This window comes from Pseudomonas sp. ES1 (assembly GCF_050586605.1).
Classification (GTDB): Bacteria; Pseudomonadota; Gammaproteobacteria; order Pseudomonadales; family Pseudomonadaceae; genus Aquipseudomonas; species Aquipseudomonas sichuanensis.
The window spans coordinates 56318-112100 of the sequence record NZ_JBOBDM010000004.1; the positions used below are offsets into that span (position 1 = coordinate 56318).

At 63.7% G+C, this 55783-nt stretch carries 56 protein-coding genes and 1 pseudogene (1 of these 57 only partly in view); 38 read left to right on the forward strand and 19 right to left on the reverse strand.

All coding sequences use genetic code 11. The features are described 5' to 3' along the window. The 5 genes and pseudogenes from ACQ4N9_RS02960 to ACQ4N9_RS02980 all read left to right on the forward strand — a co-directional run. Nucleotides 1-625: the 3' portion of an ABC transporter permease gene (locus ACQ4N9_RS02960; protein ID WP_390969512.1), read on the forward strand. Its footprint begins 287 nt before the window's first position; 625 of the gene's 912 nt are visible here — the last part of the coding sequence; its start codon lies beyond the left edge, outside the window; its stop codon occupies nt 623-625. After that, the gene (locus ACQ4N9_RS02965) at nt 615-1421 is read left to right on the forward strand and encodes an ABC transporter permease (RefSeq protein ID WP_110995518.1); all 807 of its coding nucleotides are present in this window, start codon (nt 615-617) and stop codon (nt 1419-1421) included. Before ACQ4N9_RS02960 ends, ACQ4N9_RS02965 begins: the two co-directional genes overlap by 11 nt. Nucleotides 1422-1438: 17 nt before the next feature. Next, the gene (locus ACQ4N9_RS02970; protein WP_390969429.1) at nt 1439-2863 is read left to right on the forward strand and encodes a gamma-aminobutyraldehyde dehydrogenase; all 1425 of its coding nucleotides are present in this window, start codon (nt 1439-1441) and stop codon (nt 2861-2863) included. A 143-nt stretch (nt 2864-3006) separates the two neighbouring features. Next, nucleotides 3007-3260 (forward strand): annotated as a pseudogene (locus ACQ4N9_RS02975) (type II toxin-antitoxin system HicA family toxin). Next, entirely contained in the window at nt 3257-3589 is a 333-nt protein-coding gene (locus tag ACQ4N9_RS02980; protein ID WP_125462875.1) for a type II toxin-antitoxin system HicB family antitoxin, read from the forward strand. Before ACQ4N9_RS02975 ends, ACQ4N9_RS02980 begins: the two are co-directional and overlap by 4 nt. 1 nt (nt 3590) lies before the next feature. On the opposite strand, the gene ACQ4N9_RS02985 is transcribed toward ACQ4N9_RS02980, so the two are convergent. The 5 genes from ACQ4N9_RS02985 to ACQ4N9_RS03005 all read right to left on the reverse strand — a co-directional run bounded on the left by ACQ4N9_RS02985 (nt 3591) and on the right by ACQ4N9_RS03005 (nt 7495). Next, complete coding sequence (locus tag ACQ4N9_RS02985) at nt 3591-4697, reverse strand: NADH:flavin oxidoreductase/NADH oxidase (RefSeq protein ID WP_347149828.1); 1107 nt, start codon at nt 4695-4697, stop codon at nt 3591-3593. Between the two features lie 176 nt (nt 4698-4873). Then, nucleotides 4874-5632 (reverse strand): collagen-like protein, encoded by a 759-nt coding sequence (locus ACQ4N9_RS02990; protein ID WP_390969432.1) that lies wholly within the window; start codon nt 5630-5632, stop codon nt 4874-4876. 4 nt (nt 5633-5636) lie between these two features. Then, complete coding sequence (locus ACQ4N9_RS02995) at nt 5637-5900, reverse strand: DUF1145 domain-containing protein (RefSeq protein ID WP_390969434.1); 264 nt, start codon at nt 5898-5900, stop codon at nt 5637-5639. A 96-nt stretch (nt 5901-5996) separates the two neighbouring features. Beyond that, nucleotides 5997-6716: an OmpA family protein gene (locus ACQ4N9_RS03000; RefSeq protein WP_390969435.1), complete on the reverse strand. Its 720-nt coding sequence runs from the start codon at nt 6714-6716 to the stop codon at nt 5997-5999. Nucleotides 6717-6805: 89 nt separating this feature from the next. Continuing rightward, complete coding sequence (locus ACQ4N9_RS03005) at nt 6806-7495, reverse strand: OmpA family protein (protein WP_390969437.1); 690 nt, start codon at nt 7493-7495, stop codon at nt 6806-6808. A 159-nt stretch (nt 7496-7654) separates the two neighbouring features. Here ACQ4N9_RS03005 and ACQ4N9_RS03010 point away from each other — a divergent pair, with 159 nt between their 5' ends. The 6 genes from ACQ4N9_RS03010 to ACQ4N9_RS03035 all read left to right on the forward strand — a co-directional run bounded on the left by ACQ4N9_RS03010 (nt 7655) and on the right by ACQ4N9_RS03035 (nt 13280). Next, a complete protein-coding gene (locus ACQ4N9_RS03010; protein WP_390969439.1) occupies nt 7655-8149 on the forward strand; it encodes a DUF6231 family protein in 495 nt (164 codons plus the stop codon). A 4-nt stretch (nt 8150-8153) separates the two neighbouring features. Beyond that, nucleotides 8154-8630: a YchJ family protein gene (locus ACQ4N9_RS03015; protein ID WP_390969441.1), complete on the forward strand. Its 477-nt coding sequence runs from the start codon at nt 8154-8156 to the stop codon at nt 8628-8630. Nucleotides 8631-8632: 2 nt separating this feature from the next. Continuing rightward, on the forward strand, nt 8633-9109 hold the full coding sequence (locus ACQ4N9_RS03020) for an LEA type 2 family protein (protein ID WP_390969443.1): 477 nt from the start codon (nt 8633-8635) through the stop codon (nt 9107-9109). 7 nt (nt 9110-9116) lie between these two features. Continuing rightward, nucleotides 9117-9320 (forward strand): SEC-C metal-binding domain-containing protein, encoded by a 204-nt coding sequence (locus ACQ4N9_RS03025; RefSeq protein ID WP_012313055.1) that lies wholly within the window; start codon nt 9117-9119, stop codon nt 9318-9320. Between the two features lie 188 nt (nt 9321-9508). Further along, a complete protein-coding gene (locus ACQ4N9_RS03030) occupies nt 9509-11944 on the forward strand; it encodes a penicillin acylase family protein (protein WP_390969445.1) in 2436 nt (811 codons plus the stop codon). Between the two features lie 220 nt (nt 11945-12164). Next, complete coding sequence (locus tag ACQ4N9_RS03035) at nt 12165-13280, forward strand: succinylglutamate desuccinylase/aspartoacylase family protein (RefSeq protein WP_390969447.1); 1116 nt, start codon at nt 12165-12167, stop codon at nt 13278-13280. A gap of 31 nt (nt 13281-13311) precedes the next feature. On the opposite strand, the gene ACQ4N9_RS03040 is transcribed toward ACQ4N9_RS03035, so the two are convergent. Together ACQ4N9_RS03040 and dcd are read right to left on the reverse strand one after the other, a co-directional pair. After that, nucleotides 13312-13542, reverse strand: coding sequence for a hypothetical protein (locus ACQ4N9_RS03040; RefSeq protein WP_110995504.1), 231 nt, complete (start codon nt 13540-13542; stop codon nt 13312-13314). A gap of 98 nt (nt 13543-13640) precedes the next feature. Then, nucleotides 13641-14207: a dCTP deaminase gene (gene dcd, locus ACQ4N9_RS03045; RefSeq protein WP_003258001.1), complete on the reverse strand. Its 567-nt coding sequence runs from the start codon at nt 14205-14207 to the stop codon at nt 13641-13643. A 339-nt stretch (nt 14208-14546) separates the two neighbouring features. Between dcd and ACQ4N9_RS03050 the strand changes: the two genes are divergently transcribed. After that, nucleotides 14547-14756, forward strand: a complete 210-nt coding sequence (locus ACQ4N9_RS03050) for a cold-shock protein (protein WP_016488765.1) — start codon at nt 14547-14549, stop codon at nt 14754-14756. A 228-nt stretch (nt 14757-14984) separates the two neighbouring features. Here the strand turns inward: ACQ4N9_RS03050 and apbC are convergent, their stop codons facing one another. Next, entirely contained in the window at nt 14985-16079 is a 1095-nt protein-coding gene (gene apbC / locus ACQ4N9_RS03055; protein WP_125462864.1) for an iron-sulfur cluster carrier protein ApbC, read from the reverse strand. 158 nt (nt 16080-16237) lie between these two features. Here apbC and metG point away from each other — a divergent pair, with 158 nt between their 5' ends. The 7 genes from metG (at nt 16238) to ACQ4N9_RS03090 (ending at nt 21952) form a co-directional block, all read left to right on the forward strand. Continuing rightward, nucleotides 16238-18277, forward strand: a complete 2040-nt coding sequence (metG, locus tag ACQ4N9_RS03060; protein ID WP_390969451.1) for a methionine--tRNA ligase — start codon at nt 16238-16240, stop codon at nt 18275-18277. 87 nt (nt 18278-18364) lie between these two features. After that, nucleotides 18365-18913 (forward strand): Rnf-Nqr domain containing protein, encoded by a 549-nt coding sequence (locus ACQ4N9_RS03065; RefSeq protein ID WP_390969453.1) that lies wholly within the window; start codon nt 18365-18367, stop codon nt 18911-18913. Nucleotides 18914-18925: 12 nt separating this feature from the next. After that, the gene (locus tag ACQ4N9_RS03070; RefSeq protein ID WP_390969455.1) at nt 18926-19900 is read left to right on the forward strand and encodes an RnfABCDGE type electron transport complex subunit D; all 975 of its coding nucleotides are present in this window, start codon (nt 18926-18928) and stop codon (nt 19898-19900) included. Continuing rightward, a complete protein-coding gene (locus ACQ4N9_RS03075) occupies nt 19897-20511 on the forward strand; it encodes an RnfABCDGE type electron transport complex subunit G (protein ID WP_390969457.1) in 615 nt (204 codons plus the stop codon). Before ACQ4N9_RS03070 ends, ACQ4N9_RS03075 begins: the two co-directional genes overlap by 4 nt. After that, complete coding sequence (locus ACQ4N9_RS03080) at nt 20504-21028, forward strand: Rnf-Nqr domain containing protein (protein ID WP_390969459.1); 525 nt, start codon at nt 20504-20506, stop codon at nt 21026-21028. Before ACQ4N9_RS03075 ends, ACQ4N9_RS03080 begins: the two co-directional genes overlap by 8 nt. A 4-nt stretch (nt 21029-21032) precedes the next feature. Further along, nucleotides 21033-21671: an endonuclease III gene (gene nth, locus ACQ4N9_RS03085; RefSeq protein ID WP_125857630.1), complete on the forward strand. Its 639-nt coding sequence runs from the start codon at nt 21033-21035 to the stop codon at nt 21669-21671. 104 nt (nt 21672-21775) lie between these two features. Next, on the forward strand, nt 21776-21952 hold the full coding sequence (locus ACQ4N9_RS03090; RefSeq protein ID WP_167409855.1) for a PA3496 family putative envelope integrity protein: 177 nt from the start codon (nt 21776-21778) through the stop codon (nt 21950-21952). Nucleotides 21953-21993: 41 nt separating this feature from the next. Here ACQ4N9_RS03090 and ACQ4N9_RS03095 read toward each other — a convergent pair whose 3' ends face one another. After that, on the reverse strand, nt 21994-22620 hold the full coding sequence (locus ACQ4N9_RS03095; protein WP_110995496.1) for a response regulator transcription factor: 627 nt from the start codon (nt 22618-22620) through the stop codon (nt 21994-21996). Nucleotides 22621-22995: 375 nt separating this feature from the next. On the opposite strand from ACQ4N9_RS03095, the gene ACQ4N9_RS03100 reads away from it, so the two are divergent. Continuing rightward, on the forward strand, nt 22996-23535 hold the full coding sequence (locus tag ACQ4N9_RS03100; protein ID WP_390969462.1) for a hypothetical protein: 540 nt from the start codon (nt 22996-22998) through the stop codon (nt 23533-23535). Between the two features lie 47 nt (nt 23536-23582). Here the strand turns inward: ACQ4N9_RS03100 and ACQ4N9_RS03105 are convergent, their stop codons facing one another. Both ACQ4N9_RS03105 and ACQ4N9_RS03110 read right to left on the reverse strand, forming a co-directional pair. Next, nucleotides 23583-24800 (reverse strand): argininosuccinate synthase, encoded by a 1218-nt coding sequence (locus tag ACQ4N9_RS03105; protein ID WP_110995148.1) that lies wholly within the window; start codon nt 24798-24800, stop codon nt 23583-23585. A 128-nt stretch (nt 24801-24928) separates the two neighbouring features. Further along, complete coding sequence (locus ACQ4N9_RS03110) at nt 24929-25900, reverse strand: flagellar protein MotY (protein WP_430932166.1); 972 nt, start codon at nt 25898-25900, stop codon at nt 24929-24931. A gap of 130 nt (nt 25901-26030) precedes the next feature. Here ACQ4N9_RS03110 and pyrC point away from each other — a divergent pair, with 130 nt between their 5' ends. Both pyrC and rnt read left to right on the forward strand, forming a co-directional pair. After that, on the forward strand, nt 26031-27077 hold the full coding sequence (gene pyrC / locus ACQ4N9_RS03115) for a dihydroorotase (RefSeq protein ID WP_125462854.1): 1047 nt from the start codon (nt 26031-26033) through the stop codon (nt 27075-27077). Next, nucleotides 27074-27748 (forward strand): ribonuclease T, encoded by a 675-nt coding sequence (gene rnt / locus ACQ4N9_RS03120; protein WP_110995145.1) that lies wholly within the window; start codon nt 27074-27076, stop codon nt 27746-27748. Before pyrC ends, rnt begins: the two co-directional genes overlap by 4 nt. Nucleotides 27749-27883: 135 nt before the next feature. On the opposite strand, the gene ACQ4N9_RS03125 is transcribed toward rnt, so the two are convergent. Further along, nucleotides 27884-28486 (reverse strand): peroxiredoxin, encoded by a 603-nt coding sequence (locus ACQ4N9_RS03125; RefSeq protein WP_023629028.1) that lies wholly within the window; start codon nt 28484-28486, stop codon nt 27884-27886. 214 nt (nt 28487-28700) lie between these two features. On the opposite strand from ACQ4N9_RS03125, the gene ACQ4N9_RS03130 reads away from it, so the two are divergent. After that, nucleotides 28701-28922: a bacterioferritin-associated ferredoxin gene (locus tag ACQ4N9_RS03130; protein WP_390969467.1), complete on the forward strand. Its 222-nt coding sequence runs from the start codon at nt 28701-28703 to the stop codon at nt 28920-28922. Nucleotides 28923-29123: 201 nt separating this feature from the next. Next, nucleotides 29124-29597, forward strand: a complete 474-nt coding sequence (gene bfr / locus ACQ4N9_RS03135) for a bacterioferritin (RefSeq protein ID WP_390969469.1) — start codon at nt 29124-29126, stop codon at nt 29595-29597. A gap of 162 nt (nt 29598-29759) precedes the next feature. On the opposite strand, the gene grxD is transcribed toward bfr, so the two are convergent. Continuing rightward, nucleotides 29760-30095 carry a Grx4 family monothiol glutaredoxin gene (grxD, locus tag ACQ4N9_RS03140; protein WP_110995142.1) on the reverse strand — a complete coding sequence of 112 codons (336 nt, stop codon included), beginning with the start codon at nt 30093-30095 and terminating at the stop codon, nt 29760-29762. Nucleotides 30096-30186: 91 nt separating this feature from the next. Then, nucleotides 30187-32295 (reverse strand): molybdopterin oxidoreductase family protein, encoded by a 2109-nt coding sequence (locus ACQ4N9_RS03145; protein ID WP_390969471.1) that lies wholly within the window; start codon nt 32293-32295, stop codon nt 30187-30189. 364 nt (nt 32296-32659) lie between these two features. Between ACQ4N9_RS03145 and argF the strand changes: the two genes are divergently transcribed. Continuing rightward, nucleotides 32660-33580: an ornithine carbamoyltransferase gene (gene argF, locus ACQ4N9_RS03150; protein WP_232883364.1), complete on the forward strand. Its 921-nt coding sequence runs from the start codon at nt 32660-32662 to the stop codon at nt 33578-33580. Further along, nucleotides 33577-34686 carry an ABC transporter ATP-binding protein gene (locus tag ACQ4N9_RS03155; protein ID WP_347149811.1) on the forward strand — a complete coding sequence of 370 codons (1110 nt, stop codon included), beginning with the start codon at nt 33577-33579 and terminating at the stop codon, nt 34684-34686. The genes argF and ACQ4N9_RS03155 overlap by 4 nt, the downstream gene beginning before the upstream one ends. A gap of 262 nt (nt 34687-34948) precedes the next feature. On the opposite strand, the gene ACQ4N9_RS03160 is transcribed toward ACQ4N9_RS03155, so the two are convergent. Beyond that, nucleotides 34949-35728, reverse strand: a complete 780-nt coding sequence (locus tag ACQ4N9_RS03160) for a PhzF family phenazine biosynthesis protein (protein ID WP_390969474.1) — start codon at nt 35726-35728, stop codon at nt 34949-34951. A gap of 99 nt (nt 35729-35827) precedes the next feature. Continuing rightward, nucleotides 35828-36298, reverse strand: coding sequence for a Cys-tRNA(Pro) deacylase (gene ybaK, locus ACQ4N9_RS03165; RefSeq protein ID WP_390969476.1), 471 nt, complete (start codon nt 36296-36298; stop codon nt 35828-35830). A 305-nt stretch (nt 36299-36603) separates the two neighbouring features. Between ybaK and ACQ4N9_RS03170 the strand changes: the two genes are divergently transcribed. The 4 genes from ACQ4N9_RS03170 to glpD all read left to right on the forward strand — a co-directional run bounded on the left by ACQ4N9_RS03170 (nt 36604) and on the right by glpD (nt 41618). After that, nucleotides 36604-37455, forward strand: a complete 852-nt coding sequence (locus tag ACQ4N9_RS03170) for an MIP/aquaporin family protein (RefSeq protein WP_125462848.1) — start codon at nt 36604-36606, stop codon at nt 37453-37455. Nucleotides 37456-37521: 66 nt separating this feature from the next. Further along, a complete protein-coding gene (gene glpK / locus ACQ4N9_RS03175; RefSeq protein WP_390969478.1) occupies nt 37522-39021 on the forward strand; it encodes a glycerol kinase GlpK in 1500 nt (499 codons plus the stop codon). Between the two features lie 125 nt (nt 39022-39146). Then, nucleotides 39147-39902: a DNA-binding transcriptional repressor GlpR gene (gene glpR / locus ACQ4N9_RS03180; RefSeq protein WP_110995134.1), complete on the forward strand. Its 756-nt coding sequence runs from the start codon at nt 39147-39149 to the stop codon at nt 39900-39902. Between the two features lie 183 nt (nt 39903-40085). After that, nucleotides 40086-41618 carry a glycerol-3-phosphate dehydrogenase gene (gene glpD / locus ACQ4N9_RS03185; protein ID WP_390969481.1) on the forward strand — a complete coding sequence of 511 codons (1533 nt, stop codon included), beginning with the start codon at nt 40086-40088 and terminating at the stop codon, nt 41616-41618. Between the two features lie 16 nt (nt 41619-41634). Here the strand turns inward: glpD and ACQ4N9_RS03190 are convergent, their stop codons facing one another. Then, on the reverse strand, nt 41635-45933 hold the full coding sequence (locus ACQ4N9_RS03190; protein WP_390969483.1) for an NEL-type E3 ubiquitin ligase domain-containing protein: 4299 nt from the start codon (nt 45931-45933) through the stop codon (nt 41635-41637). A gap of 320 nt (nt 45934-46253) precedes the next feature. Here ACQ4N9_RS03190 and ACQ4N9_RS03195 point away from each other — a divergent pair, with 320 nt between their 5' ends. The 7 genes from ACQ4N9_RS03195 to ACQ4N9_RS03225 all read left to right on the forward strand — a co-directional run bounded on the left by ACQ4N9_RS03195 (nt 46254) and on the right by ACQ4N9_RS03225 (nt 53136). After that, nucleotides 46254-47171: a glutamate/aspartate ABC transporter substrate-binding protein gene (locus tag ACQ4N9_RS03195; RefSeq protein ID WP_390969485.1), complete on the forward strand. Its 918-nt coding sequence runs from the start codon at nt 46254-46256 to the stop codon at nt 47169-47171. Between the two features lie 147 nt (nt 47172-47318). Continuing rightward, complete coding sequence (locus ACQ4N9_RS03200; RefSeq protein ID WP_125462844.1) at nt 47319-48065, forward strand: amino acid ABC transporter permease; 747 nt, start codon at nt 47319-47321, stop codon at nt 48063-48065. Further along, the gene (locus tag ACQ4N9_RS03205; protein ID WP_110995130.1) at nt 48066-48737 is read left to right on the forward strand and encodes an amino acid ABC transporter permease; all 672 of its coding nucleotides are present in this window, start codon (nt 48066-48068) and stop codon (nt 48735-48737) included. Further along, on the forward strand, nt 48734-49468 hold the full coding sequence (locus ACQ4N9_RS03210) for an amino acid ABC transporter ATP-binding protein (protein ID WP_110995129.1): 735 nt from the start codon (nt 48734-48736) through the stop codon (nt 49466-49468). The genes ACQ4N9_RS03205 and ACQ4N9_RS03210 overlap by 4 nt, the downstream gene beginning before the upstream one ends. A 58-nt stretch (nt 49469-49526) precedes the next feature. Then, nucleotides 49527-51431 carry a sensor histidine kinase gene (locus tag ACQ4N9_RS03215; protein ID WP_390969488.1) on the forward strand — a complete coding sequence of 635 codons (1905 nt, stop codon included), beginning with the start codon at nt 49527-49529 and terminating at the stop codon, nt 51429-51431. Between the two features lie 13 nt (nt 51432-51444). Then, nucleotides 51445-52773: a sigma-54-dependent transcriptional regulator gene (locus ACQ4N9_RS03220; protein ID WP_390969490.1), complete on the forward strand. Its 1329-nt coding sequence runs from the start codon at nt 51445-51447 to the stop codon at nt 52771-52773. A 27-nt stretch (nt 52774-52800) separates the two neighbouring features. Continuing rightward, nucleotides 52801-53136, forward strand: coding sequence for a GlpM family protein (locus ACQ4N9_RS03225; protein ID WP_125462840.1), 336 nt, complete (start codon nt 52801-52803; stop codon nt 53134-53136). A gap of 94 nt (nt 53137-53230) precedes the next feature. Here the strand turns inward: ACQ4N9_RS03225 and ACQ4N9_RS03230 are convergent, their stop codons facing one another. After that, nucleotides 53231-54226 carry an alpha/beta fold hydrolase gene (locus ACQ4N9_RS03230; protein ID WP_390969492.1) on the reverse strand — a complete coding sequence of 332 codons (996 nt, stop codon included), beginning with the start codon at nt 54224-54226 and terminating at the stop codon, nt 53231-53233. A gap of 196 nt (nt 54227-54422) precedes the next feature. Here ACQ4N9_RS03230 and metR point away from each other — a divergent pair, with 196 nt between their 5' ends. After that, a complete protein-coding gene (metR, locus tag ACQ4N9_RS03235; RefSeq protein ID WP_125857620.1) occupies nt 54423-55340 on the forward strand; it encodes a transcriptional regulator MetR in 918 nt (305 codons plus the stop codon). Here metR and ACQ4N9_RS03240 read toward each other — a convergent pair. After that, nucleotides 55324-55737, reverse strand: a complete 414-nt coding sequence (locus tag ACQ4N9_RS03240; protein ID WP_347149803.1) for an NUDIX hydrolase — start codon at nt 55735-55737, stop codon at nt 55324-55326. The genes metR and ACQ4N9_RS03240 overlap by 17 nt on opposite strands. Nucleotides 55738-55783 lie beyond the last annotated feature (46 nt).

Genomic DNA, 55783 nt, shown 5'->3' on the forward strand with positions numbered 1-55783 from the left:
CCCCATCGCCTACTACATGGCGCGCTACACCAGCGGCCGCACCAAGGCGTTCTTCTACATCGCGGTGATGATGCCGATGTGGGCCAGCTACATCGTCAAGACCTACGCCTGGACCCTGCTGCTGGCCAAGGGCGGCGTGGCCCAGTGGTTCATCCAGCAACTGCACCTGCAGCCGCTGTTGCAGCTGGTGCTGGACATCCCCGGCGTGGGCGGCAGCACCCTGTCGACCTCGCACCTGGGGCGCTTTCTGGTGTTCGTCTACATCTGGCTGCCGTTCATGATCCTGCCGATCCAGGCCGCACTGGAGCGCCTGCCGCCTTCGCTGCTGCAAGCCTCGGCCGACCTCGGCGCCAAACCCCGGCAGACCTTCTTGCAAGTGATCCTGCCGCTGTCGGTGCCGGGCATCGCCGCCGGTTCGATTTTCACGTTCTCGCTGACCCTGGGCGACTTCATCGTGCCGCAACTGGTCGGCCCGCCCGGCTATTTCATCGGCAGCATGGTGTATGCCCAGCAAGGGGCGATCGGCAACATGCCCATGGCGGCGGCCTTTACCCTGGTGCCGATCGTGCTGATCGCGGTGTACCTGTCCATCGTCAAACGCCTGGGGGCCTTCGATGCACTCTGAAAAAGCCTCGATGGGCCTGCGCCTGGCGGCCTGGGGCGGGCTGGTGTTCCTGCACTTCCCGATCCTGATCATCCTGCTCTATGCCTTCAATACCGAAGACGCGGCGTTCAGTTTCCCGCCCAAGGGCTTCACGCTGAAGTGGTTCGCCGTGGCCCTAGCCCGCCCCGACGTGCTCGAAGCGATCAAGCTGTCATTGCAGGTGGCCTGCCTGGCCACGCTGATCGCCCTGGTGCTTGGCACCCTGGCGTCGGCGGCGCTGTACCGACGCAGCTTTTTCGGCAAGGAAAGCATCTCGCTGATGCTGATCCTGCCGATCGCCCTGCCCGGCATCATCACCGGTATCGCCCTGCTCTCGGCGTTCAAGCGCCTAGGGATTGAACCTGGGCTGTTCACCATCGTCGTCGGCCACGCCACGTTCTGCGTGGTGATCGTCTACAACAACGTCATCGCCCGCCTGCGCCGTACCTCGCAGAGCCTGATCGAAGCCTCGATGGACCTGGGCGCCGATGGCTGGCAGACCTTCCGCTACATCATCCTGCCCAACCTGGGCTCGGCGTTGCTGGCCGGCGGCATGCTGGCCTTTGCCCTGTCGTTCGACGAAATCATCGTCACCACCTTCACCGCCGGCAACGAGCGCACCTTGCCAATCTGGCTGCTCAACCAGCTCAGCCGCCCGCGCGATGTGCCGGTGACCAACGTGGTCGCCATGCTGGTGATGCTGGTGACCATGCTGCCGATCCTCGGCGCCTATTACCTGACCCGTGGCGGTGAAAGCGTCGCGGGCAGCGGCAAATGACCCTGGAGGAGTCCCCGATGCAAACCCGAATGCTGATCAACGGCCAGCTTGTCGCTGGCGAAGGCCCGGCCTGGACCGTGCTCGACCCGGCCAAAGGCACTGCCCTGGCACAGATCAACGAAGCCACCGAGGCCCAGGTCGACAGCGCTGTGCGCGCGGCCGACAAGGCGTTCGACGGCTGGTCGCAGACCACGCCGAAAGAGCGCTCGACCGCGCTGCTGGCCATCGCCGACGTCATCGAGCAACACGGCGAGGCGCTGGCCAGGCTGGAATCGAACAACTGCGGCAAGCCTTACGCTGCCGCCCTCAACGACGAGATCCCGGCCATCGCCGACGTGTTCCGCTACTTCGCCGGCGCGGCGCGCTGCCTGGGCGGCTCGGCGGCGGGTGAGTACCTGCCCGGGCACACCTCGATGATCCGCCGTGACCCGCTGGGTGTGGTGGCCTCCATCGCGCCGTGGAACTACCCGCTGATGATGCTGGCGTGGAAGATCGCCCCGGCGTTGGCCGCCGGCAACACCGTGGTGATCAAACCTTCGGAGCTGACCCCGCTGACCGCCCTGCACCTGGGTGAGCTGATTCACGGCCTGCTGCCGCCTGGCGTACTCAACATCCTGTTCGGCCGCGGCCAGACCGTGGGCAACCCGCTGGTCACCCACCCCAAGGTGCGCATGGTGTCGCTGACCGGCTCCATCCCCACCGGCGCGCACATCATCGGCGCCACCGCCGACAGCGTGAAGCGCATGCACATGGAGCTGGGCGGCAAGGCCCCGGTGATTGTGTTCGACGATGCCGACATCGATGCTGCTATCGAAGGCATCCGCACCTTCGGCTTCTACAACGCCGGGCAGGACTGCACCGCGGCCTGCCGCCTGTACGTGCAGGACGGCATCTACGAGCGCTTCGTCGAACGCCTGGGCGAGGCGGTGGCCAGCCTCAAGCACGGCCTGCAGAGCGATCCGGCCACCGAGCTCGGCCCGCTGATCAGCGCCCAGCACCGCGACAAGGTCGCCGGGCTGGTACAGCGTGCGATTGCCCAGCCGCATATCCGCCTGGTCACCGGCGGCAAGGCCGTGCCTGGAGACGGGTTCTTCTTCGAACCCACCGTGCTGGCCGACACCTTGCAGGATGACGAGATCGTCCGCCACGAAGTGTTCGGGCCGGTGGTGTCGGTGACCCGCTTCAGCGACGAGGCCCAGGCGCTGGAATGGGCCAACGACTCCGAGTACGGCCTGGCTTCATCGGTATGGACCCGCGACAGCGGCCGCGCCCACCGCCTGGCGGCACGGCTGCATTACGGCTGCACCTGGGTGAACACCCACTTCATGCTGGTCAGCGAAATGCCCCATGGCGGGCAGAAGCATTCGGGGTACGGGAAGGATATGTCGATGTACGGGCTGGAGGACTACACCTGTGTGCGGCATGTGATGTTCAAACATTGATGCAGGGATGACAGAAGCCGACTGGCATTCACGGCCAGTCGGCTTTTTGCTGCCTGCCATACCGACATTTCCCGCAACCTGCCGCTGCCACGCCCTACCGCGAGACCGTTGAGCAAAATAAACTGGTATCACAGAATGATACCATGAATAATCACCAACGCGCTTTACTCGAACTTGTCTTCAAGAAACCTGTGCCCAAAACCCTGGACTGGATACGCCTGGAATCATTGCTGGTATCGCTTGGCGCCAGGACGGTCGAAGGTAGGGGTCACGCGTACGGTTCGAACTCCACGGGGCGGTCGCAACCTTCCACCGCCCACACCCGGACCGCCACGCCAAAGCCTATCAAGTGAAGGATGCCCGCCAGTTCCTGGAGCAGGCAGGAGTGACACCATGAATGTGATGAATTACCGCGGCTATGCCGCCCGCATCGAATACAGCGACGAAGACCAGCTGCTGGTCGGCCACGTCGCCGGCATCCACGACGTGATCGGTTTCCATGGCGAATCGATCAGCGAACTGCGCCAGGCCTTCGAGGAGGCCGTCGACGACTACCTCGAAACCTGCCAGCGCCTGGGGCGTGAACCGCAAAAAACCTACTCCGGCAAGCTCAGCCTACGCCTGGAGCCCACGCTTCACGCCAGCGTGGCGGCCCAGGCGGAGCTTGCGCAGAAAAGCATCAACCAATGGGTGAGCGACATCCTCAGCAAGGCCGCCTACCGCTGAGTCAATCGCGCAGGTCCGACTCGTGGATCGGGTTGGCCCGGCTGGTCGCCCGCTGGTACTGCGCCGGCCACGTGGCCTTGTTGCCGCCCAGGTCATCGTCGGCGTGCAGTGGCCAGTACGGGTCGCGCAGCAGTTCACGGGCCAGGAAAATCACATCGGCCTGGCCGGTGCGCAGGATGTGTTCGGCCTGGGCGGGCTCGGTGATCATGCCAACGGTCCCGGTGGCGATTTCCGACTCTTTGCGCACCCGCTCGGCGAAGCGGGTCTGGTACCCCGGGCCGGTGGGGATCTCGGCGTTGACCGAGGTGCCGCCAGACGAAACGTCGATCAGGTCGACACCCAGCACGCGCAGGCGGCGCGCCAGTTCGACGGTTTCATCCGGGTTCCAGCCATCCTCCACCCAGTCGGTGGCCGATACGCGGACGAACAGCGGCAGCTCCTGCGGCCACACCTTGCGCACGGCTTCGGTGACCTGCAAGGTCAGGCGAATGCGGTTTTCGAAGCAACTGCCATAGTCGTCGCGACGCTGGTTGCTCAGCGGCGACAGGAACTGGTGCAACAGGTAGCCATGGGCGGCGTGGATTTCCACGACCTTGAAACCGGCCTTCAAGGCGCGCTCGGTCGCGGCCACAAACGCGGCCACAACGTCCTGGATCTCGTCCTTGCTCAACTCGCGCGGCGCGGTGTGCTGCGGGTCGAAGGCGATTTTCGATGGGCCGACCGGCTGCCAGCCACCCTCTTCGAGCTTGACGCTGCCTTGCTTGCCCAACCAGGGGCGATACGTGCTGGCCTTGCGTCCGGCGTGGGCCAGCTGGATGCCAGGCACGGCGCCCTGAGCGGTGATGAAGCGGGTGATGCGCTGCAGCGGGGCGATCTGTTCGTCGTTCCACAGGCCAAGGTCTTCGGCAGTAATGCGGCCATCGGCGGTGACCGCGACGGCCTCGCTGATCACCAGGCCCGCGCCACCGACAGCACGGCTGCCCAGGTGCACCAGGTGCCAGTCGTTGGCCAGGCCGTCGACGGCGGAGTACTGGCACATGGGGGAAACGGCAATACGGTTGGGCAGGGTCAGCTGACGCAGGGTATACGGCTCAAGCAGCAGGCTCATGAGAGCACCTCCCGGGGGACTCCAATGGTTGTCCGGTCCGGGCACTTGTAGTGGGAACTTGGCCGGTACCGGTCTGTTTCAGACTAGACCATGGGTGTCGGAGGTGTCTGACCGTTAGGTGGGGAGTCGCTGACAAGCCTGCCTGATAACGCCTCAAGCAGGCTCAGCCCCGGCGCTTACAAACGCTGCAGGATCAACTCCCCGGCAGCGCCGGCGGCACCTGGCTCCCCGGCTTGCCCTGGCAGGCCATTGGCGCCGGCCGCCGTGCTGTACACCAGGCAGCCCTTGCTCGCGCCGCCCTTGCCAGCCTTGCCGGCTGCGCCCGGCTTGCCCGGCGCGCCGCCCTCCAGCCGCACCATGATCCGTTCCTGGGCGAAGCCGTCCGGCAGCGCCAGGCGAATCCGCCCGCCAGAGGCACCATCGTGCCCATTGCCACCGTTGTCACCATTGGCCCCTCGGCTGGCCTGCCCCCAGGTGCAGCCACCCGGCTTGCCATTACCGCCATCAAGGCCGACAAAACCTGGCGCGCCAGCGCCGCCACGGGCATCGATGACGAGCTGCTCGGCCTCAAGCGCCTGCAGGCGCAAGTCGAGGTTGCGCCCCGGGCGGGCTGCCCGCTCATAAGTGCCCGGTGCACCAGGCGCACTGATTTCACTGCCTTCGCCCAGGTGGGCGCTGGCGGCACTGATACTCAGGTCACGTTCGGCGGGGGCGATGGCGATGCGCGCATCGCGCCCCAGCTCCAGGCGGTCGATCTTGAGCTCGGTGAGAGTGGCTGGCAGCAACAGGGTCGCCGAGTCGGCCACACGCAGCTGTTCAAGGTGCACGCTGGCCGACTTGTTCGGCAGGCGCAGCATGGAGTGAGCGGCGACTTCAAGGCTTTCTGCCTGAGCCAGGGGCGCGGCCAAAGCGGCCAGCAACATCAATTTATGCATGGCTCTAGGCCTTACCAGGTTTGGGGATGGACATGACGTGGAAGATGCCGGTTAGAAGAATCTGCAACCGATCGAACCAGCGGTGGCTGCGCCCGCGCAGGCTGGCGTTGAAAAACAGCACCTCGAGCACATGCAGTGACAGCAGGACGATGCCGGTGGTATTAATCAGCAGATTGAGCGGCAATGGCTGCGGCATGAACAGGTTGAACAGCACCACCCACCAGAACAGCACCGTCAGGACCTTGCCCAGGCCCAGGATGAATTTCATACCCCGCCCCCACTGTTTATTGTTATGCCAGCGCGGCCCGTTCGAGCGGGCCGCGTTGGCAACAGTAACCTTACTGCGGCAGGCGCGCCAGAGGGGTCAGTTCAGGTGCAGTTCCACCCGTCGATTGCGCGCCCGGCCTTCATCGCTCTCGTTGTCAGCAACCGGATCAGCCTCGCCACGGCCCTGGCTGGTCACCTTGTCCGGTGCCAGCCCCTGGCTGATCAGATACTCCGCGACGCTACTGGCACGGCGCTCGGACAGGCGCTGGTTGTAGCTGTCGGAACCGACGCTGTCGGTGAAGCCAATGACCTTGACGCTGGTCACGCCCGGCGCGTTCAGCCTGGGCAGCAGGCTTTGCAGACGCTGCCGGGCGGCTGCCGTGAGCTCGGCGGAGTCGAAGGCGAACAGCACCTGGCCCTGGTCGTCGAGGGTAATCACCTCAGGGGTCGCGGCGGGTTCGGGTTGCGCTTGCGCGGGAGGGTATTGGGGCAGCGGGCAGCCCATGTGGTTGACCTGGGTGCCGGCGGGGGTGTCCGGGCAACGGTCACGGCGGTCGAAGACACCATCGCCATCCTCATCGCCATCCTGGGCGTAGCAGATCAGGCCACCGGCGATGGCTCCCAGGGCACCGCCACCGGCCGCCCAACTGGAGCTCTCGATAGCCCCCAGGCCACCGCCGACCAGCCCACCGAGCAGGCTGCAGAGGGGCCAGGTCCTTTGATTGAGGGGCGCGCTGCCATCGCTGTGGGTCGCGCAACCGGCCAGCAGGCTGGTGGCCAGCAACAGCGGCAGCGCCGCCTTGGACAAAACACGCATGGTGAATGCTCCTGTGTCACCGGCCGCTACCGGTCACCCAGGAGTAAAGACGCGCCCGCGCCACTTCTCAAGGCGCGGGCGCAGGGCCGTCAACGCTGGATCTTGATCTCGGTACGGCGGTTCATGGCGCGCCCGTCAGCCGTGGCGTTGTCAGCCACAGGTTGGGACTCGCCGGCACCCACGACCGAAACGAAGCTGCTGCGCGGTACGCCTTGCTCGACCAGATAATCGGTCACCGAATGGGCACGGCGCTCGGAAAGCTTCTGGTTGTAGCGGTCGGAACCGACGCTGTCGGTATGGCCGGTAACGCTCAGGCGGGCGCTCGGGGCCTCCTGCTTAAGGCGCGTGGCAATGGTATTGAGGCGCTCCTTGTCGGTGGCGGTGAGGCGTGCCGAGTCGAACTCGAAGCGCACATCGCGGATGACGATGACTTCTTCCTTCTGTACCACGACCTCCTCGACCACCGGTGGTGGTGGCGGGCAGCCGTTGGCATCGACCTGGACCCCGCGCGGCGTGCCTGGGCACTTGTCGCGGCTGTCCGGCACACCATCGCCGTCCTCGTCGCCATCGCCGTGGGCCCAGCAGTAACCGGCCGCCAGGCCGCCACCGAGCAATGCACCCCAGCCAGCCCAGCTGGAGCTCTCGATGGCGCCCAAGGCCGCGCCGCCTACACCCCCGACGGCAGCACACTTCGGCCAGTCGGTTTTTTGCAAACCTGCACAACCAGTCAACACACTGGTGAGCAGGACCAGGGGTATCGCTGTGCGTACTATGCTCATCTTGTTGCTTCTCCTAGGGGAATCGGTGCAAAACCGATGCTCTGGAAGTAAAGACCGCTGTTTCTCGCTCTGCCAGCAATAAGCCACGACGTGGCGCCGTGCCTCTATGCCAGGCGGGCCGGGGCCGTTAGTCTTGAGCGACCTGAACGAGGAATGGCAATGACCGACGCTTTCTCACAACGCACGCCACAGCAGGCCCTGGCCGCCCTGCTCGAGCGCTTCACGCCACACAAGCTGCTGCTGGTGGGCACGCGTTTCCCGGCCCTGGACGCCTTCGCCGCAGAGCACCCGGACACCCTCATAGAAGTCGCCTCACCCGGCCCATTGCCGACCGGCCTGGCCGCCCAGCGCTTCGACTTGGCGTTGCTGGTGGACTGCCTTGAACACCTGCCCAAACGCAGTGGCCTGGAGCTGCTTGGCGGCATTCGCAACCTCAATGCCAGCAAGGTCGCGGTACTCGCCGACCTGGGCGCCTGCGGCTGGCACGACACCGATTTTTTCTCGCTGGCGCTGTCGGCCAGCGAGAAATTCCAACGCGACGAACAGGTGCTCAGCCTGTTCACCTATGATCTGCATGACTACAAACAGGTGCCGGACTGGCTTAATGCGAAGTTCTGGGCCAACCCACAAAATTTCGGCAAGTACTGGTGGTGACTCGATGAGTGTCTCGGTCTGCCCTTGCGGCAGCGGCAACCTGCTCGACGCCTGCTGCGGGCATTATCACGCCGGCACCCCGGCACCGGATGCGCAGACGCTGATGCGCTCGCGCTACAGCGCCTACGTGCTGGGGCTGATGGATTACCTGGTCGGCACCACGCTGCCGGCCCAGCAGGCCGGCCTGGACCGCGCCGGCATGGCGGCCTGGAGCGCGCAAAGCACCTGGCTGGGGCTCGAGGTGGAAAACGCCGAGGTGCTCGGCGGGCAGCCCGAGCATGCCTTCGTTACCTTCACCGCACGCTGGCACGATAGCCAAGGCGATCACCAGCACCGCGAACGCTCGGCCTTTGTCCAGCAAGCCGGGCGCTGGTACTTCATCGACCCGACCGTGGAACTGAAAGTCGGGCGCAATGATCCCTGCCCCTGCGCCAGCGGGCAGAAATTCAAGAAATGCTGCGCCAGCTATTTCGGTAACTGAACATGCGCGCCCTCGCCCGCCTGATGCTGCTGGCTCTACTACTGAGCGGGCTGGCGGGCTGCGCCAGCTGGGGCGACGACAGCTGGCGCCAGCCAGAGGTGCACCTGGTGAAGGTGGAAAAGGTCAGGATGCGCCTGCACCAGCAAGAATTCGTGCTGCACCTGCAGGTCATCAACCCCAACGACAGCCGGCTGTTCATTCGCAACCTGCACTACGCGGTACACCTGGGTGACATCCTGCTGGCCGAAGAGGATGTCAGCCTCTGGCGCAGCGTCGGCGCTCATGCCCGGCGCACCTTCAAGATCACCGCGCGGACCAACCTCTGGCAGCACCTCAAGCCCCTGGCGAAACTGCTCAAAAGCCAACAACCACTGCACTACCGGCTGCAAGGCGACCTGGCTACCGGGCTGATCATCCCCCGGGACCTGCACTTGTCGCGCAGTGGTGAGATAATGCCCGGCGATTTTCTACCGGAGTAATCCCGCAATGACCCAGCAACCCCATGTTCACGGCCCCGACTGCAACCACGGTCACGACCATCATCACGATCACGACCACGGCCATGTGCATGGCCCGCACTGCAACCACGGCCACCAGGAGCCGGTGCGCAATGCCCTGAAGGACGTCGGTCGCAACGACCCGTGCCCATGCGGCAGCGAGAAGAAATTCAAGAAGTGCCACGGCGCTTGAAGCAGCCCTGAGCGCCAAGCTGCAAGCCGCAAGATAAAACGGGCCGGTGCAATGCCGGCTTTTTCTTGAGGCTTGCAGCTGGCGGCAAGCCGTTCGTAAATAAAGCGCTCCCGCACCTTGCACGGCGACTGCGCGCTCACTACCTTAGCGCCTTTCCAAACCCCGCCACGCCCTGCAGGAGCCTAGTCATGGCCGCGCCCGTCCTTCCTCCCTTCCGCCCCCGCTTCGGCAGCGCCGCCGCGATGCTTGGCATGCTTGCGTTGACTGGCTGCCAGATGGGCGGCATGCAGGACAGCGTACCGCCGACCACCGGCGTCCAGCCGCTCAAGGGCCTGGCGCAGAATGTTTCAGTGCGGCGCAACGCCATGGGTGCGCCGCTGATCGAAAGCAGCAACTTCCACGATGCCCTGTTCAGCCTGGGCTATATCCATGCCGGTGACCGCATTGAACAAATGGTCACCCTGCGCCTGCTGGCCCAAGGCCGCCTGGCCGAGCTGGCCGGCCCCGAGGCGCTGGAAATAGACCGCCTGATGCGCGCCGCCAACCTCAAGCAGAGCGCCGGCCAGCTCTACGCCGACGCCTCGCCGCGGCTCAAGCGCTTCTTCGAAGTGTATGCCCGAGGGGTCAACGCCTACCTGTTCCGCTACCGCGACAAGATGCCGGCCGAACTGGCCCGTAGCGGCTATCGCCCCGAGTACTGGAAACCGGAGGACTCGGCGCTGATCTTCAGCCTGTACGCCTTCAGCCAGTCGGTGAACCTGCAGGAAGAGCTCTCGGCCCTGACCCTGGCGCAGAAGGTCGGCGCAGATAAGCTGGCCTGGCTGCTGCCCGGCGCGCCCGACGAAGCCCTGGCCGAAAGCGAAGTCGACAAGCTCAAGGGCCTGAACCTGGCCAGCCAGCTGCCGGGCCTTGCCTCGCTCGCCGCCGCCGGCCAGCAACTGGCCGACCTCGGCTTGCTCGGCAACCCCGGCTCGTCCAACCTCGCCCTCGGGCCGCAACGCAGTCGCAGCGGCAAGAGCCTGCTGGCCAGCGACAGCCGGGCGCCCTGGGCGCTGAGCCCGGTGCAGATCCATACCGGTAAATACCAGGTCGCCGGCCTTTCGCTGCCGGGCCTGCCGATCGTGCTGGCCGGCTACAACGGTAAAGTGGCGTGGAGCGCCAGCGCGGTGATGGCCGACAACCAGGACCTGTTCCTTGAACAGGTACGCCGCCAGGGCAGCCAGCTGACGTACCTGGCCGACGGCAAATGGCAGCAAGCCCGCGCACGCAGCGAGACCTTCTTCGTCCGTGGCCAGCGCCCGCAACGCGAAGTGCTGTATGACACCCGCCATGGCACCCTGCTGCCGGGCCACGGCAGCCTGGCCTTGGCCTTGCACCTGCCGCAGCTCAAGGACGATCGCAGCCTCGACGCGTTGTTCGACCTGACCCGCGCCAGCAACATCGAGCGGGCCTTCGACAGCACCCGTGAAATCGGCGCTGCAGCCCTTAACTTCGTGTTCGCCGAACCCGAGCATATCGGCTGGCAAGTCACTGGCCGCTACCCCAACCGCCGCGACGGCCAGGGGCTGCTGCCCTCGCCGGGCTGGGACGGGCGCTATGACTGGGATGGCTACGCCGATGCCATGCTCCACCCTTACGATCAGGACCCGGCCGCCGGCTTCATCGGCCACGCCAACCAACGCAGCCAGCCCAAGGGCTACGGCATGCAGCTGTCGAGCAGCTGGTACTACCCTGAACGCGCCGAGCGCCTGGCTCAGCTGGCGGGCAACGGCCGCCATGACAGCCGTAGCCTGATGGCCCTGCAGAACGACCAGGTGACGCTGCTGGCAGACAAGCTCAAGCAGATGTTCGATGCCCCCGGCATGGCCCTGCCACTCAAACAGGCCATCGACGCCTTGCCCGCCGCCCAGCGCGACAAGGCCCGCGACGCCCTGGCCCGGCTCAAGGCCTTCGATGGCCGGCTGAGCCCGGTGTCGGCCGATGCCGCGCTGTATGAGCTGTTCCTCCAGGAAGTTACCCGGCAGACCTTCCTTGACGACCTCGGCCCCGAGTCGAGCCCGGCCTGGCAAGCGTTCATCGGCAATGCCCAACTCTCCTATTCGGCCCAGGCCGACCACCTGTTGGGCCGCGAGGACAGCCCGTTCTGGGATGACCGTGGCACGCCACAGAAGGAAGACAAACCGGCCATCCTCGCCCGTAGCCTGGCGGCGGCGATCGATACCGGCACCGCCCAGCTCGGCGCCGACCGCCGTGCCTGGCAGTGGGGCAAGCTGCACCAGTATCGCTGGCCAGCACCGCACTACCGTGGCCTGGGCGACAGCCTCAGCCGCTCGCCAATGGCGGCCGGCGGTGACTTCAGCACGCTGGCACTCACGCCCTACGCCTGGGGCAGCAACTTCGACACCCGCCTGCCGGCCTCGGCGCGGATGATCGTCGACTTCGGCCAGGCCGAACCGCTGCAACTGCTGACCAGCAGCGGCCAGTCCGGCAACCCGGCGAGCCGCCATTACAGCGACGGGCTGGATGCCTGGTTCAAGGGGCGCTTCATGAGCTTGCCGCTGCAGCCGCAGAACTTCGGGCGGGCTTATGGCAGCCAGCGACTGACGCTGGTGCCGGGGAAGTAAGCCGACAGAAATGAAAAAGCCGCCTGGACAGGCGGCTTTTTCATTGGTGCGCGGTCAAGCAGCGACCACTGCCAGCTCTGCACCTTCACTGTTTCCGAGTCATGGGCCGGACGCACCAGCAAGCGTTGTGTGAAACCGGGCAAAGATGCAGCGCGCGCCAAGTTGTGCTTCTATCCATCATCCCGGCCCCTGGTCGCAGACCGCCCTTTTCAGGACCCCCATGCACCATTCGACCCACGACCTGCTGTCCCCCGCGCCCGGCATCGCCCGCCAGTTGCACAGTTTCCACTTCGGCCCGCGCGGCGGCGACAAGGTGTACATCCAGGCCTCGCTGCATGCCGACGAACTGCCGGGCATGCTGGTGGCCTGGCACCTCAAGCAACGCCTGCTGGAGCTGGAGCAGCACGGCCGGCTACGGCGCGAGATCATCCTGGTACCGGTGGCCAACCCGGTGGGCCTGGAGCAGGTGCTGCTGGACGCCCCGTTGGGGCGCTTCGAGCTGCAGAGCGGCGAGAACTTCAACCGCAACTTCGTCGACTTGTCGGACAGCATCGGCGACCAGATCGAAGGCCATCTGAACGACAACCCTGCGCACAATCTGGCGCTGATCCGCGAATACCTGCGTCGCGGCCTGGACGCGCACCCGGCCCATACCCCATTGCAATCCCAGCGCCTGACCCTTCAGCGCCTGGCCTGCGATGCCGACATGGTGCTCGACCTGCACTGCGACTTCGAAGCCGTCGAGCACCTGTACACCACCCCGGAAGCCTGGCCTCAGGTCGAACCGCTGGCGCGCTACCTGGGCGTGCAGGCCAGTTTGCTGGCCACCGACTCGGGCGGGCAGTCGTTCGACGAGTGCTTCAGCCTGGTGTGGTGGCAGTTGCAACAGCGCTTCGGCAAGCGCTTTCCCATCCCCATGGGCAGCTTCTCGGTGACCATCGAGCTGCGCGGCCAGGCGGATGTCAGCCATGCCCTGGCGACCCAGGACTGCCAGGCGATTGTGGATTTCCTCACCCACAGCGGCGTGATCGATGGACAGCCTGCACCGCTGCCGGCCCTGCGCCAGCCAGCGACGCCGCTGGCAGCAGTGGAGCCCGTCACTGCGCCGCTGGGCGGCCTGCTGGTATTTCACGCCAAACCCGGGCAGTACCTGGAAGCGGGGCAGCTGATCGCCGAGGTCATCGACCCGCTCAGCGACCGCGTCACCCCGCTGCGCAATACCCAGGCAGGGCTGCTGTATGCGCGCAGTGTGCGGCGCATGGCCACGGCCGGCATGGTGATCGCCCATGTCGCTGGCGAGCAGGTATGCCGCAGCGGCTACCTGCTGGGCAACTGATCCGCTAGAACCAAACGGCGCTGCGGACGGGTCAGGCCACGGGGGCTGGCGGTGGTTCGTCGGGCAGGGTCGGCTCGCCCGGTTCCATCGGCGGATGCTCGCCGGGCTCTGGCGGTTGCGGGGTATCAGGGTCAGGCTGATGCGGTACGCCACCGGCCTGCAGGTGCATTGGCGGATGCGCCAGCAGCGTCCAGGCCAGCAATCCGACCTGATTCGGCTGCAGGACCGCCAGCTTGGCGCTGATTGCGGGGTCGAGTTTCATGGAGCGGCTCCTGACGAGAGCCGGCACGCGTCGTGCGCGCCGGGACTGCTATCTCGTTGGAGTGCCAAGCGGGCAAACAATTCCCGCGCTTGGTCGGCTCAGGTACGTGGCAGGGTGACGCCGCGCTGGCCCTGGTACTTGCCGCCACGGTCCTTGTACGAGACTTCGCATTCTTCGTCGGACTGCAGGAACAGCATCTGCGCCACGCCTTCGTTGGCGTAGATCTTCGCCGGCAGCGTGGTGGTGTTGGAAAACTCCAGCGTGACATGGCCTTCCCACTCAGGCTCGAGCGGGGTGACGTTGACGATGATGCCGCAACGGGCATAGGTGCTCTTGCCCAGGCAGATGGTCAGCACATCGCGCGGGATGCGGAAGTACTCGACGGTGCGGGCCAGGGCGAAGGAGTTCGGCGGGATGATGCAGACGTCGCTCTTGATGTCGACGAAGCTGCCGGCGTCGAAGTTCTTCGGGTCGACGGTGGCCGAGTTGATGTTGGTGAACACCTTGAATTCGTCGGCGCAGCGCACGTCGTAGCCGTAGCTGGAAACACCGAAGGAGATGACCCGGCTGTCCTGCTCGCCGCGCACCTGGCGCTCGACGAAGGGTTCGATCATGCCGTGTTCCTGCGCCATGCGGCGAATCCACTTGTCCGATTTGATGCTCATGGCGGGTGTGTCCTGAGAGTGCAAGGTGAAAAAATCGTGTTGCGCATCTTACCGGTCCCGGCGCCTGCGGCAAAGTCGCATCCCACAGTCTCACTGCAATGCCCGCCGGACGGGGCCTGCAGCCGCCGCCGATCCGAATTACGACAAACCTCTCACCAGTTATTGGCAGGTCAGGGAAAGTGGGTTATGGTGTCGCCACTGTGCTGCACGCGACACCGAAGATCTGTTTGATGCACGATTTACGATCGGCCCATCTCCATGACACCTTCTGCTCCTTTGCACTCAGTCTCGGTCGGGGCTTTCCTGGCCGCCATCAACTTTGTCCAAGGAGACAGAAAAATGTCCAATCGCCAATCCGGTACCGTCAAGTGGTTCAACGATGAGAAGGGCTACGGCTTCATCACCCCTCAGTCGGGCGACGACCTGTTCGTGCACTTCAAAGCCATCCAAGCTGACGGCTTCAAAACCCTGAAAGAAGGCCAAGCTGTTACTTTCGTCGCTACCCGCGGCCAGAAAGGCATGCAGGCTGAAGAAGTTCAGATCGCCTAAGTCGATCTCGCTTCCTAGCTTTCAGAAAAAACCCGCCATTGGCGGGTTTTTTTGTGCCTGCTCAAAAATCTCGCGGGACGGATTGCTCAGTCGCTCGGAGTACTCCGTGGGAGCGGGCTTGACCCGCGATGGGTGGCACCGGCTGCGCCGGTATCGCGGGGCAAGCCCGCTCCCACGAAGACGTTGTAAATCACTTGGTCAGCGCTTTTCCATTAGAAGCAGCCTGCATCAATCCTCGCTGATGGTGATGCTCGGCATTGCCGGCGCGGCGGCTTCCTGCAATACGATCCGTGCCCCCACCTGACGCGCCAGCTCCTGATAGACCATGGCGATCTGGCTTTCAGGCTCGGCAATCGCGGTTGGCTTGCCGCTGTCGGCCTGCTCGCGAATCAGCATCGACAGCGGCAGCGAAGCCAGCAGTTCGACACCATATTGGGCCGCCAGCTTCTCACCACCGCCTTCACCGAACAGGTGCTCGGCATGGCCGCAGTTGGAGCAGATGTGCACGGCCATGTTCTCCACCACGCCCAACACCGGGATGTTGACCTTGCGGAACATCTCCACGCCCTTTTTCGCATCCAGCAGCGCCAGGTCCTGCGGCGTGGTGACGATTACCGAGCCGGCCACCGGCACTTTCTGCGCCAGGGTCAGCTGGATGTCGCCAGTGCCCGGCGGCATGTCGATCACCAGGTAGTCGAGGTCATCCCAGGCGGTCTGGGTCACCAGCTGCAATAACGCACCGGAAACCATTGGGCCGCGCCACACCATCGGTGTGTTGTCATCGGTGAGAAAAGCCATGGACATCACTTCAACACCATGTGCCTTGATCGGCACGAACCATTTCTGTTCGCGCACCTGCGGGCGAGTGCCTTCGGCGATACCGAACATCACGCCCTGGCTAGGGCCGTAGATGTCAGCGTCGAGGATGCCGACTCGCGCGCCCTCCCGCGCCAGCGCCAGGGCCAGGTTGGCTGCGGTGGTCGACTTGCCTACCCCGCCCTTGCCCGAGGCAACAGCCACGATGTTCTTCACATTGGCCATGGCCGGCACCTGGGCCTGGGCCTTATGGGTGGCGATCACGCAATCGATGGTCACACGCGCCGAAGAAACGCCATCGAGGTTCTCGATCGCGGTCTGCAGCACCTGGGCCCAACCACCCTTGAACAGGCCGGCGGCATAACCCAGCTGCAACTGCACACTGACCTGCGCGCCCTGGATATCGATGGCGCGCACGCAGCCGGCGCTGACCGGATCCTGGTTCAGGTAGGGGTCGGTGTACTGGCGAAGCACGCCTTCGACGGCGGCACGGGTAACGGCACTCATGGAGGCTCCCATTGGCAAACTGAATACGAAACAGGCGCCTATGCTAACCCGTCAATCGTCAGCAGATGCGTTCGCAAGGTGAAATATCTTCGCCAGCCCTTTATAGTGGCCGATCACCCTCATTTTTACCCCGTAGCCAGATAAGTAGCCGAGCCACCATGTCCGAGCCACGTCAGATTCTCGTCACCAGCGCCCTGCCCTATGCCAATGGTTCCATTCACCTTGGCCATATGCTCGAGTACATCCAGACAGACATGTGGGTTCGCTTCCAGAAGCTGCGCGGCAACCAGTGCATCTATGTCTGCGCCGACGATGCCCACGGCTCGGCGATCATGCTGCGCGCGGAGAAGGAAGGCATCACCCCGGAGCAACTGATCGCCAACGTCCAGGCCGAGCACAGCGGCGACTTCGCCGATTTCCTGGTCGATTTCGACAACTTCCACTCCACCCACAGCGAAGAGAATCGCGAGCTGTCGGGCATGATCTACAGCCGCCTGCGTGACGCCGGCCACATCGCCACCCGTTCGGTCACCCAGTATTTCGACCCGGAAAAGGGCATGTTCCTCGCCGACCGCTTCATCAAGGGCACCTGCCCCAAGTGCGCGGCCGAGGATCAGTACGGCGACAACTGTGAAAAATGCGGTGCCACCTATGCCCCGACCGAACTGAAGAACCCCAAGTCGGCAATTTCCGGCGCCACCCCGGTGCTGCGCGACTCGCAGCACTTCTTCTTCAAGCTGCCCGACTTCCAGGCCATGCTGCAGCAGTGGACCCGCAGCGGCACGTTGCAGGACGCCGTGGCCAACAAATTGGCCGAATGGCTGGACTCCGGCCTGCAGGAATGGGACATCTCCCGCGATGCGCCGTACTTCGGCTTCGAAATCCCGGGCGAGCCTGGCAAGTACTTCTACGTGTGGCTGGATGCGCCGATCGGCTACATGGCCAGTTTCAAGAACCTGTGCGCGCGCCGCCCGGAACTGGACTTCGACGCGTTCTGGAACGAAGGCTCCAAGGCCGAGCTGTACCACTTCATCGGCAAGGACATCGTCAACTTCCACGCCCTGTTCTGGCCAGCCATGCTTGAAGGCTCGGGCTTCCGTAAGCCGACCGCCGTCAACGTGCACGGCTACCTGACCGTCAACGGCGCCAAGATGTCCAAGTCGCGCGGCACCTTCATCAAGGCGCGCACCTACCTCGACCACCTGCAGCCGGAATACCTGCGCTACTACTATGCCGCCAAGCTGGGCCGCGGCGTCGACGACCTCGACCTGAACCTCGAGGACTTCGTGCAGAAGGTCAACTCCGACCTGGTCGGCAAGGTGGTCAACATCGCCAGCCGTTGCGCCGGCTTCATCCACAAAGGCAATGACGGCGTGATGGTTGCCGGCGATGCCGCCCCCGAGCTGACCGAGGCCTTCCTCGCCGCCGCGCCGTCGATCGCTGAAGCCTACGAAGGCCGCGACTTCGCCCGTGCCATGCGCGAAATCATGGCCCTGGCCGACCGCGCCAACGCCTGGATCGCCGACAAGGCGCCGTGGTCGCTGGCCAAGCAGGAAGGCAAGCAGGATGAAGTCCAGGCCATCTGCGCCCAGGGCATCAACCTGTTCCGTCAGCTGGTGATCTTCCTCAAGCCGGTTCTGCCGCTGCTGGCCGCCGATGCCGAGGCGTTCCTCAACGTCGCCCCGCTGGCCTGGAACGACCACCTGTCGCGCCTGGAAAACCACAAGCTCAACCCGTTCAAGGCGTTGATGAGCCGCATCGAGCCGGCCAAGGTCGAGGCCATGGTCGCCGCCAGCAAGGAAGACCTGCTGGCCTCGCAAGCCCAGGCCCCAGCCGGCAACGGCGAACTGACCAAGGACCCGCTGTCGGCCGAAATCGAGTTCGACACCTTTGCCGCCGTCGATCTGCGCGTGGCACTGATCGTCAAGGCCGAGTCCGTCGAAGGTGCCGACAAGCTGTTGCGCCTGACCCTGGACATCGGTGACGAGCAGCGCAACGTGTTCTCCGGCATCAAGTCGGCCTACCCCGACCCAAGCAAGCTGGAAGGGCGCCTGACCATGATGGTGGCCAACCTCAAACCACGGAAGATGCGTTTTGGCATCTCCGAGGGCATGGTCATGGCGGCCGGCCCTGGTGGCGAAGAGATCTACCTGCTGAGCCCGGACAGCGGCGCCAAGCCCGGCCAGCGTATCAAGTAACGCCCCTGCCCCGGCCAACTGGCCGGGGCATTTCCATCCAGCGGCCGCTGCCGGATAATCACGGCATCCTCAGGCGGCAGGCATTTCATGAGCGACTACATCCTGGTCCTGGTCAGCGCTGCGCTGGTCAACAACCTGATGTTGCAACCCGACCCGATCGAGCGCGATCGCCTGCAAGCACTCGGCCTGTGCAGCGCGCTGTTGATCTTGATCGGCCTGCCCGCCGGGCTGCTGCTCCAGCAGCACCTGCTTGCCCCGCTGCAATTGCAGGCCTTGCGCCTGTTCCTCCTTTTGCCGCTGTTGGCGATACTCGCCTGGGGCCTGCCGCAACTGCTGCGCCGTGTACGACCTGGCTGGCCTGTGGAAGGCCTGCAAGGGCTGCTGCTGGGCAATGTCGCGGTGCTAGGCTTGCTGTTGCAACTCGGCAGCGATGGCAGCAGCGTGTGGCAAGCGCTGGCCTGGGGCGTGACAGGCGGATTGGGGTTCTGGCTAGCCCTGCTACTGTTCGCCGACCTGCGCGAACGCAGCCGCCATGCGGATGTTCCGGCAGCCCTGCGTGGCTTGCCCATCGAGCTGATCGGCGCTGGCGTGATGGCCATGGCGCTCTCCGGCCTTAGCGGACTATTCACACAATGAGCCTGCATACCCATGCCACTACTGCCTGACCCGCGCCTGCGCAACGCCATGGGCCTGGTGCTTTTGGCCTGCGTGCCGGGTTTGCTGGCGCTGTTCTGGCTGCATGGTTGGGGGGTATTGATCAACCTGCTGCTGTGCGCCATTGCCGCTCTGGCTACAGAGGCACTGCTGCTGACCTGGCGCGGGCAAGCGATACGGCCGGCGCTGGAGGATGGCAGCGCATTGGTCAGCGCGGTGCTGCTGGCGGTTGCATTGCCCAGCCAGGCACCCTGGTGGCTGCCGGTGGCAGCAGCCAGCGTTGCCATAGGCTTGGGCAAACAGGCCTTCGGCGGCGTCGGGCGCAACCTGTTCAACCCGGCGATGGTCGGCTATGCCTTTGCCCTGCTGAGTTTCCCGCTGCAGATGAATCACTGGCCCGGCCAAACGCCTGGCCTGCTCGACAGCCTGCACCTGAGCTTTACTGCCAGCGAGCAGATCGACGCCTGGGCCAGCCCGACGATACTGGATGCCCTGCGACACAATCGCAGCCTGACCATCGATGAGTTGTTTGCAACGCATCCGGCCTTCGGCACGCTGGGCGGGCGAGGCAGCGAATGGGTGAACCTGGCATTCCTGCTGGGCGGGCTGTTCCTGTTGCAGCGCAAGGTGTTCAGCTGGCACGCCCCGGCGGGCTTGCTCGGTGGGCTGCTGCTGTTCAGCCTGCTGGCGTGGAATGGGTCGGGCTCCGACTCCAATGGTTCACCTTTGCTGCACCTGTTCTCTGGCTCAACCATGCTGGCAGCGTTCTTCATCTGCACCGAGCCCATCTCCGGCTGTAAACCTCCGCTGGCCCGCCTGTTGTTCGGTATCGGAGCAGGTTGGCTGATCTACCTGCTGCGTACCTGGGGCAGCGTGCCGGACGGGACAGCCTTTGCGATCCTGCTGATGAACCTCTGCGCTCCGGCGTTGGACCGCTGGGCCCAGCGACGCCAACCGGTGTCCACATGAGCAGGCGCGCGCGCAGCCTACTGCTGCTGTCATCGGTAACTGCCCTGGCGCTGGCCGGCAGCCTTGCCTGGCAACACTGGACCGCCGGCCCCATCCAGGAAGCCCAACGCCGGGTGCAAGAGCGTGAGTGGCTGACTGTGCTGCCAACAGGCAGCTACGACAACCAGCCGCTGCAGACCCCTTTGGCGCTGGCCGACAATCAGTTGCAACACAGTCGACTGCTGGCGGGCTATCGCGCCAGCCTGGCCAACACCCCCGTGGCCATCATGCTGCGCAGCGAGGTGCCGGGGTACGCCGGGCCGATCGAGCTGGCCATCGCGATCGACAATCATGGTCGCCTGACCGGGCTGCGCGTACTTCGCCAGCAGGAAAGCCCAGGGCTGGGCGACCAACTGGTCGATCCCGCGCGGCATTGGCTGGACCAGTTTATCGGCAAGGCCCATGACGACCCGCCCGAGCAAGCCTGGGCGCTCAAGCGGGATCGGGGCGCGTTCGACCAACTGGCTGGCGCGACAGTCACCTCGCGGGCAGTGATCGACGCGGTGCAGGATGCGCTGCGCTACTTCGATCAACACCGCACCGCGTTGCTCGGGGAGGACCAATATGAATAGGTACTGGTTGCTGAGCGTTTGCCTGGCGCCCTTGATCGGCACGACCGGGTCGGTCTTCCAGGCCTCGACGATGCTGCTCTGCATGAGCGTATTGATACTGCTGCACCAACTGCTCATGGCTGGGTTACGCAGCCATCTGCTACCTGCCATGCACGTGTGGATGTCCATGGTGCTGGCCGCAGCGCTCGCCAGTTGCCTGCAGTTGGGGCTGCAAGCCTGGGCGTTGCCGATGGCACTTGAACTTGGCCACTTTCCCGCATTACTGGCCCTGCAATGCCTGGCCGTCGAGCGCCTGTTACCACAAACCGGCCGCTGGCATTCACTGCTCATCGGCCTTGCGGGCATGGCAGTGGCTGGCCTGGCTTTGGCTAGCAGCCGTCAGGCCCTGGCCGATATCCCAGGGCTACACATTACTCATCTGGCGCCCGGTGCACTGATACTGCTCGGCCTGCTTCTGGGCTTGTACAATCAGCTACGCCCCGAGCCCACCACTGCACATCGTCAAGGAACGCGTTGACCCCATGAATGCCGCTAAACGCCTGGAGATTTTTCGCAGGCTGCATGAAGACAACCCCGAGCCCAAGACCGAGCTGGCCTACACCACCCCCTTCGAACTGCTGATTGCGGTGATTCTCTCGGCGCAAGCAACCGATGTCGGCGTCAACAAGGCAACTGCACGCCTGTTCCCCATCGCCAACACGCCCGAAGCCATTCATGCACTGGGGGTGGATGGGCTGAGCGAATACATCAAGACCATCGGGCTGTACAACAGCAAGGCCAAGAACGTCATCGAGACCTGCCGACTGCTGGTCGAACAGCATGGCGGCGAGGTGCCAGAAACCCGTGAGGCGCTCGAAGCATTGCCCGGGGTTGGCCGCAAAACCGCCAACGTCGTCCTCAACACGGCCTTCGGGCAACTGGCGATGGCCGTTGACACCCATATCTTCCGGGTGAGCAACCGTACCGGCATCGCACCGGGCAAGACCGTGCTGGAGGTGGAGAAGAAGCTGCTCAAGTTCGTGCCCAAGGATTACCTGCTCGACGCCCATCACTGGCTGATCCTGCACGGTCGTTACGTTTGCCAGGCGCGCAAGCCTCGCTGCGGTAGCTGCCGTATCGAGGACCTGTGCGAATACAGGCACAAGACATCGGACGATTGAGGCAATAGCAAAAACACTGGCAATACGATTGAAAAAATCTTTTTTACCCGCTCGGTGAATCCCGCTATAAGGACGGCCAATGGCCCTTTGGCTTGGAGTGACGCATGAGCACCGATAAAGAAGACCTGGCTATCGACGACGAGTTTCAAAACGCAGAAGAAGACGCTGAGCCGCAGCCCGAAGTGGCCAAGACCAACCTCAGCAAGCGCCGGACCATCGACAATATGCTGGAAGAGCGGCGCCTGCAGAAGCAGCTGGCCGATTTCGATTACGACCTGTAACCCAGGCATGAAAAAGCCTCCTGATGGAGGCTTTTGCTGGTTCAGGCCAGACCGTGCCGCTGGGCCAGCTCGATGAGATCAACCAATGAGCGCGCATTGAGTTTGAGCAGCAACCGGGTTTTGTAAGTGCTCACGGTCTTGTTGCTGAGAAACATGCTATCGGCAATTTCCTTGTTGGTCTTTCCTCGTGCAAGTTGCTGCAGCACCATCATTTCCCTGCCGGAAAGACGTTCGACCATTTCAACTTCGCTTCCGCCACCGACGCCTGTGCGCCCCTTGTGCAGTGCCTGATTGGGGAAGTAACTGTACCCTGACAGCACGGCCTTGATTGCACTTAGCAACTCGGTCAACTCCTGTTGCTTGCAGACATACCCCGCAGCCCCCGCCTGCATGCAGCGCATCGAAAAATGGCCCGGCGCCTGCGAGGTCAACACCAGCACCTTGCTTGCCGGGCTTGCCAAGGTCATTCGGGCAATGACCTCGAGCCCGTCCAGCTTGGGAATTCCAATATCCAGAATGACAATGTCTGGCAGATGCTCGCGCGTTAGCTGCAAGGCATCTACCCCGTTGTCGGTTTCCGCCATCACCTCGTATCCATGCCGTTCCATCAGCATGCGTACCGCCAGCCGAATGACCGGGTGATCATCCACGATCAGCACTTTGTTCATGCGATATCCATTATTGCGTTATTTTAGTTTTGATGCCCTAGCACAACCGAGCATAACGATTATTCGTGCGATGGTTTCCTTGGCAGATGCATCAAAGGAAGACGCCTACTCTTTTTGAGGAATATTCCTACGCGCGGTTATTTCGCAGAACTTTATGCATCCCTGAATAGATGTAGCCGTGTGCAAGTTAGCACCCTACTAATCGAGCTCCAAGCGTAGAGGCATTACACTTAACGCAGGAAATTTCTACTATTCGGACAAGACATCGGAACACCGATAAATAAATGGCCAGAGACTTCCATAAAGGAAATACTCACACTTACTCTGTGTTCAAAATCAGGCTACTGATGAGCAAAGCATGCCCAGGCGCCCATCATGAACAATCCATCATTCAGCCCATTGACGCTCATCGCCGTCTTCGCCGGCGTCACCGAAGCCTCCGCCCTGGCTTCGCTGCCATTCCTGAGCGAGGAAAGCCAGACCATCTACACCTGGTTCCTCGTAGGCTTCCCCTTCTTCCTGACGGTGTTGTTCTTCCTCACACTCAACTTCAATACCGGGTCGTTATTCGCGCCTGAGCACCATGACCCAACGCTCAACTACCCGAACACTGCTCAACCAGCAACAGCGCCCAACCAAGCTGTCACGCCGGCGACCAAAGAGACGCAAGCACCGCTCAACCCACCCCCGGTGCACATCAGTGAAAGCGAAGCTGCCATGATCATTGCCATCTCCGGCCCAGACAGCCGCAAGATGTTCGAGCGCCATGTGTTGCGCATGATCGATCGCCCACACACCTCCACTCGCCGCTGGGTCCTGTACAACCTCGACACCCGGGCTTGTTTTCATCTCTCGGCCGGCCCCATGCACGAGGACAGCGAACTGCCGTTCGAACAGGCCGAAGCCCCTGAATGACGGCAAAAAAAAACCCGGCCTGGGCCGGGTTCTTTTCAGCTGGATGCTCAGAGCATCGAACGGCCTTTGTTGGCCGCAATGCGCATGCGCAGTGCATTGAGCTTGATGAAGCCGGCAGCGTCGGCCTGGTTGTAGGCGCCGCCATCTTCTTCGAAGGTGGCGATGTTGGCGTCGAACAGCGAGTCGTCCGACTTGCGACCGACAACCACGACGTTGCCCTTGTACAGCTTCAGGCGAACCACACCATTCACGTTCACCTGCGAGGCGTCGATCATCTTCTGCAGCATCAGACGCTCCGGGCTCCACCAGTAGCCGGTGTAGATCAGGCTGGCATACTTCGGCATCAGCTCATCTTTCAGGTGAGCGACTTCGCGGTCCAGGGTGATCGACTCGATGGCACGGTGGGCCTTGAGCATGATGGTGCCACCAGGGGTTTCGTAGCAGCCGCGGGACTTCATGCCGACGTAGCGGTTCTCGACGATGTCGAGGCGGCCGATGCCGTTGGCACCGCCAATGCGGTTGAGGTCGGCCAGCACTGTGGCCGGGGACTTCTCGACGCCGTCGATGGCAACGATGTCACCGTTGCGGTAGGTCAGCTCGATGTAGGTAGCCTGGTCCGGGGCGTTCTCAGGGGAGACGCTCCATTTCCACATGTCTTCTTCGTGCTCGGTCCAGGTATCTTCCAGGACACCGCCTTCGTAGGAGATGTGCAGCAGGTTGGCGTCCATCGAGTACGGCGACTTCTTCTTGCCGTGGCGCTCGATCGGGATGCCGTGCTTCTCGGCATAGTCCATCAGCTTCTCGCGGGACAGCAGGTCCCACTCACGCCATGGGGCGATGACCTTGACGCCTGGCTTGAGCGCGTAGGCACCCAGCTCGAAACGCACCTGGTCGTTACCCTTGCCGGTAGCACCGTGGGAAATGGCGTCGGCGCCGGTTTCGTTGGCGATTTCGATCAGGCGCTTGGCGATCAGCGGACGAGCGATGGACGTACCCAGCAGGTACTCGCCTTCGTAGACGGTGTTGGCGCGGAACATCGGGAACACGAAGTCACGCACGAATTCTTCGCGCAGGTCATCGATGTAGATTTCTTTAACGCCCATTGCCTGGGCTTTGGCGCGGGCCGGCTCGACCTCTTCGCCCTGACCCAGGTCAGCGGTGAAGGTCACCACTTCGCAGTTGTAAGTGTCCTGCAGCCACTTGAGAATCACCGAAGTATCAAGGCCGCCGGAATACGCCAGTACGACCTTTTTTACGTCCGCCATGCCATCACTCCACGGGGTTGTACGGAAAGCCTTCGATTCTAACGACCTTGCCGCAAAAATTACAGTGGGGCGACAGCTTGTGACGACAAAGCGACAGGAACTGTCGACAGCGCGACCAGTGGTCGCACTCAGCCCTGCTTCGCGGGTGCCTGTTGGGCCGGTACGGCTGCCGGCGCGGTGGTGGCCGCTGGCGCAGGCGCTGCAGCGGGAACGGCCGGGGCTGCAGCCGGAACCGGCTTCTCGACAGGGGTCACCCGATCGAGCTGGATGTTGACACGACGGTTACGCGCACGGTTGGCGGCACTGTTGTTCTTGGCCAGGGGGTAGCGCTCGCCATGGAAGCGCACGGTGATCTGTTCTTCAGCAATGCCATGGGCCTTGAAGTACTCGGCCACTGCCAGGGCACGACGGCGCGATGCGTCACGGTTGGTCAGACGGTTGCCGCTGTTGTCGGAATGACCGTCAAGCTCGATGTGATTGACCGTCGGGTCGGCCTTCATATAGTCCAGAATCAGGTCCAGGCGTGCACGCGCCGAGCTGTCCAGCTCGAAGCCAGTGCCGGGGAAGCCGACCTGGGTCTGGCGAATCTGATCATAATTCATCGGCAGCAGCGTGCTCGCGCAGCGCTGATAGTCACTGTAGGCCTTGGCGAAACTGACCGGCAGCACCCGCACTTCCATGGCTCGCCCGCCTTCGCCTGCATAATGGCGCACCACCGTGCTGCGCCCATCAAGCAAGCCATTGATCAAGCGGCTGGCCTGGCCTTGCGAGGACGTGAACAGCACCCCCGTGCGGCCCATGCGCACAGCCCCCAGATTGATGTCGCCACGGCCTGGCTGCCAGGGTGCAGCGGCCGCCAACAGTGTGGCGGATCCGGCACCGAGCACGTTGCTTGCGGAGCGCAGCTGGAACGTCGGCAGCTCGCCGGCACGGCGCACGAACTCACCACTGCCGAAACCATCGATCGGTTGCACCAGACGGCATTCGAACTGGTCACCCTCGACTTTCCAGGCGACATGCTCCATGCGGGTCTGGAAGGTGAGTGCCCCCGCCGGCAGGCTGGCGACAAGGGTGAACAGGGCTAGGTAACGCTGGCGCACGGGCGGCTCCACAGATTCTGACGGCTTACATCAACGCTATCGGACGCTGGCTGGAAAACTTGATAGCCGTGCTCGCCCAAGGGTTTTCCGGTAGCATTGGCTTCTGAGTTCGACCCGCCTGGAATCCCCAATGTCCGATCGCCTGACCCTCCTGCGCCCCGACGACTGGCACATCCATCTGCGCGATGGTGCCGTCTTGCCACATACCGTTGGCGACGTGGCGCGCACCTTCGCCCGTGCCATCATCATGCCCAACCTCGTGCCCCCGGTGCGCAACGCCGCCGAAGCTGGCGCCTACCGTGAGCGCATCCTCGCCGCGCGTCCGGCCGGCAGCCGCTTCGAGCCGCTGATGGTGCTCTACCTCACCGACCGTACCAGTGCCGAAGATGTCCGCGCGGCCAAGGCCAGCGGTATCGTGTACGCCGCCAAACTGTACCCGGCCGGTGCCACCACCAACTCCGATTCCGGCGTGACCAGCATCGACAACATCTTCCCGGCGATCGAGGCCCTGGCCGAGACCGGCCTGCCACTGCTGGTGCATGGCGAAGTGACGCGTAGCGAGATCGACGTGTTCGACCGTGAGAAGCGCTTCATCGACGAGCACATGCGCCGCCTGGTCGAGCGTTTCCCCACGCTGAAAGTGGTCTTCGAGCACATCACCACCAGTGACGCCGCGCAATTCGTCACCGAGGCTGCGGCCAACGTCGGCGCGACCATTACCGCCCAGCACCTGCTGTACAACCGCAACCACATGCTGGTCGGCGGTATCCGCCCGCACTTCTATTGCCTGCCGATCCTCAAGCGCAACACCCACCAGGTGGCGCTGCTGGACGCGGCCACCAGCGGCAACCCGAAGTTCTTCCTCGGCACCGACTCCGCCCCCCATGCCCAGCACGCCAAGGAAGCCGCCTGCGGCTGCGCTGGCTGCTACACCGCCTATGCCGCCATCGAGATGTATGCCGAGGCATTCGAGCAGCGTAACGCGCTGGACAAGCTCGAAGGCTTTGCCAGCAAGCATGGCCCGGACTTCTACGGCCTGGCGCGCAACACCGACACCATCACCCTGGTGCGCGAAGAGTGGACGGCACCCGCCAGTCTGCCGTTCGGCGACAACACCGTGATCCCGCTGCGCGCTGGTGAAAAACTGCGCTGGCGCCTGCTGGAGGACAACGCGTGAGCGAAGACCTCTACGACGACGATCAGGACAGCCAGGTCAGCAGCGGTTCGCGCCATCCGATGGCCGAACGTTTCCGTGGTTATCTGCCGGTAGTGGTGGATGTCGAGACTGGCGGCTTCAACAGCGCCACCGACGCCCTGCTGGAAATCGCCGCAGTGACCATCGGCATGGACGAGAAGGGCTTCCTGTTCCCCGAGCACACCTACTTCTTCCGGGTCGAACCCTTCGAAGGCGCCAACATCGAACAGGCAGCGCTGGAGTTCACCGGGATCAAGCTGGACCACCCACTGCGCATGGCGGTGAGCGAGGAAAGTGCGCTTACCGACATCTTCCGTGGCGTGCGCAAGGCGCTCAAGGCCAACGGCTGCAAACGGGCAATCCTGGTCGGGCACAACAGCAGCTTCGACCTGGGCTTCCTCAATGCCGCGGTGGCGCGCAATGACCTCAAGCGCAACCCCTTCCACCCGTTCTCCAGCTTCGACACCGCAACACTTGCCGGCCTGGCGTACGGCCAGACCGTGCTGGCACGGGCCTGCCAGAGCGCCGACATCGACTTCGATGGCCGCGAGGCGCACTCGGCACGCTACGACACCGAGAAAACTGCCGAGCTGTTCTGCGGCATCGTCAACCGCTGGAAAGAAATGGGCGGCTGGCGCGATTTCAACGACTAAGCCTCAAGCTTCAAGCTTCAAGCGACAAGAAAGAGCAGCCTATATGCGCCAGGCTTTTCACTTGTGGCTTGCAGCTTGAAACTTGAGACAAAAAAAACCGGCCACCAGGGCCGGTTTTTTTATGCGCTTGGCAAATTACAGCTTGCCAGCGTTCTCGCTCAGGTAAGCGGCAACGCCTTCCGGCGAAGCGTTCATGCCCTTGTCGCCTTTTTTCCAGTTGGCCGGGCAGACTTCGCCGTGCTCTTCGTGGAACTGCAGGGCGTCAACCAGGCGCAGCAGCTCGTCCATGTTGCGGCCCAGCGGCAGGTCGTTGACGATCTGCGAACGGACAACACCGTTGGTGTCGATCAGGAAGGCGCCACGGAAGGCCACGCCGCCTTCGGACTCGACGTCGTAGGCCTTGCAGATTTCGTGGGTCATGTCGGCTGCCAGGGTGTACTTGACCTGGCCGATGCCGCCGTTGTTGACCGGGGTGTTACGCCAGGCGTTGTGGGTGAAGTGCGAGTCGATCGACACGCCGATCACTTCCACGTTGCGAGCCTGGAAGTCAGGGATACGATTGTCCAGGGCGATCAGCTCGGACGGGCAGACGAAGGTGAAGTCCAGCGGGTAGAAGAACACCAGGCCGTACTTGCCTTTGATGGCCGAGGCCAGGTTGAAGCTGTCGACGATTTCGCCATTGCCCAGCACGGCTGGAACGGTGAAGTCAGGGGCTTGTTTACCAACGAGTACGCTCATTCGATTTCTCCTGATGAGGGGTGAAGAACCTTGCCCGGGCGGAATGAGTTCCCCCGGATCCGGCAAAGGCCGACCATCATACACGGCTTCTGGTGACAGGCCGAATCTCTACCACCGGTCGCTCAAGGGCGGCCCTTTCAGGAAGTGCTTTGACAAGCATTCTCATTACCATTACTCTCCAACCCATCGAATCCAACCGTAATGGTCAGCCTTTATGTATGTGTGTCTCTGTGTCGGTGTCACCGATGGACAGATCCGCGATGCGATCTACGAAGGATGCTGCAGCTACAAGGACGTTCGAGCCGTCACCAACGTCGCCAGCCAGTGCGGTAAATGCGCCTGCCTCGCCAAGCAGGTGGTGCGTGAGACGCTGACCGAGCTGCAGCTCAGCCAACAGGCTGCGCTGCCCTACCCCGTTGAATTTAACGCGGCGTAAAAAATGAATTTCGAAGAACCGGGCCTAGTGCCCGGTTTTTTTATGCCTGAAATTCAATAAGTTAGCGCTCGAACGCGGTTCACAAACATTCTTATTCCGATTAATTTTCACTTATTATTCAATAACTTAGGTTTGACATAGGTAGTTGTCGGGCTCAGACTTGTTTTCATTGGCTCAACTTCTACAGGGCAGGACCCCATCATGAAAGGCGACGTAAGCGTCATCCAGCATCTCAACAAGATCCTCGGAAACGAGCTGGTCGCAATCAACCAGTACTTCCTGCACGCACGCATGTACGAAGATTGGGGCCTGAACAAGATCGGCAAATTCGAGTACAAAGAATCCATCCAGGCGATGAAGGACGCGGACAAGCTGATCAAGCGCATCCTCTTCCTCGAAGGCATCCCCAATGTCCAGGACTTGGGCAAGCTGATGATCGGCGAGCACACCAAAGAGATGCTCGATTGCGACCTGAAGCTTGAGCAAAAGGCCCACGCCGACCTGAAAGCCGCCATCGCCCACTGTGAAACTGCAGGCGACTTCGGCTCGCGCGATGTGCTCGAAGACATCCTCGAAGACCAGGAAGAACACATCGACTGGCTGGAAACCCAGCTGGGCCTGATCGACAAGATCACCATCGAGAACTACCTGCAGTCGCAGATGGGCGAAGAATAACGATCGCCAGATACGCCAAAGCCCCGCCAAGTGCGGGGCTTTTTATTGGGGTGTGTAGGAGCGGCCTTGTGCCGTTCCTACAGGGGGCACGCGAAAAATCATCAGAAAACAAAAAGCCCCGCATAGGCGGGGCTTTTGCATTCCGGCGAGATAACGCTGGAATCAGGCCTCGGAAGCCTTGGCTTTGGCAGCCGCGTCCTTGATCAGGGCCTGCAGCTCACCCTTTTCGAACATTTCCAGCATGATGTCGCTACCGCCGACCAGCTCACCGGCCACCCACAGTTGCGGGAAAGTCGGCCAGTTGGCGTACTTGGGCAGGTTGGCGCGGATTTCCGGGTTCTGCAGGATGTCGACGTAGGCGAACTTCTCGCCGCAACCCATCACCGCTTGCGATGCCTTGGCCGAAAAGCCGCACTGCGGGGCATTCGGCGAGCCTTTCATGTAAAGCAGAATGGTGTTGTTGGCGATCTGCTCTTTGATTGTTTCGATGATATCCATGAAGCACCTCGGCTGAACTTTCCGACATGGTCGTCGGCACGGTGACGCATTGTATCGGAAACCCGAGCGGCATGCTCGGCCTTGCCGGGCCTTATGCGGCCTCCACCTGCACCGGCACGCCATTCAGTGCCGCATTGCCGGAAACACCATCACGCAGGCGCTCGTCGGTCAGGTCATTGGCACTCACCCCCGGTTGCGCGCTGGCCACCTGCAACTGAGCGCCCTGGCGCCCATGCCCGTAGCCATGGGGCAGGCTGACCACCCCCGGCATCATCTCCTCGCTGGCCTGGACCTGCACTTCGAGCACACCGGTGCGTGAACGCACGCGTACCGTCTGGCCGTCCTGCAGTTGGCGCTGGTGCAAGTCGAGCGGGTGCATCAGCAACTGATGGCGCGGCTTGCCTTTTACCAGCCGATGGAAGTTGTGCATCCACGAGTTGTTGCTGCGCACATGACGCCGGCCGATCAGCAACAGCTGGCCAGGTTCCGGCGGCAATTGCCGGGCAAGCCGTTGCAGGTCTTCGAGCAGGGCCACTGGGGCAGCTTCGACCGCCTGGCTGGCGGTCCCCAAGCGATCAGCGAGGTTCGGCGTCAGCGGCCCCAGGTCGAGGCCATGGGGATGCTGGTCGAGGGTTTGCAGCGACAGCTTCCAGGTTGACCCATCACCATAAGGCCCCTTGCGCAGCGCGTAATCGATCATCTGCGCCGGCGGCAGCGTCGCCTTCAGCTCGGCCTGGGCGCGCGCAGCAAAAGCCTTGGCCAGGCCGACGAAAATCTCCCAGTCGTGCAATGCCCCCTCGGGCTTGGCCAGGATCGCCCGGTTGAAACGGCTCACGTTGCGTACCGCCAGCAGGTTGAAGGTGGAATCGTAATGATCATTCTCCAGCGCCGAAGTCGAGGGGAGGATCAGGTCGGCATGGCGGGTGGTCTCGTTGATGTACAAGTCGATGCTGAGCATGAACTCGAGCCCGGCCAGGGCATCATCCAGACGCCGCCCGTTGGGCGTGGACAACACCGGGTTGCCAGCGACGGTCACCAGCGCCCGTATCTGCCCTTCACCCGGCTCGAGGATCTCTTCGGCCAGGGCAGACACCGGCAGTTCGCCGCCATATTCCGGCAGGCCCGAGACCCTGCTCTGCCATTGGTTGAAATGCCCGCCCGACGTGCTGGCCACCAGGTCCACCGCAGGTTCGGTACAGAGAGCACCGCCTTCGCGGTCGAGGTTGCCGGTGACCAGGTTGATCAGTTGCACCAGCCAGTGGCACAGCGAACCGAAGGCCTGGGTGGAAACCCCCATCCGGCCATAGCAAACGGCTTGGCCTGCGGCCGCGAAATCCCGGGCCAGCTGGCGAATGTCCTGCGCCGGGATGCCGCAGAGCCCGCTCATCGCCTCGGCATCGAACGGCGCAATGGCCTGGCGTACCTGATCCAGCCCGTTGACAGGCAAGTGCGATCCGCGGGCCAGGTCCTCTGCGAAAAGGGTATGCAGCAGCGCAGCCAGCAGCGCCGCATCGCCACCGGGGCGGATGAACAGGTGCTGATCGGCCATCGCCGCCGTCTCACTACGCCGCGGGTCGACCACCACCAGGCGCCCGCCCCTGGCCTTCAGTGCTTTCAGCCGCTTCTCCACATCCGGCACCGTCATGATGCTGCCGTTCGAAGCCAGCGGATTGCCGCCGAGTATCAACATGAAGCGGGTGTGATCGATGTCCGGGATCGGCAGCAGCAAGCCATGGCCATACATCAGATAGCTGGTCAGATGCTGCGGCAACTGGTCGACCGAGGTTGCAGAGAAGCGGTTGCGGGTCTTGAGCAGGCCGAGGAAATAGTTGCTGTGGGTCATCAGCCCATAGTTGTGCACGCTGGGGTTGCCCTGGTACACCGCGACGGCGTTGCGCCCGTGGGCCTGCTGCACCGCCCAGAGGCGCTCGGCGGCGAGGGTGAACGCCTCGTCCCAGCCGATCGGCTGCCACTGGTCGCCGATACGCCTGTGGGGCTGGCGCAGGCGGTCGGGGTCTTCCTGGATATCCTGCAGGGCGACGGCCTTGGGGCAGATATGCCCACGGCTGAACGGGTCCTGCGGGTCGCCCTTGATCGAGCTGATACGCGCCCGGCCGTCGGCTTCGTGGGTCACTTCGATGTTCAGGCCGCAAATGGCCTCGCACAGGTGACAGGCTCGGTGATGCAGGGTCTTGGTCATGGCCGCCTCTGCCGTGTTGTTCTGGACGTTCGACTATGCGCCGCCCCAGCAAGGCTCACCAGCGCGCTTCGCGGCGTGAATTGGCCGACATCAGGCCCACGATTCGCGACAGCGGGTTTGCCAAACGCGCGCCTGGCCGTGTACAACCCCTGTAGCAAATAAAAAACAGCGCGCCTACAGCGGGTTACGACACCCGCTGATACAGAGACACTGTTTCCCCTCTTGGTTTGAGGCGACATTTAATTATAGTATTGCGCCTTTCCCTATTCCGTCCGCCCCGTGCGGCTTACGCCGCAGGTCACTCCCGTTGTCAACAAAACCCATACGGTCGACCTGCACACCGTTGCAGATAAGGTAGTCAATCATGAGCGCTAGGCACTTTCTCTCCCTGCTGGATTTCACCACCGACGAATTGCTCGGTGTGATCCGCCGAGGCATCGAGCTGAAGGACCTGCGCAAGCGTGGCGTGCTGTTCGAGCCCCTGAAGAACCGCGTGTTGGGGATGATCTTCGAAAAATCCTCGACCCGTACCCGAGTGTCGTTCGAGGCGGGCATGATCCAGCTCGGCGGCCAGGCCATCTTCCTGTCGCCGCGTGACACCCAGCTGGGCCGCGGCGAGCCGATTGCCGACAGCGCCATCGTGTTGTCGAGCATGGTCGATGCGGTGATGATCCGCACCCACGCCCACAGCACCCTCACCGAATTCGCCGCCCATTCGCGGGTGCCGCTGATCAACGGCCTGTCCGACGAGTCGCACCCCTGCCAGTTGCTGGCCGACATGCAGACCTTCCTTGAACACCGTGGCTCGATCCAGGGCAAGACCGTGGCCTGGATCGGCGATGGCTTCAACATGTGCAACTCGTACATCGAAGCCGCTCGCCAGTTCGACTTCCAGCTGCGCATCGCCTGCCCCGAGGGCTATGACCCCGATCCACGCTTCCTGCAATTGGGCGGTGACCGCGTGCAGATCATCCGTGACCCCAAGGAAGCCGTACGCGGCGCGCACCTGGTGACCACGGATGTCTGGACTTCCATGGGCCAGGAAGAGGAAACTGCACGGCGCCTGGCGCACTTCGCGCCTTACCAGGTCACCCGCGCACTGCTCGACCTGGCGGCACCCGATGCCCTGTTCATGCACTGCCTGCCCGCCCACCGTGGCGAGGAAATCAGCCAGGACCTGCTCGACGACCCCCGTTCGGTCGCCTGGGACCAGGCTGAGAACCGCCTGCATGCGCAGAAGGCCCTTCTCGAATTCCTTGTAGAACCGGCTTACCACCACGCATGAGTCAACCCCTACTGCTCAACCTGCGCGACCTCGCCTGCGGCTACGGCGAGCAGCGCATCGTCCAGAACCTCAACCTGCACCTGAACGCAGGCGACATCGGTTGCCTGCTGGGCTCCTCCGGGTGCGGCAAGACCACCACGCTGCGCGCCATCGCCGGTTTCGAGCCGGTGCATGAAGGCGAGATCCAGCTGGCCGGCGAGGTCATCTCCCGTGCAGGCTTCACCCTGGCTCCGGAGAAACGCCGGATCGGCATGGTGTTCCAGGACTACGCGCTGTTCCCCCACCTGACCGTGGCGCAGAACATCGCCTTCGGCATCGGCAAGCACCCGCAACAGGCGGCCGTGGTCGAGGAGATGCTCGAACTGGTCAAGCTGGGCGGCCTCGGCGGGCGCTACCCGCACGAGTTGTCCGGCGGCCAGCAACAGCGGGTCGCCCTGGCCCGCGCACTGGCGCCGGAGCCACAACTGTTGCTGCTCGACGAGCCGTTCTCCAACCTCGACGTCGAGTTGCGCAGGCGCCTCAGCCACGAGGTGCGCGACATCCTCAAGAGCCGTGGCACCAGCGCCATCCTGGTCACCCACGACCAGGAAGAAGCCTTCGCTGTCAGTGATCACGTTGGCGTGTTCAAGGAAGGCCGCCTGGAGCAGTGGGATACCCCCTACAACCTCTACCACGAGCCGCAGACTCCCTTCGTTGCCAGCTTCATTGGCCAGGGTTACTTCATTCGCGGCCAGATGAGCAGCCATGAAGCGGTGACCACCGAACTCGGCGAACTGCGGGGCAATCGCGCCTACACCATGGCCCTGGGCAGCTCGGTGGACGTGTTGCTGCGCCCGGATGACATCATCCATGCGCCCGACGGCAAATTGCGTGCGCAAATTGTCGGCAAGAGCTTCCTCGGCGCTTCCACCCTGTATCGCCTGCAGTTGCCCACCGGCAGCCAGCTCGAAGCGATCTTCCCCAGCCACATCGACCATCAGGTAGGCCAGGACATCGGCATCGCCGTGGCAGCCGACCACCTGGTGCTGTTCCCGGTGCCCGGCAGCGTAGCCGCGCAGCTGCCACGCCAGGAGAACGGCGTGCGCCGCGTCAGCTCGGCGCTCTGAGGCACCCAGAACATCGCAGGACAAGTCAGCGCGCACCCGACCGAGCCGAACTCAAGACCTGTACTCTGCCTGTGGGAGCGGGTTTACCCGCGAAACAGGCGACGCGGTGGATGGCACCGGCTTTGCCGGTGTTCGCGGCTAAAGCCGCTCCCACAGGTCCCGGCTCGAAATAAGTAATGTGGATCGCGCAGCTGTTTGAATGGCGAGCTCCCACGACCAACGTGGGAGCTGCGGTTCGGTGCCCTGGCTTGCCCCGCGACAATCAAAGCATCAACGTGCCACTGGCCACCCGCCGAGCCTGCCCACCGATCTTCACCCGCTCACCTTCCAGCCTGCATGACAGCTCACCGCCCCTGGCCGAGCACTGGAAAGCACTCAACTCGGTCTTGCCAAGGCGTTCGGCCCAGTACGGGATGAGCAGGCAATGGGTGGAACCGGTGACCGGGTCCTCGGGGATGCCGATCGCCGGGGCAAAATAGCGCGATACGAAGTCATGCCTGGCCCCGGGCGCCGTCACAATCACGCCAAGCCCGGGCAGACGCGCCACCGCAGCCATGTCCGGCGTGCAATCACGCACCGCCTGCTCCGACGGCAACACCACGAACAGCTCATTGCTCTGGCGCACTTCCAGCACCTCGCAGCCCAACGCCTCGGCAACCGGCAAAGGCTCGGCCACCGGCTGCGAATCAATGCGCGGGAAGTCCAGCCACAAGCGGTCCCCTTCACGGCTGACGCTCAGTGGCCCTGACTGGCTCTGGAAGTCCAGCCGCGCCTTCTGCTCGCCATAGACCTCGAACAGCACATAAGCGCTGGCCAGGGTGGCATGGCCACACAGCGGCACTTCGGTACTTGGGGTGAACCAGCGGATCCGGTATCCCTCACCCTCGGCCACCACGAACGCGGTCTCGGCAAGGTTGTGCTCGGCGGCGATCTGCTGCATCAGCGCCTCGTCGAGCCACTGCTCCAGGTGATAGACCATGGCGGGGTTGCCGGCGAAGGGACGATCGCTGAACGCGTCGACCTGATGGAAGTGCAACTGCATGACACGCTCCCTCTGTCTTTTTGGAAAGGGCCCGAGCATGGCGCACAGGGCCCGGACCGAACAGTGACAGAGTCGAGAAAATTACCACCATACAGATGATCAGCCGCGACCAATCCCGGCGAATTGCCCCTGGGTATGGGTTGCCAGCACCGCCGCTGCCAGCTCCACCTCCAGGCCACGACGGCCCGCGCTGACGTGAATGGTTTCATGTTGTTGCGCGGACTCGTCGATGAAGGTGCGCAGACGCTTCTTCTGGCCCAGCGGGCTGATCCCCCCCACCAGGTAGCCCGTGGCACGCTGGGCAGCCTGCGGGTCGGCCATTTCGCACTTCTTCACCCCCGCCGCATGGGCCAGCGCCTTGAGATCGAGGGTACCGACCACCGGCACCACCGCCACCAGCAATTCGCCCTTCTCGCTGCTGGCCAGCAGCGTCTTGAACACCCGCAGCGGGTCAAGGCCGAGCTTCTCGGCCGCTTCCAGGCCATAGGAAGCAGTCTTCGGGTCATGTTCGTAACTGTGCACGCGGTAATCGGCGCGCGCCTTTTTCAGCAGGTCCAGGGCGGGGGTCATCGAAGGCTCCAGTCGATCGCAGGTCGCCGGCTACTGTAGGGCAAATCCCCCAGACCAGCCAGCACACCCGCGGGCCAGAGCGGCGGCCAACGGTTCGCAGGCAGGCCTCTCGGTCAGATTGTGGCCAGCCGTTCACTTTCGACCTTTGACATCAGCGTTTCTTGTCTATATTTTTTCGTTTCTGAATACATGGTGCACCTATAAGGTGCACTTCCTGCACCCGCCCGGCGTCAATGGGGATCGACTCCGGGCTTTTTTGCTGTCGAGCGCACTGCGCCTCACAACAACAAGAACCGAGGTCATACATGACGACTGCTCTACGCCAACCGACGCTTTCCGCCCAATGCATGGCCGAGTTCCTCGGCACCGCGCTGCTCATCTTCTTCGGCACAGGCTGTGTCGCCGCCCTCAAGGTTGCCGGCGCCAGCTTCGGCCTGTGGGAAATCAGCATCATCTGGGGGGTCGGCGTGAGCATGGCGATCTACCTCACCGCCGGCGTTTCCGGCGCGCACCTGAACCCGGCCGTGAGCATCGCCCTCACCCTGTTCGCCGGCTTCGACAAACGCAAACTGCCGTTCTACATCCTCGCCCAGGTGTGTGGCGCGTTCTGTGGCGCCGCGCTCGTTTACACGCTGTACAGCAACCTGTTCTTCGATTTCGAACAGGCCCACGCCATGTTGCGCGGCAGCCAGGCCAGCCTGGAGCTGGCCTCGGTGTTCTCCACCTACCCGCACCCGGCGCTGTCCACCGGCCAGGCGTTCCTGGTCGAAGTGATCATCACCGCCATCCTGATGGCCGTGATCATGGCCCTGACCGACGACAACAACGGCCTGCCCCGTGGCGCCACCGCGCCGCTGCTGATCGGCCTGCTGATCGCCGTGATCGGCAGCGCCATGGGCCCGCTGACCGGCTTTGCGATGAACCCGGCGCGCGATTTCGGGCCCAAGCTGATGACCTTCCTCGCTGGCTGGGGCGACATCGCCTTTACCGGCGGGCGTGACATTCCCTATTTCCTGGTACCGGTGTTCGCACCGATTCTCGGCGCCAGCCTTGGTGCGGCGTTGTACCGCGGCCTGATCGCCCGCAACCTGCCGACAGCAGAAGCCGAGAAGCCACAGACAGACGATAATCCTCAGGGTGATGCCCAGGTTTCCTGATGCCAGCGCCGGGCTCCAATGCTCGCCACGCCCTGAACCACTCCTAATTCCTGCAAGGCCATCGACATGACAGACACCCAGGACAAGAACTACATCATTGCCCTCGACCAGGGCACCACCAGTTCTCGGGCCATCATCTTCGACCGCGACGCCAACGTGGTCGGCACGTCGCAGCGCGAGTTCGCCCAGCACTACCCGCAGGCCGGCTGGGTCGAGCACGACCCGATGGAAATCTTCGCCACCCAAAGCGCGACCATGGTCGAAGCCCTGGCCCAGGCCGGTATCAGCCACGCCCAGGTAGCCGCCATCGGCATCACCAACCAGCGTGAAACCACCGTGGTGTGGGACAAGGAAACCGGCCGCCCGGTGTACAACGCCATTGTCTGGCAGTGCCGCCGCAGCACCGAGATCTGCGCCCAGCTCAAGCGTGACGGCCACGAACAGTACATCCGCGAAACCACCGGCCTGGTCACCGACCCGTACTTCTCCGGCACCAAGCTCAAGTGGATCCTCGACAACGTCGAAGGCGTTCGCGAGCGCGCCGAGCGCGGCGAGCTGCTGTTCGGCACCATCGATACCTGGCTGATCTGGAAATTCTCCGGCGGCAAGGTGCATGTCACCGACTACACCAACGCCTCGCGCACCTTGATGTTCAACATCCATACCCTGGCGTGGGACGAGAAGCTGCTGGATATCCTCGGCATCCCGCGGCAGATGCTGCCCGAAGTGCGCCCGTCGTCGGAAGTCTATGGCCAGACCAAGAGCGGCATCAAAATCGCCGGCATCGCTGGCGATCAGCAATCGGCGCTGTTCGGCCAGATGTGCGTGGAGCCCGGCCAGGCCAAGAACACCTACGGCACCGGCTGCTTCCTGCTGATGAACACCGGCGACAAGGCGGTCGCTTCGTCCCACGGCCTGCTCACCACCATCGCCTGCGGCCCCCGCGGCGAAGTGGCCTATGCCCTGGAAGGCGCTGTGTTCAACGGCGGCTCCACCGTGCAGTGGCTGCGTGACGAACTGAAGATCATCAACGACGCCTATGACACCGAGTACTTCGCCAGCAAGGTCAAGGACAGCAACGGCGTGTACCTGGTGCCCGCCTTCACCGGCCTCGGCGCGCCGTACTGGGACCCCTACGCCCGTGGTGCGCTGTTCGGCCTGACCCGCGGCGTGAAAGTCGACCACATCATCCGTGCCGCGCTGGAGTCGATCGCCTACCAGACCCGCGACGTGCTCGATGCCATGCAGCAGGACTGCGGCGAGCGCCTGAGCGAACTGCGCGTGGATGGCGGTGCGGTGGCCAACAACTTCCTCATGCAGTTCCAGGCCGACATTCTCGGCACCTGCGTAGAGCGCCCGAAAATGCGCGAAACCACCGCCCTCGGCGCCGCCTACCTGGCCGGCCTGGCCTGCGGTTTCTGGAGCGGCCTGGACGAGCTGCGCGACAAGGCGATCATCGAACGCGAGTTCAGCCCGCAACTGGACGAAGCGGCGAAAGAGAAGCTGTACAAAGGCTGGCGCAAGGCCGTGGATCGCACCCGCGACTGGGAAGACCACGACGCCTGACCCCCACCTTCGGTAGGCGCCAGCTTGCTGGCGCCTACCGCTATGGAGGTCGCATCCAGACTGGTCGTCCTCCCCTTCCTACGGCATCATTGCAGAATTTTTCCGGCTGCCCCCAAGGACCGCCCATGAATCTGCCTCCACGCCAACAACAAATCCTCGAGCTGGTCCGCGAACGCGGCTACGTCAGCATCGAGGAAATGGCGCAGCTGTTCGTCGTCACCCCGCAGACCATCCGCCGCGATATCAACCAGCTCGCCGAGGCCAACCTGCTGCGCCGCTACCACGGTGGCGCCGCCTACGACTCGAGCATCGAAAACACCGCCTACGCCATGCGCGCCGACCAGATGCGCGACGAGAAGCAGCGCATTGCCGAAGCCGTGGCCCGGCAGATCCCCGACCATGCCTCGCTGTTCATCAACATCGGCACCACCACCGAATCCATCGCCCGGGCGCTGCTCAACCACAACCACCTGAAGATCATCACCAACAACCTGCACGTGGCGGCGATCCTTGGCGCCAAGGACGATTTCGAAGTGCTGATCGCTGGCGGCACGGTGCGCCGTGACGGCGGTGTGGTAGGCCAGGCCAGCGTCGACTTCATCAGCCAGTTCAAGGTCGACTTCGCCGTGGTCGGCATCAGCGGCATCGACGAGGACGGCAGCCTGCTGGACTTCGATTACCAGGAGGTGCGCGTGTCCCAGGCGATCATCGCCAATGCCCGCCAGGTGATCCTCGCAGCAGACTCCAGCAAGTTCGGGCGCAACGCCATGGTCCGCCTGGGCTCGATCAGCCTGGTGGACTGCCTGGTGACCGATCAGGCCCCTACCCCCGCCCTGACCCAACTGCTCAACCAGTACAAGATCCGCCTGGACGTGGTCTGACGCCCCCTTTCTGCAGGCGCCGGCTTGCCGGCCCTGCACGATGTTCGTAAATGTTCATTTAATTGTCATCCGATCAGTTTTTTCTATAAAGACTCACTGGCGGCCGCCTGTTCATTGCGCTAGTATTTTCGCAAACGAACATCAATGTTCATATTCGATATGGACAGCCCAGGAGGCCTTGCTGTGTCCCAGCCCGTTTCGCCCCAACCCCTCGACTGCTACGACCTCGCCGTTATCGGTGGCGGCATCAATGGCGTAGGCATCGCGGCAGACGCCGCCGGGCGCGGCCTGAAGGTATTCCTTTGCGAAAAGGACGACCTGGCCCGGCACACCTCCTCGGCCAGCAGCAAGCTGATCCACGGCGGCCTGCGCTACCTCGAACATTACGAATTCCGCCTGGTGCGCGAAGCCCTCGCCGAACGCGAAGTGCTGCTGGCCAAAGCCCCGCACATCGTCAAGCCAATGCGCTTCGTCCTGCCGCACCAGCCACACCTGCGCCCGGCCTGGATGATCCGCGCCGGCCTGTTCCTCTATGACCACCTGGGCAAGCGCAAGCGCCTGGGCGCCTCGCGCAGCCTGCGCTTCGGCCCGGGCTACCCGCTCAAGCCAGCCATCACCCGCGGTTTCGAATATGCCGACTGCGCTGTCGACGACGCCCGCCTGGTGGTCGTCAACGCCATGGCCGCCCGCGAGAAAGGTGCACACATCCACACCCGCACCCGTTGCCTGCGTGCCGAGCGGGTCGAAGGCATCTGGGAAGTCGAGCTGCAACACGCCGACGGCAGCCTGCAGACCATCCGCGCCCGCGCCCTGGTCAACGCCGCCGGCCCTTGGGTGGCCAGTTTCATCAAGGACGACCTCAAGCTCCACGCGCCTTACGGCATCCGCCTGATCCAAGGCAGCCACCTGATCGTGCCGCGCCTGTACGAAGGCGAACACGCCTACATCCTGCAGAACGAAGACCAACGCATCGTTTTCTGCATCCCCTATCTGGAGCGTTTCACCCTGATCGGCACCACCGACCGCGAATACAGCGGCGACCCGGCCAAGGTGGCGATCACCGAGCAGGAGACCGACTACCTGCTCAAAGTGGTCAACGAACACTTCAACCACCAGCTGAGCCGCACCGACATCCTGCACACCTACTCCGGCGTGCGCCCGCTGTGCAACGACGAGTCGGACAACCCATCGGCAGTGACCCGCGACTACACCCTGGCGCTGTCCGCCGCAGCAGGTGAAGCGCCACTGCTGTCGGTATTCGGCGGCAAGCTCACCACCTACCGCAAACTGGCCGAGTCGGCGATGGCCGAGCTCAAGCCGTTCTTCACCCAGATGCGCGGCAGCTGGACCGCCGATGCGCCGCTACCCGGCGGCGAAAGCATGACCAGCGTGCAGGCACTGGTGGAGGCCGTGCTGGCCAGCCATGCCTGGCTGCCGCTGGATATCGCCAAGCGTTGGGCCGTGACTTACGGCAGCCGCGTCTGGCGCCTGCTCGAAGGCGTGAATGGCCCCGAGGACCTGGGCCAGGCCATCGGTGGCGGCCTGTTCACCCGCGAAGTGGACTACCTGTGCAACCAGGAGTGGGCGGTCGACGCCGACGACATCCTCTGGCGCCGTACCAAGCTGGGGCTGTTCACCAGCGCGAGCGAACAACAGGCGCTGGTGGATTACCTGCAACAGGCCCAGGCGAGCCGCGACCGCGTGCGAGCCGCCTGAAAACCGGCCGAACAGGCTAACCTGGCTGGGAGCGGGCGTAGGCCTCCCAGGCCAGGGTTTGCAGCAATTGCTGCTCGGCCTCTTGCAGTTCCTGCCTGAGCCTTTGCGCCAACGTCACGTACTCGGCACTGTTCGCCCCTTGCTCAAGCCCTTCCTCCAGGCGTTCGTGGAAGGGCTCGGCCATTGCTTCGAAACGTTCGGCATGGCGCTCTCGGGCAAATCGCTCCCAGAACGGGCGCTGGACCAGCGACTCGACCAGTACTTGCGCGTTCTCTCCACGCAACACATCTCTTTCCGCTGCGAGCAGGTCGCTGGTGCTGACCCCGGCGTATGCTTCGTAGTGCATGATCTCGGGCTGCATTGGCAAACCCAACGACGGAGTCAGTCGAACCCGATAGAACAGCCGGGTTTCGATTTCATCCACCAGCGCAGCGCCTCCAGCGCGCATCCGCTGCACATGAGCGTTGGCAATCCGGTCCACCGCATCCAGCCGATGCAGAGCACGCCCCAGGCGCAGCAACCGCCATTCCACTTGCTCGGGTGGCCCGCTCAGCACCGCCTGCTCAGCCAGCAGGGCCAGCTCAAGCTGGCTGAGCACCAGCAGCAGACGATCCTCGCAGGTTCGCTCACCGCCCGCTTCGGCATACACCCGCGCTCGCAAGCCCTCATGCTGCTCACAGGCTTCGAGAATGCGCCAGATCCGCCCGCGGTACACGTCCTCGGCAGCATGGAAATCCTCGGTATTGACGAAGTCAGCGATGAACCTGAACAGGTCGGCCGCTTCAGGTTCGTCTATCAGTCTTTCCCACAACGCTGATCGCAGCACGAGCCGTTCCGGCCGAGCCCCCCTGAGCATCCTTTCACGCAGCAAAGCATCCACCGCCGCGTGCTCGAACGATGCACTACCCCGTTCCCCCGGCGACAAGGGGCTCACTCGCCCATCCAGCTGCTGCAGGCTGGAACTGTCCAGGGGGTTGTCGTGCAGGCTCAACCGCTGCAACCCCAGGCGCCTGCCCAGCCCATGAAGATCCTGACGTAGCTGTCGAATCCGGTTGTCGCGCAGGTCGAGCAACGCACGCCAGGGCACGTGCAGCTCTTCAGGTACGCGTTCCAGGGCAGTGGCCCGCAGCGACAACCTGCGAAGATGGCGCAGTCGCCCAAGCTCCGGCGAATGCCCCAGCGGGTTGTAATCGAGCTCAATGCTTACCGCGCGCCGCAAGGCACCAAGACGGCGATTACCCTCGGCATCCATCACGATCCGATTGTGCGAAAGCCGCACCCGCCGCAGTTGCGTCAGGTGTTCAAGATCCGCTGGAATCTCTGTCAATCGGTTATGCCGAAGATCCAACTCGAGCAGATTGCCAAATCGACGCAGCCAGCCTGCCTGCAGATCGGCCAGATCCATGTCACGCAATACCAGGCGGCGGACATGGCTGAAATCGATATCATCGGGCAGTGTCGGCAGGCTGCCCACGCGCTCACCGACGATCTCCAGCACATAGTCGCCATCGCCGCCGGTGACCTTGCGCCGCCAGCTACGGCGCATGGCATTGGCCACACGCCGACGCCTGAGTGCGTCGAAGGGGCCGGACGCATCGGCGCGCCAGGCCTGCAACGCCGCGCGCAGCCGTGCCAGGCGGTCCTGCAACAACGCGTAATGGGTCCATGGATCGACATTCTGCTGCCTCAGCGCTTGCAAGTAGGCATCGAGTTGCAAGTTGGTCAGCGTGGGATAAACCTGCCGGATACCTTGCTCCAACGCCTGCCGACTGCTTTCACCTCGCCCACTGAGGGAATAGCCCAGACGACCGTCGGCGAACCGCCGGGGTGGGCGCAGCCCGCGACCGATGGGAGCCAGCCCGAGCAGCTCGGCCACTTGTTCGCGGTGAGTCGCGGTATGCGAAGCCAGGCGTTCACGCAACTGCCTCAAGTCGCCCAGACGCGCCGACTGGCTGGCATCGAAGCTCAGCGCCAGCGCCTGCAACAGATCATCCTGAGGGGTCGAGCGGTCGACGCCTGGCCCTTCCATGACCCGGTAACCCAAGCGCCCCTTGACGATCAGGCGTACATCACTGGCAGTGGCCGCACCGCACGCCACCCGCAAATCACCCGCGGCGTGGCCATCACGCAGCTCGATGCGTACCGCTTCAGGCCATGGCGCCAGGGCGTCGACCAGCCCGAAGGCCAAACGCTCGGTATCGGCGATGACGGCCTGGGGTTGCTGCAAGCCGGCGCAGGCACGATCCAGGCGGGCATCGCGCAAGTACCATCTGGCCCGCTCGGCCAGGGCCAACGGCACCCGCTGCGTGGCCTGCATCTGCTGCAATTGTGCGCTGTTGGCCTGTTCGAGGATTTCTTGCGCCCCGCGCACAGACAGCCCGGGGAAATCGCGAATGAGCACTGCCTGGCGGCTGTCCGGCACGACGCTGCGCTCGGCAAGGTAGCCCTCGAAGGCCTCACCCTGTAGCGCCGGAAACTGCTCATGCAGCGCATACCGCTCCAATGCATCGAGCAACCGGGCAGGCGCCACGGCATTCTCCAGATGCAACTGGCGCAACTGCGCCTGGGTATGACCTGTGATCCGCAACAATGCCTCGGCGGTGGCATCGTTGAGCGATGCGAAGCGGCTGCCCAGGCGCCGCAACAGGTATCCGTCCCCTTGCCAGTACTGCGGCTGCTCGAGCTCGTGGCGCCATCCGCCAGCACCGTTACCCTCAAGGCGCAGCGCATGGGCATCGGCGCGCTGCGGGTGAAGCAGTTGCCAATCACCTTGCACAACATCCTCACGGGCGTTATAAGCGCCGTCATGCAGCCTCACGCGACCGGGCTGGTACTCACCCGCCCCCAGCTCATCGGCCGTCACCCGATAGGTGGCCAGGTCCGCAACGCAGAGTTTCAATCTGCCGCCGGCGGTGCGCACGGGTGCAAGGCCATCGACGAACGCAATGCGCCGAGTCAACTGAATGGCTTCTCCCGAGGCCTTGCCGGCGAGCGTACCGACCACGACGGTCTGAGCCACATTGAACAAATGATCCAACGCCGCCTGCCGATCGCCGAGCTGCCAATCCTGATAGCCCTCGTAGAGCTCTTCGCCGATCTGCGCCGCCGCCACCACCAGCATCAGTTCCCCGAGCACCGGCACGAACAGGCCGATCAGGTTGAGCAGATCCAGCCCGGCGGCGGCATAGGCGTGCAGGCGCTCACGTCGGGACGCCGCGTCCTCGTCATCGGTCGGTACTGCCAACACCCGGGCATCGTCGAGAATCTTGCTCATCCGCGCGTTGCGAAGATGCACAAGCAACGGCGACGCGATCACCAGATTGCGCCCGTCCAGTTCGACGGCGGCGTTCGACTGTGTAGCCCTGAGCCGTGCCAGGCTGGCCATGAAGGCTGCCCGGTCGCGCTCCCCCAGGAAACGCCCGAAGAAGCGCCGATAACCAGGCTCGGCAAGCCTTTGCGCCAACACCTGGTACAAGGCATTCCACGAGCCATGGCGCGACACCGCACCGTGCGGATCACCCGGTATGCACGCGATCACAGCCTCGACCGTCGCGCCGCCGAGCTGGCGCACCTCCAGGGTCACCACGCCCTGTATGCGCTTGCCCAGCAGCCACAATTGCCGCGCCTCCACCGGCTCAGGCAGCGGCGCAACAACCGGCGAGGTGGTCAGGAACGGCACCAGGTGCAGGTAGCCACGTTCGTCCAGCCCCCCCTTGAGCAGCGCCGTCAGCGCCTCGACCTCCAGTTGCAGGCGTTGCTGCTCTTCGAACAGACGCTCGACAGCGCGTCCGGCCTCCCCTTCTGGCTGCAGCTTTTGCTTGAGCAGACGCTGGTAGCGGCCACCCAGGTCGAGCGCTCGGCACAGTCGGACGAAACGCTCGAAGGTAAACGCAAGGCCGACACCTTGGGCATCCACCAGACGCGCACGACGGAAAATCGAACGCTGCGCCTCTTCTTCGCGATAGTTGTGCAGGGCCGAGGCCAACAGCGGCTGGCGTGAATGGAAGGTATGCCGTGGCTTGGGCAAGTTGGGTGCGGCGCTTGGCAGTTCGACATCCTGGGCCATCACCACCCACGCATTACCCACATCGATCGCGCCGAGCCCCGCCTGCTGCAGCGCCTTTTCGAGCAGCGGTGCTGCGAAAGCGTCCAGTGCCGGCACGCCCTCGAGCAGCGTGCGCATGCGCTCGGCACACGCCTGCTGGGCCCGAAGCGCCGCATGCAAGGCCCGCAGGTGCTCGACTTGCGCTCCCAGCAACCACGGCGGCAGCTCCCGGGCGATCAGCCCGTCAATCGATTCGGTGAAGTGCGGCATTACGGCAGTCCTCGGGCAAAAGCCACAAGCAGACCCGTAACCGGCCGGCCGGTTGCGTTACTCCACTACCACACACCCATTCGGATTACCGAACGCACGAAAGCAACCTATTCGGTATTCCGGACGAAATATCTGCAACACAAACCGTAAGAAAACATTAATCCCCAGTGTTTTCGCGCCGTTATGATCTATGCCAGAGCTTGGCACGACTCATGCTCTACACTTGGTAGCCGAATGCACCCGCTTCATTGCGGTATTCGTTGAACGAAAGAGTCCGCCAACGGCTCCATAAAAAAAACAAACACGTCGAGGAAAATTTGATGCGCATCGTTCGTCAATTGCTGGGCGCCGCAATCGCGGCTGCAGTCATCGCATCGCCCGTCATGGCCGAAGAGCTGACCGGCACCCTGAAGAAGATCAAGGACTCGGGCACCATCACCCTGGGCCACCGCGACTCCTCCATCCCGTTCTCCTACCTCGCTGGCAAGCCGGAACCCGTGGGCTTCTCCCACGACATCCAGATCGCTGTGGTCGACGCCCTGAAGAAGCAACTGGGCACCGACATCAAGGTCAAGTACAACCTCGTCACCTCGCAAACCCGCATCCCGCTGGTGCAGAACGGCACCGTCGACCTGGAGTGCGGCTCCACCACCAACAACGTCGAGCGCCAGCAGCAGGTTGGTTTCTCGGTGGGCATCTTCGAAGTCGGCACCCGCCTGCTGACCAAGGTCAAAGACGGTCAGCCTTCCTATAAAGACTTCGCCGACCTGGCCGGCAAGAACGTGGTGACCACCGCCGGTACCACTTCCGAGCGCATCCTCAAGGCGATGAACGCCGACAAGCAGATGAAGATGAACGTGATCTCGGCCAAAGACCACGGCGAAGCCTTCAACATGCTCGAAAGCGGCCGCGCCGTGGCCTTCATGATGGACGACGCCCTGCTCGCCGGTGAAATGGCCAAGGCCAAGAAGCCGACCGACTGGGTCATCACCGGCACCCCACAGTCGTACGAGATCTACGGCTGCATGGTGCGCAAGGACGACCCGGCCTTCAAGAAAGCGGTCGACGAAGCCATCGTCGCCTACTTCAAGTCGGGTGAAGTCAACAAGAGCTACGACAAGTGGTTCCAGCAGCCGATCCCACCGAAAGGCCTGAACCTGAACTTCCCGATGAGCGACGAGTTGAAGAAGCTGATCGCCGAGCCGACCGACAAGGCCGCGGACGAGAAGAAGTCCTGATCCCAGGCAAGTAGTGGCCTGGTGCGCAACGCGCACGTTTCGATCCGACAGGCCACTTTTTAGTGTCTAACCTTTACATCCGAGGGCGTCGAACGCCCCCGGATGTATCAAGGTGCCCGTGAAACAACCGTCTGAGGGGAAATCCCGATGAATTACAACTGGGACTGGGGCGTGTTCTTCAAGTCCACCGGCGTGGGCAGCGAAACCTATCTGGACTGGTACATCACCGGCCTGGGCTGGACCATCGCCATCGCTGTCTCCGCCTGGATCATCGCGCTGCTGCTGGGCTCGCTGCTCGGCGTCATGCGCACTGTGCCTAACCGCCTGGTGTCAGGGATTGCCACCGCCTACGTCGAGCTGTTCCGTAACGTACCGCTGCTGGTGCAGCTGTTCATCTGGTACTTCCTGGTGCCCGACCTGCTGCCCGAAGGCCTGCAGGAGTGGTTCAAGCAGGACCTCAACCCGACCACCTCGGCACTGATCAGCGTGGTCATCTGCCTCGGCCTGTTCACCGCCGCCCGTGTCTGCGAACAGGTGCGCACCGGTATCCAGGCGCTGCCGCGTGGCCAGGAATCGGCCGGGCGCGCGATGGGCTTCAGCCTGTCGCAGATCTACATGAACGTGCTGCTGCCCCAGGCCTACCGGATCATCATTCCGCCGCTCACCTCGGAATTCCTGAACGTGTTCAAGAACTCTTCGGTAGCGTCGCTGATCGGCCTGATGGAACTGCTGGCACAGACCAAGCAGACCGCCGAATTCTCCGCCAACCTGTTCGAAGCGTTCACCCTCGCCACACTGATCTACTTCACCCTGAACATGGGCCTGATGCTGCTCATGCGCATGGTCGAGAAGAAAGTCTCGGTACCTGGCCTGATCTCCGTGGGGGGCAAGTAAATGGACATGGATTTCAGCGAAATCATCCCGGCCCTGCCTGCCCTGTGGGACGGCATGGTCCTGACCCTGCAACTGATGGTGATGGGTGTGGTCGGCGGTATCGCGCTGGGCACGATCCTCGCCCTGATGCGTCTGTCGTCGAACAAGCTGCTGTCGAACTTCGCCGGCGCCTACGTCAACTATTTCCGCTCCATCCCGCTGCTGCTGGTCATCACCTGGTTCTACCTGGCGGTGCCGTTCGTGCTGCGCTGGATCACCGGCGAAGACACCCCGGTGGGCGCGTTCACCTCCTGCGTCGTGGCCTTCATGATGTTCGAGGCGGCCTACTTCTGCGAAATCGTGCGAGCCGGCGTGCAGTCGATCTCCAAGGGCCAGATGGGCGCCGCGCAGGCACTGGGCATGAGCTATGGCCAGTGCATGCGCCTGATCATCCTGCCCCAGGCGTTCCGCAAGATGACCCCGCTGCTGCTGCAGCAGAGCATCATCCTGTTCCAGGACACCTCGCTGGTGTACACCGTGGGCCTGATCGACTTCCTCAACTCGGCGCGCTCCAACGGCGACATCATCGGGCGCTCCCATGAGTTCCTGATCTTCGCCGGTGTCGTCTACTTCCTCATCAGCTTCTCCGCTTCCTGGCTGGTCAAGCGCCTGCAAAAAAGGATCACCGTATGATTTCCATCAAGAACGTCAACAAGTGGTACGGCGACTTCCAGGTGCTGACCGACTGCAGCACCGAGGTCAAGAAAGGTGAAGTGGTGGTGGTCTGCGGCCCGTCGGGCTCGGGCAAGTCCACGCTGATCAAGTGCGTCAACGCGCTGGAGCCGTTCCAGAAAGGCGACATCGTGGTCGACGGCACCTCCATCGCCGACCCCAAGACCAACCTGCCCAAGCTGCGTTCGCGGGTCGGCATGGTGTTCCAGCACTTCGAGCTGTTCCCGCACCTGTCGATCACCGAGAACCTGACCATCGCCCAGCGCAAGGTACTCGGCCGCAGCGAGGCGGAAGCCACCAAGAAGGGCCTGGCCCTGCTCGACCGCGTCGGCCTGGGGGCCCACGCCAAGAAGCACCCCGGCCAGCTGTCCGGCGGCCAGCAGCAGCGCGTGGCGATTGCCCGCGCCCTGTCGATGGACCCGATCGTCATGCTGTTCGACGAACCGACCTCGGCGCTGGACCCGGAAATGGTCAACGAAGTGCTCGACGTCATGGTCGAACTGGCCCACGAAGGCATGACCATGATGTGCGTTACCCACGAAATGGGCTTCGCCCGCAAGGTCGCCAACCGGGTGATCTTCATGGACAAAGGCAACATCATCGAGGACTGCCAGAAGGAAGACTTCTTCGGCAACCCGCAAGGCCGCCACGAGCGCACCCAGCACTTCCTCAGCAAGATCCTGCAACACTGAGTGAGCCACGTCCGCTGCCTGCCCGGCAGCGGACGCTGGTCGTGACAAGGCCACTGTGATGAAATGCGACCCTTCGCTCCTTCGCCCTGCCCAGCCTGCCGTGAAATCCCGCCTGATCCGTCAATTGCTGCTACCGCCCCTGGTCATCCTGCTGATGGTCGGTCTGGGCATGGCTGGCTATCTGATCAGCGAGAGCAATGGCATCCGCACCCTCAGCGAAAGCGGCGAGCGCGCGCTGGAACTGCATGCACGCACGGTCGAAAGCGAAATCAGCAAGTACACCTACCTGCCCAGCCTGCTGGAGCTTGAAGACAGCGTCTCGCGCCTGCTCACCGACCCCGAAGCCGGTGATCGCCAAGCCGTCAACGAATACCTCGAAGGCCTGAACCGGCGCAGCCGCAGCCGGGCGATCTTCGTCCTCGACACCAACGGCCGGGTGCAGGCCACCAGCAACTGGCGCGACGCCGATTCCTTCCTCGGCGAAGACCTGGCGTTCCGTGCCTACTTCCAAACCGCCGTGCGCGGCGAACCCGGGCGTTTCTACGGCATCGGCAGCACCACCGGCGAGGCCGGCTATTACCTGGCCCATGGCCTGGAAGAACACGGCAAGATCATCGGCGTGGCAGTGATCAAGGTGCGCCTGGACACCCTTGAAGAACGCTGGCAACGCGCCCGCCTGGAAGCCTTCGTCAGCGACGAGAACGGCATCATCATCCTCTCCAGCGACCCGGCCCGGCGCCTCAAGTCGGTACGCCCGCTGAACCCGCAGATCAAGGAACGCCTGGCGCGCAGCCTGCAGTACTACTGGTGGCCACTCAACGAGCTGCAACCGCTGGCCCGTGAAACCCTGGCCGATGGCGTGGAGAAACTGACCTTCCCGGCCAACAGCGAAACCGCCCACGGCAAGCCCCACGAAGTGGCCTACCTGGCCCAGACCCGGCGCCTGGTCGACACCCCCTGGCACTTCACCCTGCTCACCCCGCTGCAGGACCTGCGCCGCGAATCCATGGTGCAGGGCATCCTGGTCGGCGTGGCGTTTGCCCTGCTGGCGATCCTGGCCATCGCCTGGAACGAACGACGCAAGGTGATCGCCACCCGCCTGGCTGCTCGCGAGGCGCTGGAAGAGGCCAACAGCCACCTGGAGCGCAAGATCACCGAGCGCACCGCCGACCTGCGGGCCAGCAACGAACGCCTCAAAGGCCAGATCCGCGAACGCCGCCACGCCGAACAGACCCTGCGCCAGGCCCAGGACGAGCTGGTACAGGCCGGCAAGTTGGCGGCCATCGGCCAGATGTCCACCAGCATCGCCCACGAGCTCAACCAGCCCCTGGCGGCCCTGCGCACGCTGTCGGGCAACACCGTGCGCTTCCTTGAACGCGGCGCACTGGAAACCGCCAGCGCCAACCTGCGCACCATGAACGACCTGATCGACCGCATGGGCCGCATCACCGCCAGCCTGCGCTCGTTCGCCCGGCGCGGCGACGACCGCGGCCAGGCCTCGCTGGAAAAGGCCGTCGAGGCCACCCTGCAGGTGCTGGGCAACCGCATCAGTGCCTGCCATCTGCAGTTGCACCGCCAGTTCGACGACCAGCAGCTAGCCATCGACCAGACCCGCCTGGAACAGATCCTGGTCAACCTGATCGGCAACGCCCTGGACGCCATGGCCACCCAACCGCTGCCGCAGCTGTGGCTGGAAGGCGAAGCCCAGGGCGACAAGTACCGACTGTGGGTACGCGACAATGGCCACGGCATCGACCCGGAAGCGCGCAAGCACCTGTTCGAACCGTTCTTCACCACCAAACCGGGCGAGCATGGCCTGGGCCTGGGCCTTACCCTGTCGGCCAGCCTGGCCACCGCCGCCAAGGGCACCCTGAGCGTCGAACACCCCGCCGGCGGCGGTACTGCGTTCGTCCTCGCCTTGCCCCTGGCCACGCCGCCCACCGAATCCGCAGAGCTCCCATGAACGAAGGGTCCCTATGAACCAAGCACCCTTGACGGTTTTGATCGTCGAAGACGATCCCCATGTGCTGCTCGGCTGCCAGCAGGCGCTGGCCCTCGAGGACATCGCCTGCGAAGGCGTCGGCAGCGCCGAGCAGGCACTGGAACGCATCGGCGACGATTTCGCCGGCATCGTCGTCAGCGATATCCGCCTGCCAGGCATCGATGGCCTGGAGCTGCTCAACCGCCTCAAGGCCCGCGACCGCAGCCTGCCAGTGGTGCTGATCACCGGCCACGGCGATATCGACATGGCGGTCGGCGCCATGCGCAACGGCGCCTACGACTTCATGGAAAAACCCTTCTCGCCCGAGCGCCTGGTCGACGTGGTCCGCCGCGCGCTGGAGCAGCGCGGCCTGTCCCGGGAGGTGGTCGCCCTGCGCCGCCAACTGGTCGAACAGAGCAGCCTGGAGGGCCGGATCATTGGCCGTTCGCCAGCCATGGAGCACCTGCGCGAACTGATCGCCAACGTTGCCGACACCTCGGCCAACGTGCTGATCGAAGGCGAGACCGGCACCGGCAAAGAGCTGGTCGCCCGCTGCCTGCACGACTTCAGCCGGCGCCAGGGCCAGCCGTTCGTGGCGCTGAACTGCGGCGGCCTGCCAGAGAACCTGTTCGAAAGCGAGATTTTCGGCCATGAGGCCAACGCCTTCACCGGCGCCGGCAAACGGCGCATCGGCAAGATCGAGCACGCCAATGGCGGCACGCTGTTCCTCGATGAAGTGGAGAGCATGCCGATCAACCTGCAGATCAAGCTGCTGCGCGTGCTGCAGGAGCGCACCCTGGAGCGCCTGGGCTCGAACCAGAGCATTGCCGTGGACTGCCGGGTGATCGCCGCCACCAAGTCCGACCTCGACGCCCTCGGCCAGAGCGGCCAGTTCCGCAGCGACCTGTATTACCGCCTCAACGTGGTGACCCTGGAGCTGCCGCCCCTGCGCGAGCGCCGCGAAGACATCCTGCAACTGTTCGAGCACTTCCTGCAGCAGTCGGCGCTGCGCTTCGACCGTGAGGCGCCACAGCTCGACAGCCAGACCCTGTCGCAACTGATGGCCCACGACTGGCCGGGCAACGTGCGCGAGCTGCGCAACGTCGCCGAACGCCATGCCCTGGGCCTGCCAGCGTTCAAGAAGGGCCCCAGCGGTGGCGCCAGCCAGGGCCTGGGCTTTTCCGAGGCGGTCGAGGCGTTCGAGCGCAACCTGCTCAGCGATGCCCTGCAGCGCACCGGCGGCAACCTCAGCCAGGCCAGCCAGGAGCTGGGCATGGCCAAGACCACGCTGTTCGACAAAGTGAAGAAATACGGCCTCGGCTGATCGGCAACCTCAACCTGGAAAGACAACGTGGACCTGGTATTCAAAGCGGCCCTGGGTGCCGGCGTGGTGGTGCTGCTGGCCATCCTGTCGAAGACCCGCAACTACTACATCGCAGGGCTGGTGCCGCTGTTCCCCACCTTCGCCCTGATCGCCCATTACATCGTTGGCAAGGGGCGCTCGGTGGACGATCTGAAGACCACCATCCTGTTCGGCATGTGGTCGATCATTCCGTACTTCGTTTACCTGGCGACCTTGTATGTGCTGGTCGACCGCATGCGCCTGGAGGCGTCGCTGGCACTGGCCACGGTGGCGTGGCTGATGGCGGCGACGGTGCTGGTGAGCGTGTGGGTGCGGATGCACTGAAGGCTCGAACTGGCATCGCGGGGCAAGCCCGCTCCCACGCAGTGAATTTCCCATAGGTCTATTGCGTGGGAGCGGGCTTGCCCCGCGATAGGTTCTAAAGCCCGGCGATATGCGTCACATCCTGCCGATGCGACTGCAGGTAAGGCAGCACCGCCCCCAGCAGCGGCTGCTTGAACGGCTCCTGGAAGCGATGCGCCAGCCCCGGTATCAAGCGCAACTCACTGCCCTGGATATGCGCCGCCAGGTGCACCCCATGCATCACCGGCAGCAGCGGATCGGCGGTGCCATGCACCACCAGCGTAGGCACCCGCAATTGATTCAATAACTCGACCCGGCTCGGCTCGGCGAGAATCGCCATGATCTGGCGCTTCACGCCCTCGGGGTTGAACGCCCGGTCATAGGCCTGCGCCGCCTGCTTGAGCAACACCGCGCGATCATCCTTCACCTGCGGACTGCCCAAGGCCGCCAGCAGGTCAGCCTGCTGCTCGATCGCCACCGCCCGATTCGGTGCATTGCGCCGCGCCAGCAGCTGCACCAGCGCCGGATTCGGTGCCGGCAACCCGGCCGCGCCCGAGCTGGACATCACCAGCGTCAGGCTGCGCACCCGCTCCGGCGCCATGGCCGCGAGGTGCTGGGCGATCATCCCGCCCATGCTCACCCCCAGCACATGGAACTGGCGGATCTGCAGCGCGTCCATCAGGTGCAAGCCGTCACCGGCCATGTCGGTCAGGCTGTAGGGCGCCGATACCGGCAGGCCCAGTTTGTAGCGCAGCACTTCGAGGGTGAGGTTGGCCGAGCCCGGCAGCTGGTTCCAGCGCGACAGGCCGACATCGCGGTTGTCGTAACGGATCACCCGAAAGCCCTGGCGGCACAGCGCCTCGACCACGTCGTCCGGCCAGTGGATCAACTGCCCGCCCAGGCCCATGACCAGCAATAACGCCGGATCCCGCGGCGCGCCGACGCTCTGGTAGACCAGGCTCAGCTCACCCAGCTCGGCACGTTGCACCGGCACCTGTGGGTTGCAGCGGTCGTCGGCGAAGCTCGCCGAAGCGCTAATCAGCAGAAGGAAGAAAAGTAAAAAAGCCCGCATGAAAAAAACACCAGAATGCAGATCCCCAGTAGAGCGCGAGTCTGATGAAATCCATTCGCTCGCGCTGCCACAAAACCGTGACAGTTTCATGAACCTTGCCGAGCGGTCATTGCCAAGCGGCGGTCGACAGGCCAGGGCAACATGAGGGAAACTCAACGCCATCCCGTTTTCCTCAAAGATTTTTCACGGAGCCCTTGTGCTGGAAATCCGTCACCTGAAAACCCTTCATGCCCTGCGCGAGGCCGACAGCCTGGTGGAGGCCGCCGAGCGCCTGCACCTGACGCAATCGGCGCTGTCGCACCAGTTCAAGGAGCTGGAGGAACGCCTGGGCCTGCCGCTGTTCGTGCGCAAGACCAAGCCGATCCGCTTCACCAGCGCCGGCCTGCGTCTGCTGCAACTGGCCGACGCCACTCTGCCGCTGCTGCGTGGCGCCGAGCGCGATATCGCCCGGCTGGCCGGCGGCACCGCCGGGCGCCTGCACATGGCCATCGAGTGCCACAGCTGCTTCCAGTGGCTGATGCCGACCATCGACCAGTTCCGCGACGCCTGGCCGGAAGTGGAGCTGGACCTGGCCTCGGGCTTCGCCTTCGCCCCCTTGCCGGCCCTGGCCCGCGGCGACCTCGACCTGGTGGTGACCTCCGACCCGCTGGACCTGGCCGGCATCACCTATGTGCCGCTGTTCACCTACGAAGCCATGCTCGCCGTGGCCAACCAGCACCCGCTGGCCAGCAAGCCCTACATCGTGCCCCAGGACCTGCTCGACCAGACCCTGATCACCTACCCGGTGGAGCGCGACCGCCTGGACATCTTCACCCGCTTCCTCGAGCCGGCCGACATGGAACCGGCCGCGGTGCGCACCTCGGAGCTGACGGTCATGATGATGCAGCTGGTGGCCAGCGGCCGTGGTGTATGCGGCATGCCGCACTGGGCGCTGCATGAATACAGCGCGCGCGGTTATGTGAAGGGCAAGCGCCTGGGTGAAAAAGGCCTGTTCGCCACGCTGTACGCGGCGGTGCGCACCGACATGCTCGATGCGCCGTACATGCGCGACTTCCTGCTGACCGCCAAGGACACCTCGTTCGCCACCCTCGACGGGGTCAGCGCGGTGCGTTGAGGCCTTGGCGCCACAGCGGCAGGATCAGGTCGCGGGTCAGCGGCGCCAGGTTCAGGCCTGGCGTGTCGCTGGCGGCCAGCCACAGCACTTCTTCGATTTCTGCCGCAGGGGTCACGGCCTCGGCGCTGTCGACACGGAACAGCTCGGCCTTGACCACGAAGCCTGGCTCATTGGCGGCCGGGGCGCTGAAACTGCCCAGGTGCGTGGCCTGTGCCGGGTCGATGCGCAGCCCCAGCTCTTCGTGAAGTTCACGCGCCAGCGCCTGGGCCGCTGACTCCCCCGCATCGATCTTGCCACCCGGCTGCATGAAGGCCAGGGTGCCGCGCTTGCGCACCAGCAGGGTACGGCCTTGCGGGTCGAGCAACAGGGCGGCGGCGATGTGGATGGTGTTGGGCATGGGGCAACCTCTGGGTGAACAAGGGCCGCAGGATACCTGATCGGGC

Bases quoted from the DNA above. Each gene is read 5' to 3' on its own strand.
- ACQ4N9_RS02965 (WP_110995518.1), top strand. From the start codon at position 615: ATGCACTCTGAAAAAGCCTCGATGGGCCTGCGCCTGGCGGCCTGGGGC.
- ACQ4N9_RS02970 (WP_390969429.1), top strand. From the start codon at position 1,439: ATGCAAACCCGAATGCTGATCAACGGCCAGCTTGTCGCTGGCGAAGGC.
- ACQ4N9_RS02980 (WP_125462875.1), top strand. From the start codon at position 3,257: ATGAATGTGATGAATTACCGCGGCTATGCCGCCCGCATCGAATACAGC.
- ACQ4N9_RS02985 (WP_347149828.1), bottom strand. From the start codon at position 4,697: ATGAGCCTGCTGCTTGAGCCGTATACCCTGCGTCAGCTGACCCTGCCC.
- ACQ4N9_RS02990 (WP_390969432.1), bottom strand. From the start codon at position 5,632: ATGCATAAATTGATGTTGCTGGCCGCTTTGGCCGCGCCCCTGGCTCAG.
- ACQ4N9_RS02995 (WP_390969434.1), bottom strand. From the start codon at position 5,900: ATGAAATTCATCCTGGGCCTGGGCAAGGTCCTGACGGTGCTGTTCTGG.
- ACQ4N9_RS03000 (WP_390969435.1), bottom strand. From the start codon at position 6,716: ATGCGTGTTTTGTCCAAGGCGGCGCTGCCGCTGTTGCTGGCCACCAGC.
- ACQ4N9_RS03005 (WP_390969437.1), bottom strand. From the start codon at position 7,495: ATGAGCATAGTACGCACAGCGATACCCCTGGTCCTGCTCACCAGTGTG.
- ACQ4N9_RS03010 (WP_390969439.1), top strand. From the start codon at position 7,655: ATGACCGACGCTTTCTCACAACGCACGCCACAGCAGGCCCTGGCCGCC.
- ACQ4N9_RS03015 (WP_390969441.1), top strand. From the start codon at position 8,154: ATGAGTGTCTCGGTCTGCCCTTGCGGCAGCGGCAACCTGCTCGACGCC.
- ACQ4N9_RS03020 (WP_390969443.1), top strand. From the start codon at position 8,633: ATGCGCGCCCTCGCCCGCCTGATGCTGCTGGCTCTACTACTGAGCGGG.
- ACQ4N9_RS03025 (WP_012313055.1), top strand. From the start codon at position 9,117: ATGACCCAGCAACCCCATGTTCACGGCCCCGACTGCAACCACGGTCAC.
- ACQ4N9_RS03030 (WP_390969445.1), top strand. From the start codon at position 9,509: ATGGCCGCGCCCGTCCTTCCTCCCTTCCGCCCCCGCTTCGGCAGCGCC.
- ACQ4N9_RS03035 (WP_390969447.1), top strand. From the start codon at position 12,165: ATGCACCATTCGACCCACGACCTGCTGTCCCCCGCGCCCGGCATCGCC.
- ACQ4N9_RS03040 (WP_110995504.1), bottom strand. From the start codon at position 13,542: ATGAAACTCGACCCCGCAATCAGCGCCAAGCTGGCGGTCCTGCAGCCG.
- dcd (WP_003258001.1), bottom strand. From the start codon at position 14,207: ATGAGCATCAAATCGGACAAGTGGATTCGCCGCATGGCGCAGGAACAC.
- ACQ4N9_RS03050 (WP_016488765.1), top strand. From the start codon at position 14,547: ATGTCCAATCGCCAATCCGGTACCGTCAAGTGGTTCAACGATGAGAAG.
- apbC (WP_125462864.1), bottom strand. From the start codon at position 16,079: ATGAGTGCCGTTACCCGTGCCGCCGTCGAAGGCGTGCTTCGCCAGTAC.
- metG (WP_390969451.1), top strand. From the start codon at position 16,238: ATGTCCGAGCCACGTCAGATTCTCGTCACCAGCGCCCTGCCCTATGCC.
- ACQ4N9_RS03065 (WP_390969453.1), top strand. From the start codon at position 18,365: ATGAGCGACTACATCCTGGTCCTGGTCAGCGCTGCGCTGGTCAACAAC.
- ACQ4N9_RS03070 (WP_390969455.1), top strand. From the start codon at position 18,926: ATGCCACTACTGCCTGACCCGCGCCTGCGCAACGCCATGGGCCTGGTG.
- ACQ4N9_RS03075 (WP_390969457.1), top strand. From the start codon at position 19,897: ATGAGCAGGCGCGCGCGCAGCCTACTGCTGCTGTCATCGGTAACTGCC.
- ACQ4N9_RS03080 (WP_390969459.1), top strand. From the start codon at position 20,504: ATGAATAGGTACTGGTTGCTGAGCGTTTGCCTGGCGCCCTTGATCGGC.
- nth (WP_125857630.1), top strand. From the start codon at position 21,033: ATGAATGCCGCTAAACGCCTGGAGATTTTTCGCAGGCTGCATGAAGAC.
- ACQ4N9_RS03090 (WP_167409855.1), top strand. From the start codon at position 21,776: ATGAGCACCGATAAAGAAGACCTGGCTATCGACGACGAGTTTCAAAAC.
- ACQ4N9_RS03095 (WP_110995496.1), bottom strand. From the start codon at position 22,620: ATGAACAAAGTGCTGATCGTGGATGATCACCCGGTCATTCGGCTGGCG.
- ACQ4N9_RS03100 (WP_390969462.1), top strand. From the start codon at position 22,996: ATGAACAATCCATCATTCAGCCCATTGACGCTCATCGCCGTCTTCGCC.
- ACQ4N9_RS03105 (WP_110995148.1), bottom strand. From the start codon at position 24,800: ATGGCGGACGTAAAAAAGGTCGTACTGGCGTATTCCGGCGGCCTTGAT.
- pyrC (WP_125462854.1), top strand. From the start codon at position 26,031: ATGTCCGATCGCCTGACCCTCCTGCGCCCCGACGACTGGCACATCCAT.
- ACQ4N9_RS03125 (WP_023629028.1), bottom strand. From the start codon at position 28,486: ATGAGCGTACTCGTTGGTAAACAAGCCCCTGACTTCACCGTTCCAGCC.
- ACQ4N9_RS03130 (WP_390969467.1), top strand. From the start codon at position 28,701: ATGTATGTGTGTCTCTGTGTCGGTGTCACCGATGGACAGATCCGCGAT.
- bfr (WP_390969469.1), top strand. From the start codon at position 29,124: ATGAAAGGCGACGTAAGCGTCATCCAGCATCTCAACAAGATCCTCGGA.
- grxD (WP_110995142.1), bottom strand. From the start codon at position 30,095: ATGGATATCATCGAAACAATCAAAGAGCAGATCGCCAACAACACCATT.
- ACQ4N9_RS03145 (WP_390969471.1), bottom strand. From the start codon at position 32,295: ATGACCAAGACCCTGCATCACCGAGCCTGTCACCTGTGCGAGGCCATT.
- argF (WP_232883364.1), top strand. From the start codon at position 32,660: ATGAGCGCTAGGCACTTTCTCTCCCTGCTGGATTTCACCACCGACGAA.
- ACQ4N9_RS03155 (WP_347149811.1), top strand. From the start codon at position 33,577: ATGAGTCAACCCCTACTGCTCAACCTGCGCGACCTCGCCTGCGGCTAC.
- ACQ4N9_RS03160 (WP_390969474.1), bottom strand. From the start codon at position 35,728: ATGCAGTTGCACTTCCATCAGGTCGACGCGTTCAGCGATCGTCCCTTC.
- ybaK (WP_390969476.1), bottom strand. From the start codon at position 36,298: ATGACCCCCGCCCTGGACCTGCTGAAAAAGGCGCGCGCCGATTACCGC.
- ACQ4N9_RS03170 (WP_125462848.1), top strand. From the start codon at position 36,604: ATGACGACTGCTCTACGCCAACCGACGCTTTCCGCCCAATGCATGGCC.
- glpK (WP_390969478.1), top strand. From the start codon at position 37,522: ATGACAGACACCCAGGACAAGAACTACATCATTGCCCTCGACCAGGGC.
- glpR (WP_110995134.1), top strand. From the start codon at position 39,147: ATGAATCTGCCTCCACGCCAACAACAAATCCTCGAGCTGGTCCGCGAA.
- ACQ4N9_RS03190 (WP_390969483.1), bottom strand. From the start codon at position 45,933: ATGCCGCACTTCACCGAATCGATTGACGGGCTGATCGCCCGGGAGCTG.
- ACQ4N9_RS03195 (WP_390969485.1), top strand. From the start codon at position 46,254: ATGCGCATCGTTCGTCAATTGCTGGGCGCCGCAATCGCGGCTGCAGTC.
- ACQ4N9_RS03200 (WP_125462844.1), top strand. From the start codon at position 47,319: ATGAATTACAACTGGGACTGGGGCGTGTTCTTCAAGTCCACCGGCGTG.
- ACQ4N9_RS03205 (WP_110995130.1), top strand. From the start codon at position 48,066: ATGGACATGGATTTCAGCGAAATCATCCCGGCCCTGCCTGCCCTGTGG.
- ACQ4N9_RS03210 (WP_110995129.1), top strand. From the start codon at position 48,734: ATGATTTCCATCAAGAACGTCAACAAGTGGTACGGCGACTTCCAGGTG.
- ACQ4N9_RS03215 (WP_390969488.1), top strand. From the start codon at position 49,527: ATGAAATGCGACCCTTCGCTCCTTCGCCCTGCCCAGCCTGCCGTGAAA.
- ACQ4N9_RS03220 (WP_390969490.1), top strand. From the start codon at position 51,445: ATGAACCAAGCACCCTTGACGGTTTTGATCGTCGAAGACGATCCCCAT.
- ACQ4N9_RS03230 (WP_390969492.1), bottom strand. From the start codon at position 54,226: ATGCGGGCTTTTTTACTTTTCTTCCTTCTGCTGATTAGCGCTTCGGCG.
- ACQ4N9_RS03240 (WP_347149803.1), bottom strand. From the start codon at position 55,737: ATGCCCAACACCATCCACATCGCCGCCGCCCTGTTGCTCGACCCGCAA.